The 45118-nt window shown below is 50.1% G+C and carries 32 protein-coding genes, 5 pseudogenes and 1 riboswitch; of the genes and pseudogenes, 17 read left to right on the top strand and 20 right to left on the bottom strand.

Annotated elements, in window-relative coordinates; all coding sequences use genetic code 11:
• A pseudogene (locus CCB157_RS18435) lies at positions 1–132 on the top strand (IS256 family transposase); the annotation flags it as partial.
• Positions 133–879: 747 nt separating this feature from the next.
• Here CCB157_RS18435 and CCB157_RS04245 read toward each other — a convergent pair.
• From CCB157_RS04245 to CCB157_RS04265, 4 genes are all read right to left on the bottom strand, one after another.
• Positions 880–1287 carry a Fur family transcriptional regulator gene (locus CCB157_RS04245; RefSeq protein WP_077614690.1) on the bottom strand — a complete coding sequence of 136 codons (408 nt, stop codon included), beginning with the start codon at positions 1285–1287 and terminating at the stop codon, positions 880–882.
• A gap of 12 nt (positions 1288–1299) precedes the next feature.
• A complete protein-coding gene (locus CCB157_RS04250; protein WP_158077195.1) occupies positions 1300–2133 on the bottom strand; it encodes a metal ABC transporter permease in 834 nt (277 codons plus the stop codon).
• A gap of 56 nt (positions 2134–2189) precedes the next feature.
• Entirely contained in the window at positions 2190–2864 is a 675-nt protein-coding gene (locus CCB157_RS04255) for a metal ABC transporter ATP-binding protein (RefSeq protein ID WP_158077196.1), read from the bottom strand.
• 726 nt (positions 2865–3590) lie between these two features.
• Positions 3591–5174 carry an acyl-CoA synthetase gene (locus CCB157_RS04265; RefSeq protein WP_077614694.1) on the bottom strand — a complete coding sequence of 528 codons (1584 nt, stop codon included), beginning with the start codon at positions 5172–5174 and terminating at the stop codon, positions 3591–3593.
• A gap of 225 nt (positions 5175–5399) precedes the next feature.
• Between CCB157_RS04265 and CCB157_RS04270 the strand changes: the two genes are divergently transcribed.
• The gene (locus CCB157_RS04270; protein ID WP_077614695.1) at positions 5400–6683 is read left to right on the top strand and encodes an MFS transporter; all 1284 of its coding nucleotides are present in this window, start codon (positions 5400–5402) and stop codon (positions 6681–6683) included.
• Positions 6684–6950: 267 nt separating this feature from the next.
• On the opposite strand, the gene CCB157_RS04275 is transcribed toward CCB157_RS04270, so the two are convergent.
• Positions 6951–8192, bottom strand: a complete 1242-nt coding sequence (locus CCB157_RS04275; protein ID WP_077614696.1) for an MFS transporter — start codon at positions 8190–8192, stop codon at positions 6951–6953.
• 133 nt (positions 8193–8325) lie between these two features.
• On the opposite strand from CCB157_RS04275, the gene CCB157_RS04280 reads away from it, so the two are divergent.
• The 5 genes and pseudogenes from CCB157_RS04280 (at position 8326) to CCB157_RS04300 (ending at position 16507) form a co-directional block, all read left to right on the top strand.
• Complete coding sequence (locus tag CCB157_RS04280; protein ID WP_077614697.1) at positions 8326–9552, top strand: helix-turn-helix domain-containing protein; 1227 nt, start codon at positions 8326–8328, stop codon at positions 9550–9552.
• A 669-nt stretch (positions 9553–10221) separates the two neighbouring features.
• Positions 10222–11535, top strand: coding sequence for an FAD-binding oxidoreductase (locus CCB157_RS04285; protein ID WP_077614698.1), 1314 nt, complete (start codon positions 10222–10224; stop codon positions 11533–11535).
• Between the two features lies 1 nt (position 11536).
• Positions 11537–12902: pseudogene (locus CCB157_RS04290) on the top strand ((Fe-S)-binding protein).
• Positions 12862–14352: an FAD-binding oxidoreductase gene (locus tag CCB157_RS04295; protein WP_143286921.1), complete on the top strand. Its 1491-nt coding sequence runs from the start codon at positions 12862–12864 to the stop codon at positions 14350–14352. Before CCB157_RS04290 ends, CCB157_RS04295 begins: the two are co-directional and overlap by 41 nt.
• Before the next feature lie 496 nt (positions 14353–14848).
• The gene (locus CCB157_RS04300; protein WP_077614722.1) at positions 14849–16507 is read left to right on the top strand and encodes an L-lactate permease; all 1659 of its coding nucleotides are present in this window, start codon (positions 14849–14851) and stop codon (positions 16505–16507) included.
• Positions 16508–16851: 344 nt separating this feature from the next.
• Here the strand turns inward: CCB157_RS04300 and CCB157_RS04310 are convergent, their stop codons facing one another.
• A complete protein-coding gene (locus CCB157_RS04310) occupies positions 16852–17784 on the bottom strand; it encodes a YobF C-terminal domain-containing protein (protein WP_077614701.1) in 933 nt (310 codons plus the stop codon).
• Between the two features lie 335 nt (positions 17785–18119).
• On the opposite strand from CCB157_RS04310, the pseudogene CCB157_RS04315 reads away from it, so the two are divergent.
• The 6 genes and pseudogenes from CCB157_RS04315 to CCB157_RS18300 form a co-directional block, all read left to right on the top strand.
• Positions 18120–19158, top strand: a pseudogene (locus CCB157_RS04315) (zinc-dependent alcohol dehydrogenase family protein).
• A gap of 430 nt (positions 19159–19588) precedes the next feature.
• Positions 19589–21196, top strand: a complete 1608-nt coding sequence (aceB, locus tag CCB157_RS04320) for a malate synthase A (protein WP_077614702.1) — start codon at positions 19589–19591, stop codon at positions 21194–21196.
• A gap of 212 nt (positions 21197–21408) precedes the next feature.
• Positions 21409–21469: riboswitch (Fluoride riboswitch) on the top strand.
• A 60-nt stretch (positions 21470–21529) separates the two neighbouring features.
• Positions 21530–21928, top strand: coding sequence for a fluoride efflux transporter CrcB (crcB, locus tag CCB157_RS04325; protein ID WP_077614703.1), 399 nt, complete (start codon positions 21530–21532; stop codon positions 21926–21928).
• Complete coding sequence (locus CCB157_RS04330; protein ID WP_077614704.1) at positions 21925–22290, top strand: fluoride efflux transporter FluC; 366 nt, start codon at positions 21925–21927, stop codon at positions 22288–22290. The genes crcB and CCB157_RS04330 overlap by 4 nt, the downstream gene beginning before the upstream one ends.
• Positions 22291–22294: 4 nt before the next feature.
• On the top strand, positions 22295–22678 hold the full coding sequence (locus tag CCB157_RS04335) for a DUF190 domain-containing protein (RefSeq protein WP_077614705.1): 384 nt from the start codon (positions 22295–22297) through the stop codon (positions 22676–22678).
• Between the two features lie 18 nt (positions 22679–22696).
• A pseudogene (locus tag CCB157_RS18300) lies at positions 22697–22945 on the top strand (DUF190 domain-containing protein); the annotation flags it as partial.
• A gap of 378 nt (positions 22946–23323) precedes the next feature.
• Here CCB157_RS18300 and CCB157_RS04345 read toward each other — a convergent pair.
• Positions 23324–23713, bottom strand: coding sequence for a VOC family protein (locus CCB157_RS04345; protein WP_077614707.1), 390 nt, complete (start codon positions 23711–23713; stop codon positions 23324–23326).
• Between the two features lie 508 nt (positions 23714–24221).
• Here CCB157_RS04345 and CCB157_RS04350 point away from each other — a divergent pair.
• Both CCB157_RS04350 and CCB157_RS04355 read left to right on the top strand, forming a co-directional pair.
• Positions 24222–25016, top strand: a complete 795-nt coding sequence (locus tag CCB157_RS04350) for an HAD-IIB family hydrolase (RefSeq protein WP_077614708.1) — start codon at positions 24222–24224, stop codon at positions 25014–25016.
• A gap of 239 nt (positions 25017–25255) precedes the next feature.
• The gene (locus CCB157_RS04355; RefSeq protein ID WP_077614709.1) at positions 25256–27310 is read left to right on the top strand and encodes an Ig-like domain-containing protein; all 2055 of its coding nucleotides are present in this window, start codon (positions 25256–25258) and stop codon (positions 27308–27310) included.
• A gap of 239 nt (positions 27311–27549) precedes the next feature.
• Here CCB157_RS04355 and efeB read toward each other — a convergent pair whose 3' ends face one another.
• The 9 genes from efeB to CCB157_RS04410 all read right to left on the bottom strand — a co-directional run bounded on the left by efeB (position 27550) and on the right by CCB157_RS04410 (position 38933).
• A complete protein-coding gene (efeB, locus tag CCB157_RS04360) occupies positions 27550–28788 on the bottom strand; it encodes an iron uptake transporter deferrochelatase/peroxidase subunit (RefSeq protein WP_077614710.1) in 1239 nt (412 codons plus the stop codon).
• Positions 28789–28912: 124 nt separating this feature from the next.
• Positions 28913–30058 (bottom strand): iron uptake system protein EfeO, encoded by a 1146-nt coding sequence (gene efeO, locus CCB157_RS04365; protein WP_077614723.1) that lies wholly within the window; start codon positions 30056–30058, stop codon positions 28913–28915.
• A 31-nt stretch (positions 30059–30089) separates the two neighbouring features.
• Positions 30090–31559, bottom strand: coding sequence for an FTR1 family iron permease (locus CCB157_RS04370; protein ID WP_158077198.1), 1470 nt, complete (start codon positions 31557–31559; stop codon positions 30090–30092).
• Between the two features lie 365 nt (positions 31560–31924).
• Positions 31925–32938 (bottom strand): YncE family protein, encoded by a 1014-nt coding sequence (locus tag CCB157_RS04375; RefSeq protein ID WP_077614711.1) that lies wholly within the window; start codon positions 32936–32938, stop codon positions 31925–31927.
• A 23-nt stretch (positions 32939–32961) separates the two neighbouring features.
• The gene (locus CCB157_RS04380; protein ID WP_077614712.1) at positions 32962–33648 is read right to left on the bottom strand and encodes a YiiX/YebB-like N1pC/P60 family cysteine hydrolase; all 687 of its coding nucleotides are present in this window, start codon (positions 33646–33648) and stop codon (positions 32962–32964) included.
• 586 nt (positions 33649–34234) lie between these two features.
• Positions 34235–35518 carry a VTT domain-containing protein gene (locus CCB157_RS04385; protein ID WP_077614713.1) on the bottom strand — a complete coding sequence of 428 codons (1284 nt, stop codon included), beginning with the start codon at positions 35516–35518 and terminating at the stop codon, positions 34235–34237.
• 813 nt (positions 35519–36331) lie between these two features.
• Positions 36332–37381: a C39 family peptidase gene (locus CCB157_RS17535; RefSeq protein WP_158077199.1), complete on the bottom strand. Its 1050-nt coding sequence runs from the start codon at positions 37379–37381 to the stop codon at positions 36332–36334.
• 764 nt (positions 37382–38145) lie between these two features.
• Positions 38146–38574: a hypothetical protein gene (locus CCB157_RS04405; protein ID WP_077614716.1), complete on the bottom strand. Its 429-nt coding sequence runs from the start codon at positions 38572–38574 to the stop codon at positions 38146–38148.
• 53 nt (positions 38575–38627) lie between these two features.
• On the bottom strand, positions 38628–38933 hold the full coding sequence (locus CCB157_RS04410) for a hypothetical protein (RefSeq protein WP_077614717.1): 306 nt from the start codon (positions 38931–38933) through the stop codon (positions 38628–38630).
• 394 nt (positions 38934–39327) lie between these two features.
• On the opposite strand from CCB157_RS04410, the gene CCB157_RS04415 reads away from it, so the two are divergent.
• Positions 39328–40350, top strand: a complete 1023-nt coding sequence (locus tag CCB157_RS04415) for an LLM class flavin-dependent oxidoreductase (protein WP_077614718.1) — start codon at positions 39328–39330, stop codon at positions 40348–40350.
• Positions 40351–40677: 327 nt separating this feature from the next.
• A complete protein-coding gene (locus CCB157_RS17845) occupies positions 40678–40845 on the top strand; it encodes an SE1832 family protein (protein ID WP_193432252.1) in 168 nt (55 codons plus the stop codon).
• A gap of 206 nt (positions 40846–41051) precedes the next feature.
• On the opposite strand, the gene CCB157_RS04420 is transcribed toward CCB157_RS17845, so the two are convergent.
• From CCB157_RS04420 to CCB157_RS04435, 4 genes and pseudogenes are all read right to left on the bottom strand, one after another.
• Positions 41052–42143, bottom strand: coding sequence for a DUF4236 domain-containing protein (locus CCB157_RS04420; RefSeq protein WP_158077200.1), 1092 nt, complete (start codon positions 42141–42143; stop codon positions 41052–41054).
• Positions 42144–42658: 515 nt separating this feature from the next.
• Positions 42659–43036 carry a VOC family protein gene (locus tag CCB157_RS04425; RefSeq protein ID WP_158077201.1) on the bottom strand — a complete coding sequence of 126 codons (378 nt, stop codon included), beginning with the start codon at positions 43034–43036 and terminating at the stop codon, positions 42659–42661.
• Positions 43037–43061: 25 nt separating this feature from the next.
• Positions 43062–44333, bottom strand: coding sequence for an MFS transporter (locus CCB157_RS04430; RefSeq protein WP_077614721.1), 1272 nt, complete (start codon positions 44331–44333; stop codon positions 43062–43064).
• Between the two features lie 587 nt (positions 44334–44920).
• A pseudogene (locus CCB157_RS04435) lies at positions 44921–45118 on the bottom strand (transposase); the annotation flags it as partial.

Here is a 45118-nt window from a genome sequence, read left to right on the forward strand (position 1 = left end):
GAAATGGACGAAAAATGGATATCGGGACGCAAATACCTGGATATGTCCGACTATTGGCAGTGGCGGAAAACGAAAGAGTTAGGCGTTCAAACGATGAATCAGGAAGTTTCGGCGATCAAGAAAGTGGGATAATTTCTTCGACGTGTCAAGGAGAACGTGAAATACCTCGGAAGCGAGGAGTTGCCGCGAAAGCGCCTTGACACACCTGTACTTTGACAACAATGATCATTAGTCCGGGAAGGCGACCGGCAGGGAGACTTGCCGGACTTACCTGCCATACGTCAGGTCATCAGGTCCATCTTTCTATCAAAGGGAAATTTACACAATAAAATGGACTTGACCAATTTCCCGAGCGATGATTCTTCTCTTTTATAGGCAATCATCCATACATTAAGCAAAGAATAAGGGGTTATAAAATACGGCTGAAAAAATACTGGTTAAAACGGCTTCCATTTTGAACCTCGTTTATCCAATCATTTCCCGCCTACCCCTTTTTTCAATAGCCGACTTTACTCGTTTTTACGGATCTAGATCATGAAAGAGGCACAATTAAACCTGACACGCTTTTAAAACTTTTAAAAAACGATGGGCTCCATTACTTGGATATAATTTTTTCCTTTGAACACTGTTGTTTCACTGGATTGATCTTCGCCGTGTCTAAAGAAAACCTTCAACCGTCATTTTTAATACATTTTCAAAACTTTTCTTTTGATAATTTCAATATCAAATTTTCAATCATATGATTTCGAAAAAAAAGCCCCGGAAATCCGGAGCTTTGCAACCGCGTAAGAAGCGCGTTAACCTTAAATCCAATTTTTCATGTATTTTGTGAACAGAATCCACCAAGCTTACAAGAACTGACAGTGCGTTTGCAAACACTCATTGGCAAGCCGGACAATACCCGTAAACTTCAAACTTGTGTCCGGTAATTTTAAAATCATTGGACCTTGCCAATTGCTCTTCAAACGGGCAAACATCGATATCCTTCGTCGCCCCGCAGCTGACGCAAATGAGATGATGGCAATGGTTGTCCTCACACTTCAATTGATAATGCTTTTCTCCCTTAAATTCGGTTTCCTCAAGAATGCCCAATTGCACGAACAACGACAGATTTCGATAAATCGTGTCAAAACTGAGTCCCGAATAATGGTCTTTTAATTGCCGCAGGACGTCGCGGGCCGTCAAATATCCCTTGTTTTCGGTAAAAATCCGCAAGATATCTTCCCGCTTATCCGTATGTTTATACCCGTTTGATTTTAAAACGTGGATCGCTTGGTTGAGATCCATGGTATCACATCCTTACGCGTTCAATGACTCTGTGTCCACCATCCGCCGGCGTCTTCTCACGTATTCGATGAACGTCGCAACGAAGTAGGCGGCACCTGCGATGAAAATGATCGCGGAACCGGATGCAATTTGTAAGGCGTACGCGATGCTTATTCCAATTATAACAAATATCATGTTTAAAAGGATCGATAATAACACGACTTTTTTAAAATCCTTCGTGAATTTTTTCGCAATAGCCGGAGGCGCGGCATATAAACCGACGGTCAAAACGAGCCCCACCATCATGAGAATGATCAGGGTCGACAGGCCGAGCAAAATGAACAAAATGGTTTCGAGCCCTTTCACCTTGACGCCCTGAACCTCCGCGTATTCTTCGTCAAACAAATACGCTTTTAAAACATGATAAAAAGCGATGAAAACTAAAAGCACCGCAACCGCCACGCCAAAAATCATCCATAAGGTCGACGTCTTGGCCGAAAAAATATCGCCGAACAAATAATTATCAAAGTCGACATCGATATCCGAAAGCTGTGTCAAAAGCACGCCGAATGCCATGCAAACGGACCAAAAGACGCCGATCAATACATCGGTCGTTTCGTTGCGGCGTCGATTCAGCCGGCCGATGCCAAGCGCTCCGGCAATCGTAAAAATGATGGCGCCGATCAAGGGCGGGAAGTGATAATACAAGCCTAATCCGATGCCGCCATATGAGACGTGCGCAAGCCCGCCGCTCATCATGACCAATCTTTTTTCCAGCACAATGACGCCGATAATCCCGCTTATAATGCTGGCAAGAATGCCGCCGATTAAAGCGTGCTGCAAGGCTAAATGTGTGATCTCTTCCAAAGCAAGCGCCTCCCGTTCTATGTCTCGATGTGCTCAAAAAAAGCCAACGCCTTCCGTCAGGTGGTCGCCATTTTATCGAAGGACCGGACCTCATTGCCCCGATAAATCAATTTCTTATTGATATAAGCAACCGACGTGGCGTAATCGAAAATGCGTTCATCATCGTGGGAAATCATTAAGATCGTCAATTTTTTGTTCAATTCTTTAAGAAGTTCATAAATCTGTTTCTTGGATGGCGGATCCAAGCTGGCGGTCGGCTCATCAAGAATCAACATCTTCGGATCCGTGACGAGCGCGCGGGCGAGGAGCACTTTTTGTTTTTGCCCGCCGGACAATTCCCCGATCGGCCGGTCCGCCAAGGATTCAATCTTTAATTCTTCCATGATTTCATCGACCCGACGCTCATCCTTGCGGGTGAAGCGGTGAAAGAACCCAAGCGACGCCGGCAGACGTCCCATGAGAATGACATCCCGAACCGTAATCGGAAATTTCGAATCAAACACCGATTGCTGGGGAATGTAGCCGATCAAGCCTTTCGCTTTTCGATGATCTTGACCAAAAATTTGAATGGAACCGGAAGCGAGCGGCACAAGGTCAAGGATCGCCTTGATGAGGGAAGATTTTCCCCCGCCGTTCGGCCCGGCGATGGCCACAAATTCGCCTTCCTCAACCGCCAAACTGACATTATGTACCGCTACGATATGGTTATATTTCACGGTCACCTGATCCACAGTGAGTGCCTTTCCCATTTGAATTCACCACGTTATTGAAAATTTTTGATGTGCGCAGAAAGAAAACGCGGACGTCCGATGGTTGGCCGATTTCGCCTTGAACAAAAAACGGGCCTCCTTCTCGAAGGATGCCGCGGCGATGAAACGGACGAAGGCGCGCCATTCATTCTTGTCCTCTTTTCTCTTTAAAAAAGCATCGGCGGCGCCGTCTGTGTCGGCACCGACAAAAATGGATGGCAACAAGCATTCAAATAAGAACCATTACGATTTATAACTGACGTTTTTTATTTTATACGGATCAAGCCCATTTGTAAATAGTAATGATTCCGTTTTATAAAGACAGCATTTGACAAAATCATTCTGTCGTCCATGATGGAAAGAAAAAAATTGGCGAAAAGCCTCGCGTGAAGCTTATGATTCCGCACCACCTCGTTGAAATCCAAAAAAAAAAACGCCTCCTAAGGGCAAGCCCCAAGGAGGTGTTTCCGCGCATTCATTTGAATGATTTCGTTCCCTGTTTGCCGGATCATGGCCTTCGTGAAGTTTCAGACCAATCTTTCACGTACTTGCGAATAAATTCGAAGAAAGAAGCAAGCGCCGCCTTCTGACATTAAGCAAAAATGCCGTTCATCCCGCCTGCTACCCGCTGAACGCCATGCGCTGCCTGCCAGGATCGGTAAGCCGTTCGCGCATGCGCCCCTTAAAGCAGCCTTCAACCTTTTTTTGTTAGGACTGATAGATTTCCCGCAGCGTGCGCTTCAGCACTTTACCGCTCGGATTTTTCGGCAGCTCATCGGTGAAATAGACGTTTTTCGGGATTTTATATTTGGCCAGCCTTCCCCGGCAAAAATCCAAGACGTCCTGTTCGGTCAGCGCCGCTCCCGCTTTAGGAACGATCACGGCGGTAACGGCTTCGATCCAATACGGATCGCTGACCCCGATGACGGCGGCTTCCGAAACCCCTTCCAACTGGTACAACACCTCTTCCACCTCGCGGCTGGAGACGTTGATGCCGCCGGTTTTGATCATATCTTTTTTGCGGTCGACGATCGTGATAAAGCCTTCTTCATCCATGTAGCCCAAGTCGCCGCTATGGAACCAGCCGTTGCGGAAAGCCTTTTCGGTATTCTCGGGATCATTCAAATACCCGAGCATCGCGTGCGGCGTTCGATGGACGATTTCCCCGATTTCGCCGCGTGGGACTTCTTGGTCGTTCTCGTCCACGATTTTCGTTTGCACGTTCAAGGTCGGCACCCCGGCCGAACCCAGTTTGCGCAATTGGTCTTCGGGCTGTAAGGCGGTGGCCAGCGGAGCGACTTCGGTTTGTCCGTAAAAATTCCAAAAGCGCGCGTTCGACAAGCGCCGAGCCAATTCTTTCAAAATCTCGCGGGGCATAATCGCCGCGCCGTAATAACATTTTTTCAACGTCGATAAATCCCGTTTGTCAAAATCCGGATGCCTGAGCAGCGCAATCCAAACCGTCGGCGGACAAAACAGCTGCGTCGCCCGCTCTTCTTCAATCGTTTGCAAAATGCGCTCAGGAGTTGCGGTATCGAGAATGATGCCGGTCGCGCCGACGTATACGCTCGGGCCGAGAAAGACATGGAGCTGCGCGCTGTGATAAAGCGGAAGCGCATGGACGAAAATATCATCCGGACTCATCTGGCCGTCGACGATGCAGCTGACATATTCGCTGATCAGGCTCTTGTGCGACAGCATGACCCCTTTCGGCCGGGATTCCGTTCCGCTCGTATAAAGGACGTGGGCGAGGTCGTCATCGTCCAGTTCTTCATCCGCCAAATCGGCCGGCTGGTTGTCTTGGACTTGGATGAGCGGGATCCATTGCGAAAAGTCCGAATCGGGGGCGTCCATTAAGAAGCGCCATGTGATCGGCAAATCTGGCGCCGCCTGCTCCAGCAGCGGAACGTATTCCGGCGAGGCGAACACTCCCGTCACACCGGCGTGTTGTAAAATATAGCGGACATCTGCTGCCGTCAGCATGTAATTGAGCGGAACCATCACCGCCCCAATCCGGGCGAGCGCAAAGTTGATCACGACAAAATCCAAGCTGTTTTTGGACACGACGGCGAACCTGTCCCCTTTTTTCACCCCGGCCGCCCGCAAACCATGGGCCGTTTGGTTGACCCTGTCATCGAATGCCGCGTAAGTCAATGCCAAACCATGATAGACGAAAGCCGTCTTTTCGGGATAACGCGCCCTGGCGCGCAATAAAACATCTCCCAGCGTATTGCGCCGCACGCGTTTGACGAGCTTGGCCTGCTGTGCGTCATCCTGTACCGGTACCGTCATCACGCCACCCCTTTGGTAGGATAATTTTATTACTTTTATTTTATTTCAGAAAATGTCGGACCACAAGACCGATTCCTCGCTTCCTAACCGGTTGGATCTTGTAAACTCCCTTTTTTAAACCCTCCTTAAAAACAACCGATTTTCCGTCCCGGGGCCGATTTTTAAAATGGCAGTTTTTGATAAATTGAAATAAATCATTCAACAATTTGGGATGGGTGGGATAAAATGTTTAAGCTGTTGTTAAAGAAGAATTTCCTTTTTCTTTTCGCCGGCAGGTTTATTACCAACCTAGGCGACAGCATCTATATAGTGGCCGCCATGTGGTTGGTCTATGACTTAACCAAAAACCCGCTTTATACCGGGATCGCTTCCGCTGTTATGACCGGTCCGCGGATCTTTGAGTTTTTGGTCGGCCCTTTTGTCGACCGCTGGAATGTCAAATCCATCATGGTTTATTCGCAAATCATGGAAGGCCTATTCATTTTAGTCATTCCCCTCGCCAGTTATTTGCACTTTTTAAATGTTTGGATCGTGATAGCGGTCATGTTTTTGGTTGTAAGTGTGGAACGCTTTGTCTTTCCTGCTCAATCGGCGGTGGTGCCAAGGATTTTGGAAAAAGAGGAACTGGCAAGCGGCAATGCCTTGATGACCTTAGCTTATCAAGGCAGCGATTTCATTTTAACGGGGCTGTCCGGCGTCATCTTAATGCATGTCGGCGCCATTAGTGTTTATTTAATGGATACCTGGACTTTTCTCATCGCGGCGTTGTTGTTTATGAAAATCCGCATTCATCAAGCAAAAGCGTCCGCCCCTCCAAAATCGACCATTTATGCCGGTTATCTGAGCTACAAGAAAGAACTGGCGGAAGGTTTAACGGTCGTCAAAAACTCTTTTATCCCTCGATTCATGATTCCTATCGTCATTGCCAATTTTATTTTTGGCATGATCAACGGCATTTTGCCGGCTTATGCAAACATGAAAGGCGGAGAACCCTTCTATGGGTATTATTTGGTTTCCATCTCCATCGGCCTTTTAATCGGCGTCTTAGTCGCTTCCAAAATGAAACATTGGCCTTTGGGCAAGCTCATCATTTCTGCATTTTTTCTTTCATCGCTCATGTGGGGGTTATCCGATCTCGTCAATCCTCCATTCCTCTCTGTCGGACTTTTAGGGCTCTCCATGGTCGCCTTGGGCCTTGCGAATGTGTTGATCAATTCCATCTTTCAAGCCCTCGTTCCCGAGCGACTCTTGGGCAGGGTTTTTTCCGTCGTGAACAGCATGGCCGCCGCTTCCTTGCCGATCGGCGCTTTAGTGGGCGGGTATTTGGCCCATTTATTCGGAAGCGAATGGGTGTTTTTGGCAGGCAGCCTCGCCCATCTATTTACGGCGCTTTATTGGCTGCTGGCCCCTTCCATGCGGAAGTTGCCGTCCTACCTAAAGATGGGTGCCTCGGACCGATTTAAACTCAACTTTCCTCAGAACGGCGAACAAGACTCGACGCCGATTTAAACGAAGTCACGCCCCGGAATCGTTCAATTAGAGGCAGAAGCCAGTAGGCAATGATGGTTTTGGATTATAAAAAAGCGTGCATTAAAGCCTGAAAAACGGTTTTAACTCAGCGAACAAATTTTCAGTTGTGCATTTGCCTGACGAATAAAGCGTAGGTAATAAGTCTTGGTATAGAGATCCTTTAAGATCAAAAACATTTCAACGGTCTTTTCCTCCAGTGGTGTGAATGACTGAAAGGATGGGACGGTTTTGGCGATCAGCGTTCATTCAATGATCACTGACCTGTTCCTTTGTGAAGTCTGCCTGCACATTCGTTTTTAAAACCCCAAGAGGGAATGCGAACAAGGCGATGGTTGAAAGACATAAAATTCCGCCGGCGATGACCAATATCCAAGTTACAGAAACGACGGTAGAAATGCCGGTTAATATTAAACTGGCCAACAATGCCGAAAAAGCCTGTGTAGAGGTCACGGTGCCAATGACCCTTCCCAGCACCTCTTTAGAATTCACCAGCATGAAATAGGTGGGCGCGGTGATGTTCTGAAACGCCTGAACTAAGCCTAGTATCAACATAGTCCCTACAATAACCCCGTATTGTGAAGTGACCCCTACCACAACAGTGGATAGTCCCATCATCAAAAAATCGAAGAAAAATACAATCGCGTATCCAAAACGAGACACGATTCGCCTGATGATCGGGCTGCCCAGCAATCCTCCAATGATCCCGCCTATCATTTCCATAGCAAACGCCAATCCAAATTCAAAAGTATTGGCATGAAGACGGTTGACCAAAATCAGGCTTAAAAATGCTTGAACCGGTACCAACATGGCCCCGCCTATGGCCACCGCCAACGTGAAACGAGCGGTAAGCCGGTCATGATAGAGGGCTTTCCAACCTTCGACCCATTCCTTTATGGTAGACTTTTTGGAGTTTTCTTCGCTTATCTCTTTTGGCTTTTTAGGCAAACGAATCCCTAAAATGCACAAAAGAGCGAGGACAAACGAACTGGAGTTGGCCATCGCGACGCCAACAGGATGAATCCAAGCAAGCAAAGCGGCGCCAAAAAAACGGCCGCCAAGCTGAATGGAATTTTGAACAGCATGCAATAGGCCAATAATCTTTGAACGGTCCTGCGGTGTGATAATCAGAGCTGTTAGAGACACGCCAGCGACCGAGTTTATCGTAGCGAATATCTCAAGAAGTAATACGATGACGAGCAGCACCGGGATGGATTTGAAGCACCATATTAATCCCAAGCAAAGGACGGCTTGTATGGCTCGGACGACAGCCATGACATTTTTCGGTGAACGGCGATCCGTAAAAACGCCGATGAACGTGGCAAAGACGCTCGGTATCGTCAAGACGAGGGTCGCCAGAGATAAATAGAACGAGGCATGTTTGACTTGAGATAAGTAATACATCATCGCAGTGGCAAAGATACTATCACCTGCTAAAGAAAGGAAGCTGCCGGTTAAAAAAAGCTTTTGATTCCTTTTTTCTGTATTCACTCATTAAATCCCCCTTTTATCGTCGTTTCCCCATACACAATAACACGCGCGCCACAAAATACGCGGTTTAACACATGTTATTGATAGAAAAATATGAAAGTTGTAAGATGAGGTAAAAAAGGGGGATTTTACGATGTCCTTTGGCAAACGGTTACGCGAACTGCGTCTGGAACGCGGGCTGACACAGGCAGACTTGAGCGGTCCCGGTGTATCAAGATCCCTTGTCAGCCAACTGGAACGCGACCGCATTCGCCCTTCCGCACAGGCATTGCAAACGCTGTCCGAAAAATTGGGAGTCAGTTACGATTACCTTCGCGATGCTGTTAAACCGATAGAAAACACCTGTCAAGTGTTACTCAAGCATGCATGGAAAGCGATTGAGAAGGGCCATCTTGAAGATGCTTTTGAGTTGTCCGATCAAGCGGTGACGGTTGCGACGAACATCGGGGATCGAGAGTTAACCAGTCAAGCCCAGCTCATTCGCGGGTGGGCATTCATGCTGAAAGGAGAGCCGAACAAAGGGTTAAAAGATGTTTCCCAAGCCGAAAGTCGCTTCATAAAACCGAAGTCTGTCCAACCGTTCCGTGTATTACAAGCCATGGCGATGTCGGCTTTTTATAACGATTATTATGGCCTCGCAGAGTCCTATTTCGAATCCATTTTAAACATGGTCGCTCCCCGAAGTCTTGAGAGCGCCGTAGCGAACTTACATTTGGGGTTGGTTCGACAAGCGCGTTACGGCATGTCGGCCGGGTTTGCGGAATTTTCCAAGGCCGTTGACTTAAGCGCTTCCCTTGGGGAAAAGCATATCGAAGCCTGGGGAATTTGCGGGCAAATCACCTCTTCTATACATCAAAAGATCCCCATCCCCAAAGAAAAATGGACAAGGCTGAGAAAGATCATCAATGATAAAGATCGAGCCGTATCCGAGATTTATATCGAACCGCTTATTGCCTATGAGCAACGTCATCATGGCAACTATAAGAGAGCGATTGAAACATTGGTTAAATTTTGGGAGTCAAGGCCCGAAAATGACTATATTTTATCAGAAATTGCTTATGAATTATCTCGGAATTATCTGGCAATCGGTGAATATGACTTGGCGCAAAAAGTAATTGATAAGGGGCTAAAAGTGATGCCTGCGGTGCGCCGTTCCTATACTTTTATTCGACTTTGGATCGTTCAAGCTTGGATATATTTTTATAAAGGACAGTCTTCTACTGCGATTCATACTTTGCAACCGCTGTTGCCTCTTGCCCGTGTGATGTCTCTTAATCTCATAGAATCCCATATATCTAAGTGGCTTAGAGACTGGGAACAAAATCCATATGAAACGATGCATCCAGTGGTTGAGAAATAAAGGTCAATTAACCCAATCTAAAGATAAACGATCCCCGAATGAAAGACACTTTTAAAAGTCCCTCATTCTGGGGATCGATTTTCATCGGCATTTTAAGGCTATCATCCATTCATTCTTCACTTACCGCATGGAATCCGCCGCCATCATTAAATCTTCTTTTGTAAAAGGGTTTTTGCCCGACGCGGATAGGATCCACACATGATAGACGATGCCGCCGTCCTCATCATGCCAAGCGATGCTCCAACCATTTTTCGTTTTGTGCCAATAAGCTTCCGTATTTACTTATAGAATACAAAAAGACAGAAGCGACAAACAAGATTCCGATGAACGGTGAAGCTTCGCAATCTATAACCATTAATTTAGAAGCTTCCACCAACCGGAAAGTGCTGTATTGTGTCGAAGAACGTCTCCTCTGCCTTGTTTTCCCGCGGAATCTGTCTATTTTTTTGGAAATATATTGGGCGCTCCATGCGATTTTAACCGATCGATCGACAATTAAAAGGCGGAATTTTTTATATATTTAACTTATCCCATCGGCGATCAGCGAAAAGAAAACTTCCATTTTTTCACTTTCTCCATCATCACATCGTGCAACAATCAGGCCGATCATTGTTTCCCATTTTATCGACTCCGCCGCCCAAAAAGACGATGAGCAGGAGGTGTAGAAAAATGGCCGCAACCCTTGACACGCTGTTGCCACCGGAGCGCGTTCAATCGGGGCCCGTCCCCGATGATCCATTTGGGAACCATGCCTTCACCCGCGTTTATCCGGAAAGCGAGGAAGAAATCGCGGCCGTTCTGCGGTATGCCCATGAAAAAGGGCTCTCCGTCATTCCGTCCGGCAACGGGACGAAGCGCGGATACGGAGGCCTTGAAGAGACGGCCGACATTTTATTGTCGCTCGCCCGCATGACCGGCATCACGGAACACAGCGCCGGCGATTTGACGATGGCGGTGCGGCCGGGGACGACAATCGAAGCGATCAATGAAGCTTTGAAACCGTACGGGCAGATGCTGCCCCTTGACGTGCCGTGGCCCGAGGAGGCGACGATCGGGGGCGTCATCGCGGCCAACGACAGCGGACCGAAGCGGTTAAAATACGGTTCGGCGCGGGATATGGTCATCGGTTTGCGCGTCGTGTATCCGGACGGCAAGGTCATCCGCACCGGCGGCAACGTCGTCAAAAACGTGGCCGGTTATGACATGAACAAACTGTTCATCGGATCGATGGGCACGCTGGGCGTCATCAGCGAAGTTCGGGTGAAACTCCGCCCCCTTCCTCCGTTTCAAAGCCTCCTCCTCATCCCATTTGATGAAGCGGACCATGATGCGCTTTCCGCGTTCGTCATCGATCTGCAAAACTCGCACTTGGAACCCAGTGCGCTTGAACTGCTTTCGCCCCGTCTTGCCCGCCGCTTGGCGAGCGGGTCCACTTGGACGCTCGCGGTCGCCTTTGAAGATCGGGAAAAAGCCGTGATCGCCCAAGAAGCCTGGGTAAAAGAAAAACGGGCGACCGACATCATTGCGTTCCGCCAAGATGCCGCAGCCCAATGGTGGCGCGAGTTTTCCCGCATCGCGCCGAACGCTGCCGGCCGCGGTCCGGATCCTCCGACGCACGCAACGGAAATCGCCATCAAAATCGGCAGTAAAAACGCAGACGTCATCCCGCTTCTTTTAACAGGCGACGCGCTCGCTGAAGCGCTTGGCGTCACCATGCATGGCCACGGCGGTGTTGGGCACGGCATCAGCCGCCTCTACGCCCAAGGTGCGGATGCCGCGCTTTTGCAATACGTGGAAGAAGTGCGGCGGGCGGCCGAAGACAAGGAAGGTTACGCGATCGTCACCCACATGCCGCTTTCGTTGCGGCGGCGCTGTGACGTCTGGGGCGGGAAGCCCACACATTTCCCGCTGCTTCGGGCCATCAAGCAATCCATCGATCCGAAACGCGTGTTGAACCCAAGACGCTTTGTGGGAGGGCTATAGGATGGAAGAATTCCAACGGACCTTGACGATACCCGAAGGACCGGTCCCGACCTCCCGTCTCGGAAACTATTTGCCGGATGCCGACGTGCCGGACGAGGAGAAATGGGCGGACTGCGTCCATTGCGGCTTTTGTCTGCAAGCGTGTCCGACGTATCAGGAACTCGGCCAGGAACATCAATCGCCGCGCGGCCGCGTCTATTTAATCCAAGCCGTCGCCGAAGGAAAAGCCGCCCTTGACGAACGGTTCGCGGATCCCGTTTTCACCTGCCTGGATTGCCGGGCGTGCGAAACGGCCTGTCCGTCGAACGTCCAGGTCGGCAGCCTGATCGAAAAGGCGCGCGGTCAAGTGCGAAAAGCTGCGCCGCTGAAAGGTTGGCGCGGCTTCTTGCAAAAAATCTTTTTAAACGGCATTTTTGAGCACCCTTCCCGGCTTTACGCCTTGGGCACCATCCTGCGGTTCTTGCAAAAAAGCGGCCTGGAGACTTTCGCGCGCAAGCTCGGACTTTTAAAGATCCTGCCCAAACATTTGCGGGATATGGAGACCATTTTGCCGGCGGCCGCCCAACCCGTTAAGAAAACATTCGGCACCGTCATACCGGCCGAAGGCGATGTAAAAAAAACGCGTCGGGCTGCTCACCGGCTGCATCATGGACGTCCTGTTCAGCGACGTGAATGCCGCGACGATCCGCGTGTTGACCAAAAACGGTTACGAAGTCGTCATTCCGGAAGGCCAACGCTGTTGCGGAGCGCTTCACGTCCACGCCGGCGACCGCGAGGCGGGCAAGCGCTTGGCCAAACAAAACATCGCCGCGTTTCGCGACGTCGACACGGTGATCGTCAACGCCGCCGGCTGCGGCTTGGCGCTTCAAGAATACGGCGAGCTCTTGGAAGATGATCCGATCTGGAAAAGCGAGGCGGAAGCCTTTGCCGCGAAGGCGGTCGACATTACGAAGTTCCTCGTCGACCACGGCTACCGAAAGCCGGCCGCGGCCATCCACAAGCGCGTCGCTTACCACGACGCCTGCCACCTCGCCCACGGCCAAGGCGTGCGCGCGGAACCGCGCCAAATTTTAAAGGATATCCCCGGCATCGAATGGGTCGACCTCCCCGACTCTGACCGGTGCTGCGGCAGCGCGGGCATTTACAACTTGACGCACCCGAAGATGGCCGGACGGCTCCTTGAACGCAAAATCGACGACGTGCCGGAGGAGGTCGACCTCATTTCCATGGGCAATCCGGGCTGCATGCTGCAAATCGCCATGGGCATCGAGCGCCGCGGCCATCGCGCCAAAGTCGTGCACACGGTCCAATTGCTCGATTGGGCGTATGAGCGAGAACAAAGCGAGGAGAGGGTCCCCCGTGTTTAAGAAAACATCGGCCGTCGCAGACGCGGTCGTCCGCGGTTTGCAGGATATCGTCGGTCCTGATAAAGTGCTCTATCAAAGCGCCGATCTGTTGGCCTATGAATGCGACGCGTACACCTTGCATAAAGGGATGCCGAGAGCGGTCGTCTTCCCCGGCTCCACCGAAGACGTTGCGGCCATCGTCAAATTTTTGAACCGGAACCGAGTGCCGTTCATCGCGCGAGGGGCAGGCACGGGGCTCTCTGGCGGCGCCATCCCCCTCGGCGGCGAAGTCATCATCAGCCTCGTTCAAATGAAAAAATTGCTGCACCTCGATTTGACGAACCGCTATGCCGTCGTCCAGCCGGGATACATCAACCTGCAGTTGACGAACGCGATCGCTGACCGCGGCTACTACTATGCGCCGGATCCGTCAAGCCAAGGCAATTGCACGATCGGGGGCAACGTCGCCGAAAACGCCGGCGGCGCCCATTGCTTAAAATACGGCGTGACGACGAACCATGTCCTCGGTCTGGAAGTCGTCCTGCCCAACGGCGAAATCGTTGAAATCGGCGGGGCCGGCATGCCGGATGCACCGGGCTATGATTTGATCGGTCTCCTCACCGGATCAGAAGGGACGCTCGCCATTGTAACGAAAATCGTCGTCCGCATTTTAAAAGTTCCCCAGGATAAGCGGACGGCGCTCGCCTATTTCGATTCGATCGAAGACGCGAGCCGCGCCGTCTCAGCCATTATATCTTGCGGCATCGTCCCGGCCGCGCTTGAAATGATGGACCGCATCGCAATTGAGGGCGTGGAAAAGGCAGCGTTTCCGGTTGGCCATCCGAAAGGCATCGCCGCCTTGCTGCTGATCGAAGTGGACGGCATCGCCGAAGGCATCGAAGACCAAATCCGCGATATCGCGGAGGTATGCCGGAAGTGCAACGTCCGGGAAGTGAAGATCGCTCAAACCGAAGCCGAACGCGCCTTGTGGTGGGCAAACCGCAAGACGGGTTTCGCCGCGATGGGGACGATTTCCCCCGACTATCTTGTTCAGGACGACGTCATCCCGCGCAGCCGCCTCCCGGAAGTGCTCGCCCGCATCCAACAAATCAGCGAAGCGTCCGGCTTGCGCATCGCCAACATTTTTCACGCCGGCGACGGCAATCTCCACCCGCTCGTCCTCTTCGATTCCAGAAAGCCCGGCGAAAGCGAGCGAGCCGTCCAAGCCAGCATGGCGTGCCTAAAAGCCTGCGCCGACGCCGGCGGATCGATCACCGGTGAACACGGCGTCGGCCTCGAGAAGAAAGAAGCGATGCGCTTGATCTTTACGGATGAAGAAATCGAGGCGCAGATGGCCGTCCGCCGCGTCTTCAATCCCAATGACCTGTTAAATCCCGGAAAGCTCTTCCCGACGCCTGGCCGTTGCGCAGAAACGAAACAGGCGGAACCGGAAGCGGTGACCGGGCACTGAGCGCACAGTTGACGCTCAGTTTTCCTCCTCACCGGGACAAATAATGGTGCACGTCCACCCTCGCCTCACCACCGGCAGCATTCCTGCGAGACTGGTTCAAGGGATAGGTTTTCATGCCGTCTCATCCACGCGATGACCACCGGAGGCAACGGCATCGCGCCAAGCGCTATCGATTTCATCTCAAAGGATGGCGCTATGGCCTTTTGAAAGCGCCATCAATTGGCAAAACCATGGGCCATGCTCACCCGAAGGCAATGCCTTCACAATCAAAAATATCCATCGCATCGCTTGCTTTTCCATGTTCCGTCGTCCCACCGATGAACACACGGATGTTTAGAAAAACCTGGCGGCCGGGTGTCCGGGTCATACCCTTAGGCGGGCCGTCCATCGTAAAGACCCGTTTCTGCCCGGTTTTCCTTGCAAACGAATTATATACCGCTTGACCCGCCGGTCCGCCATGCCAAAAAAAGAGGAATTCATGAAAGGAGGCGTCCCGTTGAGTTGGACGCAAGTCTATAATCCGCTCGGCCACATGCTCGGTTCTTTTATCGCCGCATTAATTCCGCTTTTATTTTTCTTTTGGGCGCTTGCGATAAGAAAGATGAAGGGGCACGTGGCCGGCTTGTTGACCGTCTTGATCGCCGTTGTGGAAGCGATCCTCGTTTACGGCATGCCGATCTCCTATTCATTAGAGGCGACGTTTCTCGGCGTCGCCGACGGGCTATGGCATATCGGCTGGATCATTGTGGCCGCGGTTTTTCTTTATAACATGACCGTGAAAGCGGGACAATTTGAAATCCTTCGCAATTCCATCGCCATGCTGTCCGAAGACCGCCGCTTGCAAGTGTTGCTGATCGCCTTCTCATTTGGCGCATTTATTGAAGGCGCCGCGGGGTTTGGCGCACCGGTCGCGATTTGCGCGGCGATTCTGGCCGGCCTCGGATTCAACAAATTTTACGCAGCCGGATTGAGCCTGGTGGCGAACACCGCTCCGGTCGCCTTCGGTGCCATCGGCGCTCCGATCGCCGGACTGGCCGCGGTCACGGGGCTTGAGCCGGACACGCTCGCCGCCATGGTCGGCCGGCAGCTCCCCGTCTTATCGCTCATCGTTCCGTTTTGGCTCGTCTTCATCATGTGCGGCTGGAAGAGGACGAAGGAAGTGTTGCCGGCGATCCTCGTCTGCGGCCTCTCCTTCGCGGTCGCCCAGTTTTTCGCGTCCAACTTTCTCGGCTATCAGTTGCCGGACATCCTCTCCTCGATCATGAGCCTCGTTTGCCTGGCGCTTTTCTTGAAAGTGTGGAAGCCGAAATCCGTATTTCGCTTTAAAGAAGAAGAGGCAGCGGCGAGCGCGAACGGGGCACTCGAAACGTCCGCCGGCGGCCCGAACCGCAAATATACGTTTGGGCAAATCGCGAAAGCTTGGTCGCCGTTTCTCGTGCTGATCGTCACCGTCACGCTCTGGGGCGGTTCGGAATGGGTCAAAGCCCGCCTCGGCCACGCCACTTTCCAAATTCCGGTGCCGGGATTGAACCACCACATTTTTAAAACGTCACCGATCGTCAATGAGCCGACCGAATACCCCGCCATCTTCAAATTTGATATCCTGGGGGCGGCCGGCACGTCGATTTTTGTCGCGGCGCTGATCAGCAAATTCATTTTGCGCATTTCCTGGAAGGAATGGGGACGAATTTTTGTGACAACGTTGAAGGAGTTGCGCGCGCCGCTCGTGATGATCGGCGCGGTGATCGGTCTCGCCTACATCGAAAATTACTCCGGCATGAGCGCGACGCTCGGGCTCGGCTTTGCGAACACGGGCGCGTTGTTCCCGTTTTTTGCCCCGATCCTCGGCTGGATCGGCGTCTTTCTTACCGGTTCGGACACCTCATCCAACGCCTTGTTCGGCAATTTGCAAAAAATTACCGGCCAACAAATCGGCGTCGATCCGGTGCTGCTCGCGGCGGCCAATTCAAGCGGCGGCGTCATGGGCAAAATGATTTCCCCGCAGTCGATCGCGGTCGGCACCGCCGCCACGGGCCTCATCGGAAACGAGGGCAAATTGTTTGCCTTTACCTTCAAACATAGCCTGTTCTTGCTGTTTATCGTTTGCTTGATCACCGTTTTGGAAGCTTATGTGTTCAACGGGCTGATTCCGTAGCCTCCAGGAACCGTAAACCGAGCGCCCGTTTGACCGAAAAAAGCAAACGAAACGCTCCCCATTTCCTGGGTAATAACCTTCAGTGCGAATCCGCTTTAAAAAGGCATCGAACAAATTGCCGAATGCCGCCAGCCATAAAAGCCTTGAAAACGAGGAGGCCGGCAGCGCTCCAAAGCGCCGCCGAGGGCTCCTCTCTTTTTTGCCCAAAGCGTATGGTTGAAATCAAATCATTGACATCGGTCATCCCGCTCCAATCTTCGGTTTTCGTTGCCAAAAGATTAAGCCGCGGGACGATTCCATATCTTTTTGACGTTTTCAATGGAATTCCAAACGGAGGCGGCGGGTTATTTTAAAGCCGAGATCAACCGTTCTTCCAAATCGATCAAAGCGTTTAAGATCCGGCGGACTTCCTGCCACTCTTTTCGGGCCGCACAGCCATTAGCCTGGCCGAAGAGCTTCGCCTTTTCCACCAGGATCTCGGCGCACGCAGGCCGATCGGCGTCTTTGAAAAACCGGGCAGCATCCAGGGCTCTTCGCGCGGCCAGCGGGAAGGCAAACCAAAGCAAATGCGCTTCAAGCTGCGGGGACAGAGGCTTTTTCAGTTCTTCGGAAAAAAGCCGCAAAGCTTTCACCCCTCCGTAAACAACTGGACCATCGGGATTAAACGTCAAGTTGACCGCGATCCGTTCCAAGGTTTGCCGGATCATCTCTTGATGGCTTGTCTTCCGGACCGGCCTGAAACGATAACGGAACGTATAGGGGCCCCGTTTATAAACGACTTGGTCGGCTTTCCACGCCGACAAGAAGTCTTCCATGGGAAGCGGCGCAAACGGAAAGCCGGCCGGATCATGCAGGATCACCTGTTTTTCAACGATATCGAGCACGACGACGAAATGATCGCTTCCGGACAAGTTCCGGTGGTTTGGGTGATACGTCAAATACCCGGCATCGACCGGCCCTGCCAACACAGGCCCCGTTTGGAGCGCCTCTCTTAAATTCTCTAGGGCCTCATGCGGCGAAAGGCCGAACGCCTCCTCCGCTTCCCACCCGAGCGTTTCAATCGCCAAGGACAACCCCCGATCCGGATCAATATTGGCGCCGCTGAAAAATACGAGCGGATCCTTTTCACGGGCGAGGTAAAAATGACCGAAGGGCATCGTCGTCAAACATTCTATAAAGTAAGTCCCCGGCAACGCCTCTGCCCCATAACCTTCCAAGGTCATATAAAGGCTGTTCGTGTAACAATAATGTCCGTTGCCCGTGTACGACACCACCATTTCCTTTCCTCCCCTTTCACGTTTTTGTCGGATGAAGCACCCCGATTATAAACAAACTTAAAATTATTTTCAATAAAATTTTTAATTATAAAAAAATAACTCGAGCGCTCAGGCAGCGACGCGAGGTTCCAGAATGTTCAGATGAACGCCTCCCCCACTTCGGAGGCATCAAAGCGATCGGAAAGGGAACAATAGGAAAGACGAGAAAATAAAAATAACGGTTGGTCCCGTCATCCTAAAAACGCCGTGGCGCATGGACCCGTCGGCGCCCATACCGCCGTCCGGATGATGAGCAGGCCATTCGAATACCAAAAAATTTTATGGAGGGCATATCGATGAAAGCGGTCACCTATTTAGGACAAGGAAAAAAAGAAGTCACGGAAAAGCCGAAACCCAAAATTGAAAAAGAAACGGATGCCATCGTCAAAATAACGAAAACAACCATTTGCGGAACGGACCTACATATCTCTCCGGAGACGTCCCGACGGTCGAAGAAGGGCGAATTTTGGGGCATGAAGCGTCGGCATCGTGGAAGAAGTCGGCTCGAGCGTCAGCAACTTCAAGGTCGGAGACCGCGTGCTGATTTCGTGCATCACTTCATGCGGAAGATGCGAAAATTGCAAAAAAGGCTTGTATGCGCATTGCGTGGACGGAGGCTGGATATTGGGCCACTTGATCGACGGAACCCAAACGGAGTACGTCCGAATCCCTTATGCAGACAACAGCCTTTACCGCATCCCGGACGGCGTTGATGAAGAAGCGCTCGTCATGCTGAGCGACATTCTGCCCACCGGTTTTGAAATCGGGGCGTTAAATGGAAAAGTCCAGCCCGGAGACACGGTCGCCATCGTCGGCGCCGGTCCGGTCGGTTTGGCCGCTTTATTAACCACCCAATTTTATTCACCCGCAGAAATCATTATGGTTGACTTGGACGACAATCGTTTAGAAGCGGCGAAGAACTTCGGCGCCACGCAAACGGTCAACAGTTCCGACGGCAAGGCGATTGAAAAAATCATGGAATTGACCGGCGGAAAAGGCGTGGACGTCGCGATGGAAGCGGTCGGCATCCCGCCCACCTTTGATATTTGCCAAGAAATTTTAAAACCGGGCGGCCGCTTGGCCAACATCGGGGTTCACGGCAAAAGCGTCGACCTTCATATTGAAAAGTTATGGACGCATAACATCACTTTGACGACCGGCCTCGTCAACACGACTTCCACGCCGATGTTAATCAAAACGGTTCAATCGAAAAAATTGCAGCCGGAAAAACTCATTACGCACCGCTTCCACTTTGCGGACATCATGAAAGCTTACGATGTCTTTGCGCACGCCTCCAAAGAAAAAGCGCTCAAAGTCATCATTTCTCTCGATTAGCGTTTTCCGACAACGGAACAGCCCGCGCGGAGCGGCCATTGAGAAGCTCCGTGCCATCGCGTTTTCTCTGGCCCGTACCCTATCGCCCCGTATCATCGGCTTTTGGATGATACGGGTTTTTTCTGTGATATGGATGCTGGGTCGCAAGTCACGCTGTGCCCCTCGGAACAACGCCTTTCTCCTCTTCTCTGTGCGTTCTTCGCGGTTAAAAAGCGCGAATGCATCGTGTGATGGCCCAGGCGCCACGACGCCGGCCCATTCCCGTGAAGCCAACAGTTATAGGAATCCGGACGCGCCTCCCGCCTCGTAATCAAATGTAGAATATTATCGAATTTTCATACTTGAATATCAATAATCGCCCATTTAAAATTTAACCTAGGAAAGTCATGTGCTTTGTTTTAATCATCAACTCATGAAAAGGGTGGTTGAAATGGCTGCAACGGTCTTGACTTTGCCGGACGGCGTGGAAATCTACGGGGACATCCAACCGGATTATTCGGACATCTTGACCAAGGACGCGTTGGAATTCGTGAAAAAACTGCATGTCCGATTCGACGACCGCCGAATCGAACTCTTAGAAGCCCGCCAGAAACGGCAAGCGGAGATCAATCAAGGCAAATTACCGGATTTTCTGGCGGAGACGGCGCACATTCGCAACGGTACGTGGACGATTGCCCCGTTGCCCAAGGACTTGCAAGATCGGCGCGTGGAAATCACGGGACCGGTCGACCGGAAGATGATCATCAACGCGCTCAATTCCGGGGCCAAAGTGTTTATGGCCGATTTTGAAGACGCCAATTCGCCCACGTGGAAAAACAACATCCAAGGCCAAATCAACCTGCGCGACGCCGTGAACCGGACGATCACATACCAAAATCCGGCCAACGGCAAAACCTACCGGTTAAACGATCAAGTCGCGACCCTCTTCGTCCGCCCGCGCGGTTGGCATCTGGTGGAAAAGCACGTGCGGATCCACGGCCGGCCGATCTCGGGCAGCCTGTTCGACTTCGGACTGTATTTTTTCCACAACGCCAAAACCTTGATCGAAAACGGATCGGGGCCGTATTTTTACTTGCCGAAGATGGAAAGCCATCTTGAAGCCCGGCTTTGGAACGATGTCTTCGTGTTCGCGGAAGAAGAGCTCGGCATTCCGCGCGGGACGATCAAAGCCACGGTGTTGATCGAAACGATCCTCGCCGCGTTTGAAATGGATGAAATCCTTTATGAACTTCGCGAGCATTCCGCCGGACTGAACTGCGGGCGATGGGATTATATTTTCAACTTTATTAAGCGCTTTCGCGAACGCCCGGACGTCATTTTTCCCGACCGCGCCCAGGTGACGATGACGGTGCCGTTCATGCGCGCCTATACCCTGCTGACGATCCAGACTTGCCACAAGCGGAACGCCCCGGCGATCGGCGGGATGGCCGCCAACATTCCCGTGAAAAACGATCCGGCGGCGAATGAGGCGGCATTCGAAAAGGTGCGCGAAGATAAAAAACGCGAAGCCATAGACGGCCATGACGGCACATGGGTGGCGCATCCGGGGCTCGTTCCGGTCGCGCTGGAGCAATTCGACCGCTACATGCCTGAACCCAATCAAATCCACAAAAAACGGGAGGACGTCCGCGTCACGGCCGCCGATTTGCTCGCCATGCCCGAAGGTGAGATTACCGAAGCGGGCTTGCGCACCAACATCAGCGTCGGCATCCAATACATTGCTTCATGGTTGCGCGGCAGCGGCGCCGCCCCGATTAACCATTTAATGGAGGACGCCGCCACGGCCGAAATTTCGCGCGCCCAAGTATGGCAATGGATTCGACATCCCAAAGGCGTCCTGAATGACGGGCGCAAAGTGACGCTGGCGCTGTATGAAGAACTGTTGGCGGAGGAGCTGCAAAAAATCAAACAGTCGGTCGGTGACGAAGCCTTTTCCGCCGGCAAATACGAAGAAGCCGCAAAGCTGTTCGACCAACTGACGAAAAACGATGATTTTGAAGAATTTCTCACGATTCCCGGTTACGAGCTTTTGGAATGAGATTTTCTGGGGATTTGGTTTCATAGATGTCCGAAAGTGGGCTATGGCGCGTGTGGCAACGAGGACCGGGATGGACGCATAGTCTATGACAGAAGCGAGAGAAATGCCCGAACTGCAATTTGTAAGCGTTTGCCTTTGGAGTCCGTTCCATGAAATGCAGGCAAACGATTCTTTTTTTCCGCATATGTGATATAATGAAGGACGTCGGATTAAACCGCATAGGCGATGGAGTTCGCCGTAACCGCCTTTAAGGCTAATGACTCCTACCAGTTGTTGATCGCTGGTAGGAGTCTATTTATTTTTGGGAACTCTATTCATGTGAGGTGAAGGCGTTTGATTTATTTTGGCATCGGGCTGGGCGGAATCATCGGTGCCCTCCTGCGCTATGGGTTGAGTTTGGCCATTCCCGCTGTTTCGGTGGCCCATTTTCCGTTGGCGACCTGGATCACCAACATGATGGGCTGTTGTGCATTAGGATGGCTATCCGCCCGAATTATTCACAATGCGCAAATCCCCCTATGGATCCGAACCGGTTTAGGAACCGGCGTGATCGGCTCATTTACCACTTTCTCCACTTTCAGCGTGGAGGTCGTTCGCCTGCTTCATGCCGATCTCTGGATGCCGGCCCTTTTTTACCTTCTGGCAAGCGCCTGGGGAGGATGGCTATCTGCCTGGCTCGGATGGCGAATGGGTGCCCTGCAAAAAGAGAAAAAGGCGGTGGAAACAACATGATAGCGGTTTTGCTTGTCGGAGCCGGCGGTTTTTTGGGCGCCATTTGCCGCTACATCGTCAGCCAACGGCTCTCCAGGATTTATGGCCGCTTTCCATTCGGGACTTTGACGGTCAATCTCTTGGGCTCTTTTCTTTTGGGATGGATGATCGGCGGTGAATGGCCCGAGTCCCGGTTACTCCTATGGGGAACGGGATTTATGGGGGCGTTCACCACGTTTTCGACTTTTAAATTGGAAAGTGTAAACATGTGGACAAACAAAGCGTATGGCAAGATGGGTTTATATTTGGGAATGAGTTACACAGCGGGGATTTTATTGGCTTTTGCCGGGTACTCTCTCGCGAAGATCGCGACAATGAGGTGAAATCATGGCGGAACTTTTAAGGATTGTCTTGGGGGAGTTTCAAGGGCGAAAACATAGCTGGGAACTCTTGTACCACTCGATTTTAAAAGAATTGTGGAGCCAGGGCCTTGAGGGCGCTACGGTGTTGCGTTCCTATGAAGGCCTTGGTGAAAAGGATGATTTTCGGGCGTTTATCGTGGAGGACACCCCATTTAACAATCTGCCGATCATCATCGAGGCCGTCGATGAAGCCTCACGAATTCAGGCGGTCACTCCGCGGCTTCGCTCGCAAATTCCCCACGGAATGATTCTTTCATTTCCGGTGATCCGGTTATTTAAGGAGGAATTCCCCTTGGATTTGTCCAACACCTTTATGATGAAAATTTTTATTAAAGAAAATTCCAGCTGATTCAAAACGCCGCTTTATGAGGAAATCCTGCAATTGCTGCAGCGGCATCACCTGATTTGGTCGACAGTGACCAGAGGAATCGAAGGATTTGGAAAAGATCACGTGATTCATAAGGAATCCGTTTTTTCACTTTCCTCCCAAGTTCCCATTGTTATTGAATCGGTGGGAAACGCTGAGACCGTCCAACAATTGATTCCGGAACTCAAAAAACGGATCCATGAAGGCCTTGTAATTACCTATCCCGTGCAGGTCGCCGCAGACCGGTAAGCACTTTTAATCCGCAGCATGGCCGCTTCCCATTCTATGAAGGAAGGATTTGCAAGATTCAAACGGTAACGATTAGCGAGCACGGCCTTTAAGGGAAACTCCTTCCACGCAGCGTTTAGCTTTGAGATGCATCATTTTGTCTTCCAATCAGATTCGGAAGCGGCAGCGGATGTTTGATGAGCGAACCTTTTTTTGCCGACTGGTTTCTCGACATTTTTGGCCTTTGCCAAGGAGCTACGGCAGCTGCCCCGAAAAAGCGTGAAGCCCTACACAGCCAAGAAGACCTGTTGATAATGGAAAGAAGCGGATTCCCCCTCGGGATGGATCTTCATCTCAAAATCAGAAAGCTTCCGGAATGGACCGGAAGCTTTCTGTTTCTTAGTTTTCGGTGGAAATCTGCCAGCGGATGCCGAACGGGTCGACGACACGTCCGAAACTCGTCCCCCAAAACATGCGTTCAAACGGCATGAGCACCTTGCCGCCTTGGGCCAGTCCTTCGAAGGCTTGACGCGCTTCTTCTTCCGACTCGTAAACGAGCGTCAAATCGATCGCGTTGCCTTGCCTGACGGGCGATGAATCCGCCATGAAAATTTGCAAATCGCCGACCTTCAGGACGAGGTGCATCACCTTGTCTTTATCTTCCTCCGGCGCGTTCGGCATCTCCGCAAAAGTTTTTACGTCGACGATCTCGCCGCCGAGCGCCTTCGCATAGAAATCGGCTTGTTTTCTGGCATCCTCGCTGAAAATGTACGGATGCAAAGTAGGCATTTTGAATGACTCCTTTCCAAAGGGGGTAAGGGGACGCCGATCATCGGCTTCAAATCCCCGACATGTGACTTTCTTAATATTAGGATCCCATCATCCGCTTGCATGGATTCCTCCATCCATGCCGATTGAAATGGCCGACAAATCAATTTAAATATAGCAAAAACATCCGGCCTGCGCTCCCTTTCGTTTGCCCCCGAAAAAAAATGTTGACCGTTTGGCTGGCCACACCACTTAAAGGTTGAAACATCGCACATCCGGTAGTTTCGCCTGCCGTCCGTGCCCGTGGACATGAGGCAAGGCATTCGGCCACATCATCCCATGCGACAATATTAAACACAACCTCTCTTTCATCTCCCGCCGCGTCTATCAAACTTTTACCCTTCATTCTTTTTATCAAGTTAATCCTATTAATGTTTTATGGTAAATTGTAGACATAAAATCTTTAGTTGTTTTGGCCACTCTAAACGCTGTTCCTAGGTAAAATAGAAACATCAAGGAGCGCACAGAAATGAAATTTGTTTTTGATTTAGACGGAACGATTTGCTTCAATGGCGAACCGGTTTCGGAAAAGATCCTCACATGCTTCGATGAATTGAAACGGCAAGGCCACGAAATCGTGTTTGCTTCGGCAAGACCGATCCGGGATATGATGCCCGTTCTCCCGCAACGCTACCATTCTTCCACGTTAATCGGCGGAAACGGAGCATTGATATATAAAGAAGGGAGCTTGGTTTATTCACAACCGTTTACGGAGGCGCAGGTGCAGAAAATTTTAGGTTTAATCGAGGAACATCAGGCCACTTATTTAATAGACAGCGAATGGGATTATGCTTATACCGGTCCGGAAGATCATCCGATCTTAAGAAACCTTGATACCCATCATTTGGCCAACGCGGTACCGATGGCTTCCCTATCTTCTGTTGTAAAAGTGCTCATTTTGACGGCCATTGAAAAGGAAGAGCTTGAAAGAAAGCTCAGCGTTCCGGATATCGTTATTCATAGGCATAAAAACGAGGAAACCCTTGACTTAAGCCCGAAGAACATTGATAAATGGAACGCCCTTAAAGTATTGGGGTTCGATAAAGGGTCATATGTCGCTTTCGGAAATGATGCCAACGACATATCGATGTTCAAACATGCCGGCTACTCAATTATGATCGGTCATCATGAATCGCTAGCACCATTCGCCAAAGAAAGCATTCCTTTAAACGACGACGTCGAAATAAACATCATAAACCGACTAAGGGAAATCGCCCGCAGCGGTGAAAGGTATTCCGACTTGTGGAGTCCAGAACGAGCTTAAATCGCCCGTCCTCTGTCTGAAAGGCCGGTTGTCAGATTTTTAGAGGCTGGGTTTGGGCGTACGATAAACAATTATTAATTATCTATAATGCTATTTTTTGCTTAAATCAGCCATGTAATCTAGCACTCTTCAATGATATGGGATACAATCTTCATGGAAATTTCGTGCAACACATAAAATAATTTCTTATTCACTAAAGTGATAGATTGACGAAACCATCATTTTAGGAGGATTTGAAGTTGAAAAGATTTTTGCGTTTGGGCGCGCTTCTATGTCTTACAACAGCTTTTTTAATCTCCTTAATACCCAATCCTGCCCAAGGCCAAGAATCGGGTAAACATTATGTCCTGATCAGCAATGAATCGGTGGATGACTATGATTTCGAACCGACGGGATCCCTTGAAATTAATGGCGCGCAAGACTTAAAAAATGAAAAGTATCCGATCGATTATGTGAAGCCTGTCAATAAAGAAAAAATGAATGGCCAACCCATTCGGAAAAGCCTCTCCTCCGTCAAAACGGCTTATAAAGTCGGCGACAGCAAATCCTTTTGGGTGAACAATCTAGAAACAGATGAATATTACCAAATCAGCGCCAAACTTTTGTACAGCGGAACGCATTCATACATCTGGGTATTCAATAATCAAATTACCCAAGACGATGCGGCCAAGCTTGGAAAAGAATTTGACGAACGAATCTATCCGCTCATCCATCAATATTTCGGAAAGGAATCCGATGTCAACGGGGACGGAAAAATCAACATATTGTGCTACGACATTCAAGACGGTTTTGATGGAGAGGGCGGCTACGTGGCCGGTTATTTTGATCCGAATGATCTCTTTACAGGAAATTATTCCAATCATTCCGAGATTTTTTATATCGATACGTATCCTTTAATGGGAACCGGTTCAACGAAGGACGTCACGCAAGCTTATGAAACGCTCGCTCATGAATTTCAACACATGGTTAATTTTAATGAAAATGTCTTCATTGAACAAAAATACCCCATGGATACGTGGCTGGATGAAGGCCTGTCTATGGCAGCCGAACAAATCTATAAGGGCAAGGCTCTGGATGACCGCATTGATTACTATAATCAGTCCGAATCGATCGCTGAAGGCCACTCTCTTTTAAATTGGGACTATTACGGCGACACGCTAGCAAACTATTCCTTATCTTATTTGTTTATTGAATATCTCAAACTGCAAGCGAACCAGGGAGACAGCATTTTTAAGGAAATCATCAATGATCCGAACAACAATTATAAAGCCGTTGAAGATGTCATAAAAAGATATATTGGATCTAACTTGACGTTTGGAAAATTCATGACCGATTTCAGAGCCGCTTTATTATTAAAGAAAAATCATGGATTGTACGGCTTTAAGGGAGATCCTGCTTTCAACGCCCTCCAACCGAGATTATATGAGGGTTCGGACACCTATCTTTACGGTGGCGGGGCAATTGTCAAATCCATTGCAACACCAGATTCGTTCACCGTACCAAAAAATAAAGGGGCCCATATCACCTACACCGTGTTATCCGACAATTCCATCTCTCCGCTTGGATTGGTCGTCTATCCGACAAGTGATAAAGATACGAAGGTTTCCGGAATGACCGAAACAAGCGCGACTGTTTATGTCAAAATCGGTGCAAAAACATTTAAAGGTGTTGCTGATCATACGGGCAAATTCTCTGTGACGATACCTCGCCAAAAAGCCGGAACGAAACTGGCTGTGTACACGACGGATGCATCAGGAGACAAAAGCGATGTGGTGACGGTGACCGTCTCCGACAAAACCCCGCCCGCCAAACCGACCGTCTCCACGGTGGGCGATAACCAGCTGACCATCAGCGGCAAAGCCGAGCCCGGCGCGACCGTTTACATCAAAACGGGAAGCAAAACCTTAGGCAAAGTAACGGCATCAAGCAAAGGCACCTTCTCGCTCAAGCTGAAATCGAAACTGAAAGCCGGCACGGTCCTGACCGTCTATGCGGTCGACAAAGCGGGCAACAAGAGCGCTTCGGCGACCGCCAAAGTCGTCGACAAAACCCCGCCGAAGACGCCTTCCGTGAACGCCATCACTTCAAAAACCACTTACGTGACCGGCAAAGGCGAGTACGGATCAACCGTTTATGTCTATTACGGCAGCCATTATCTCGGCAAGGCGACCGTCCAACGCAACGGCACCTTTAAAGTCAAGATCGCCCATCAAAAGAAAGGACGGACGCTCAAAATCTATGCCAAAGACAAAGCCGGCAACCGCAGCGCGTATAAATACGTCAAGGTGAAATAACCACACGAAGCGGCATGAATCGAGAATGCCGATGGGCTTTGAATGATGTTGGCTTTGAATCATGCCGAAAGCGATCTCTATGCTCCGGATAACCGGAACGAAAAAAACGGAAAAAATGGAAAAACCGTCCCGACTAGAAATGGTCGGGACGGTTTAATTTCTTATCAGCCAAAAGGGTCCTAAAAACGGATGTCCATCATTTGCCAAAAAGCGCTCAAAAGCGCCCTTCCGCCGAAACCTCAGCCTTCAAACAAGGCTTGGGCGATATATTCGCCTTTCTTGATGCCGCGCGGGCAGGCAAACATGGCGGAGGCGATATGTTTTGTATACTCGTTCAAAGCATCCTTATCGCTCAAAAGACGCAGCATCGGGATGAACTGCTGATCCGGATTCCGCTGGAAACTGATGAACAACAGCCCGGCATTGATCGCGCCCGTTTTCGGATCGATGCCGTCCGTATACGAATAGCCGCGGCGCAGCATTTGCTGGCCGGTGCTCCGCGCCAGCCGCACGTGGGCGTCGGCCGGCATGCGCTGAAGATCGACCGGATCGTGTTCGTGTTTTTTCCCATACGGAGCGCCGGATTCTTTCTTCCTTCCGAAAGTGTCTTCTTGATCCTTAATGGATGAGCGGTCCCAAACATCCAAGAACATCTGGATTTTCCGATAAGCCATGTAGGTGCCGCCCCGCATCCAGCCGGGTTCATCGCTTCCGCACCAAAGGTGGGTTTCTTGAGCGCTTCGGCTCGTCAGGCTTCGATTCGCCGTTCCATCCTTGAATCCGAACAAATTCCGGGGCGTCTTCCCGTCCGGCACGCTGAGAAACCCTTCCTGCATCCAGCGAACGGTCGCTTTGCCGACCGCCTCGTTGATCAAACCGCGGACGGCGTGAAAGGCGACTTGCTTGTCATCGGCGCACACTTGCACGCATACATCGCCGCCCGATTTGGACGCATCGATCGCCTCGCGCGGCATGCGCGGGATGTCTTTCAAATGCTTCGGCTTTTTGGCGGCCAGCCCGTATCGGTCCTTGCCGTCATTGATGAAAAACGAGGGGCCGAAACCGAAGGTCACGGTCAATCGGGCCGGCCCGAGATCGAGCGACTCGCCCGTATCCTTCGGCGGCAGCCATTGATTGCCCGGATTTTTCTCTAACCGGCCTTTCGCGAATTTTTCCGCGAGCACCGTCCAATTTTTCAACAGGGCGATGACCTCGCTTCGCCTGTCCGTGCTCAAATCAAAGGCGACCAAATAAACAAAGGTTTGTTGCGGCGTGACGATGCCCGCCTGATGGACGCCGTGAAACGCGACGGTTTCGGATTCAGCATTTTCATGAGTCCGCCGCGCTTCGCCCTTTTGCTCCATCCAGTTGAAAACCGGAGCCAGCCCGCTCGCGCCGATCACGAGGCCGGTTCCTGCGGCGGCCGTCCATTTCAGCATTTCTCGTCGAGTGATCCCTTTTTTCGGCTCGTCACTCATCGTTGTACTCTCCCGATCGATCGGATTTAAATCTCTGTCAGCGGCCTATCATTCTATGGATCGGCCGTTTGTCATCGCACTTAGACACAGCCATGTCCTACTACGTTCCGTTATTTTTCCGCGGTTAGCCCAAGATTTCCGCGGTTTGGCTCATCGACTTGGAAAGTTCGCTGAGCGCTTGGCTCAATTCGCGCACTTGGTCTTTGCTTAATTTGGTATAGTCGATGTATCGGCCATTGCTTTTGTAAGTTAGCATCTTTTCTTCCATTTTGCGAAAACGGGTGTCCAATTCCTGAAGCAGCGCTTTGTTGTGTTCATTCAAAGCGGGGATGACCGCTTGATAGACCGCTTGTGAACCCTCGACATTGGCGGACAAATCGACCAAATCAATGTGGGAATAACGTTCCTCCTCGCCCGTCACTTTGGAAATCGCCGCTTCGTTCAACAGTTCCATGGCGCCCGCGACCATCGCTTCAGGCTTCAACTTCAACGTTTGAATTTTGGCTTTTAAATCTTTGACATCCGACAAAAGCTGATCGGCGTATTTTGCCTGGCCTTTCAACGAGTGATCCTTCCAAAGGGCTTTTTCCAACCGATGGAATCCGGTCCATTTGGCCGGGTCATCGACATCATCGATTCGGGCGTCGATCTTCGGATCAAGATCGCCGAAGCTTTCGGCGATCGGTTCAATTCGTTCATAATAGACACGGGCGTCGGGATAAAGCTGCTTCGCTTTCTCGATGTCGCCGGCTTTAACGGCAGCCGTGAATTTCGCGGTCGCTTCGACCAAATGATCCGCTTGCTCCAGCACATAGTCCTTATAATTTTTCACCGCTTTGTCCAACAGTTCGGATGCCTTTTGTGCAGTCGCTTTGGCCGTTTTCAACTCGTCGAGCGCTTGTTGCAGGTTGCGGGCGTTCTCGCGCATCCCGGTCAAATCGGGATGGGCCATCGTCGATTCGGCAAAAATCGGCTGCTCATATTTTTCGACCTTTGTATAGAGCAAGGGGAAGCGGTCGCGGACGGCGTTTTCAAAAGACAACCACTTATCGTTGATCGATTTTCCGAGCGCCTTGATTTTCGCCGTATCCTTGGCTTCCAGCGCGTCCAGCAGCTGTTTGTTGATCGCCTGCATTTGGCTGGCGCCTTTTTTGATCTCGTCATTCGCACTCGAAGCCTTTTGTTCGGTTTTTTCTTGTTTGGTTTGTCCGGCGCTGTTCTTATCTCCATTGCAAGCCGCTAACATGGAAACGGCTAGAATCATAGCCATAAAAGCGGACAGAGTGGATTTCTTCAACACTTTAACTGGCCTCCTTCGTTTTTAACGCATGGCTCCATTTAAGCCGCAGATTGTTCAACACGGTAACAAGGGCAGCCGCCAGGAACAACGCTTGCGGCGCCGTGCTGTACCAAGACGGATAAATGCTGAGGAAAGGAACGGACGGCAAGTAATTTTCCACAGCGGACGGGAGGATCCCCGCCATTTGCAAACTGTTGATGCCGGAACCCATAAATTTAAAGCAAAGGTAAAACACGATGAAACTGGACACAAGAAAGAAAGGCTTCAAAGGCAATTTCACGCCGACTTTCAACATGAGCACGCCGATCGCGGCCAAGGCGGCGCATCCAAGCGCGATACCGCCGATCAATTGCCCCGCCGACATGCGTCCGACCATTCCGATCAAAAAGATGACGGTCTCGATGCCTTCGCGCAAGATCGCCAGGAAAGCGATCGCGGCAAAAGACATCATGCGGCCGTTGGTGATCGCCTTTTCACTCTTTGCTCGGATAAAAGCGTTCCACCGTTTGATATCGGCGTTGCGGTGAAGCCAGTAGCTGACGTACAAAAGCATCACGCTGGCCAAGACGCCGGACAAGCCGTTGATCAGCGCGTTGTTTTGGCTGAAAGCGAGAGAAGACAACGCGAAGGATACGAGGCAACCGATGCCCAAGCAAACGGCCAGAGCCGCCAGCGCCCCGCCCCAAATCCAACGGTTCGCTCTTTTAGATTCCGCTTTTTTCGCAAAGCTCAGCAACGCGCCGACGACGAGCAGCGCTTCCAGGCCTTCCCGCAGGGGGATCATCGCCGCATCGATCAGGCCGTACTTGGTCGCGGCCAGCGGCTTCAACGCGTTGATCATGTCTTCGATCAGCGGCAAGGCTTTCTCACGGGAATCCGGCTGAGCGATGTAGGCGGAAAGCAAAACGAGATTTTTTTCGGATTCGGTGTAGACGGTTTGCGACTGGCTGACGACATCGCCTTCCACGGTCAGCCATTCTTGTTGCAGCATGCGAATGTGCTGTTCGGCTTCCGGCCATTTTTTCTCTTTGATGAGCGTTTTGGTGGACTCCAGTTTCTTGATATATGTAGATAACGACGCTTTTTCACCGGGGTTCGTGTCGGCAAACGCCCCTTCTTTGTATTGCGTCAGCAAATCTTCCAATGTTTTAAGCGCTTGCGCGACGTCTTCTTTTTGATCATTGAGGAGCGCGATGGAGATGTTGGCGGTTTGCTGTTCGATTTGACTGGACGCGGTCAAGGATTGTTTTTTGATCTCATTTTTGTTTTTCAACCACCATGCTTTATAAGCATCGAAGGCACGGTCGGCCCGGTTCATGTCCCCCGTTTGTAGCGCTTTATCCAGTTTGCCGAGCGCTTGAAACGCCGGCGCCGTTTCGACGGCATCCCCGGCAGCCCGCCCCGGGGACGGCAGGAAAAGAAAGACCGCCAAACCGATGATCAGAAGGCCCAAGCCCAGTCGCTTCATCATAAGGCGCCTCCTCAATAAATAATAATGAGAATCATTATCATTGATAACCATTCTCATTGTAAAATGTTCACGGGATTCCGTCAATAGGATTTTCGCGCTTTTTGGGCGCCCCATGGAAATATTTCTACGAAGAACGTCACAGGGTATAAAATTTTCAATCCTTGCCGGAATCCGGTCTTCCTAAAATAAAAACCCGCGGCTTCCAAACAGCGGAAGCGCGGGTAAAGACGCGTTTTGTCTTATGGATGGGCGAAAACGCAGGTCCCATCCGCGATGGTTATTGCGGAAAATTGACGAGCCCGGTTTATGACCGAGCAAAAACGTTAAATTCCCCGGCTCTGCGACAACCTCATGCGGTTGCCGCCTCATGGTTTGATGAAAAAATCGTAGAGCACATATCGGCTCGACCGGACGCTTTTCTTTTTGATCAATTTAAAATCGTTTAAGTGATAGATGTACAAATCAAGGCCGTCGCTGGAATAAAACCGGCCGTCGGCAATCCGGCTGATCCATAAGTTGTTTTGCAGAGTGACGATGCGCTCACCCTGCTTCGTTCTCACCGTCACTTTATTTCCTTCATCGGCCGAGCTGTTGTAGTGCGTCACATACTGGTCATTTCCGTATTGCAACATTTGCCACGGATCGTAGGCTTTGAGGGCGGTGCGGTGGAGTTTTTCATCATCCAATGATAAAGAAACCAGTTCGTTCGTCGCTTGATCCATATCGCTTTTCGCGTTGTTGATGATGAACAATTGTTTTCCGGCGACGGCGAGGTCGTTCGGCGCGCCCGTATACCGGTTGATGAGCTGTTTTTTTAATTTTAAATCCGTCGTCAAAACATAAACGGATTGGAAATGTTCATCCACACGGTCGGAGGCGACATACACCTTGCCTTTGTAAACTTTAACTTGACGAAGCGTTCCGTTCAAAGTTTTCCGCGCAACGATCTTGTTTCGTTTGATATCGATTTTCGTAAGAGTGCCGCTGTCAAATCCGGAGTTATGCACGGCGTACATATAGCGGTTTTTGTCATCGACATCCAAATCCATCGGAAAATCGTCCGTATGAATAAAGCGGAGCCGCAACGTCGAAAGATCCAAATCAATGATGTCGTGTCCGGTGGTAGAGTTCGTTCCGACGGCCGGATTATAATAGTGATCCCCTTTTATCACGCCGGATTGCAACCCGCCTTTTTTAAAGGCGATCGTTTTGACCGGCTTCAATTTCTCCGACAGCAGGACGATTTTGCTTTCGGGCTTGGAGTAACTCGTATACACCAAGCCGTATTTGTAGTCGACCGGCTTGTCGAAAGTAGAATGATTACACGCCATTATAAAAAACAACATCGTAAGGCACAGCAGCATTTTTTTTAATCTCATGTGGTCCACCTATCGTTTTATCATCATTGTTCATATGCAACATAAGTATGCTTCGATTCTTTTAAATCAATTGGCCAAACCGCGCCACCATCATTTAAATCAACAGCATGTTCCGGTAAATGTTTAAATACATACCAAACCAACTGTGAGCAGTAAAAAGAATTATTTTGATTAATATAAAAAAAATTATAATTATACGGTTTACCGATGTAGCTATTTGCCTTGTCAGCCGCTTTTTTATCATCATCAAGTGTTGTTGTACCTACACCGAGAGCATAAAAATGCTTATATCTTTTCTCCCATGTATTACTCCATTTTCTGACACCGTTTTTGTCACCCTTATTGCCGAAAGATTCAATCGTATATTTAGAGCTATATGAAATTCCTGCATGACCGCCAGCCCATGCGCTTGAACCGGAACTCGAAGAACTTAATGTCACATAAATCATACCTTTTCTTTTCCAATAAGGTGTACTGGCAAGCGATGCCTCGAACTGTAAACCAGATATTCTGTTTGTACTTAGCTTAGGATCGCCATAATAAATCGGTGTATTAATTTTTTCCATTTCTTTTAATGCTTTTTCTGTTCTTTCTTTAGCTGTTTGAATATCGTCTTTTTGAGATTCTGTCAAATCTTCTGCAAATACAACAGTGTTCGGAAATAAGCATAAAATGGACAAAACAACAAGTACAAAACCTTTTTTTAACAAGATTCATCATCCTCTCATTAAAAATTAATGTAATAAACTTTATGGCAGATTATAAATAACCTTACTAAACATCGCGTGTAAATTTTATAACTGGATGATGACAAATATGAACGGTGAACTCGAGGATGTATCTCCGATGAATAATCTATGAGGACAGTTTGCCGGTGCTTTAAAGAAGGGTGCCATGCATACTAATTGATTAACAAATATGAAACAAAAAACTTAAAGTTTCCTTCATCGTTCCTATAGAGTTTTTTTCATCAAATACATCAAATATTCATTCGTTATGTTTCCTGATCGCACCTCGCTCCTGTATTTGACCTGAGCGCGACGCGATAAGAATTTTAATTTTAAAACAAACTCAATATAGGTATGAAATAAAAACAATATTTTTTCATTAAGTTATGATGAATATAGAATTTTTTTCTTAAGAAGAATTTACCATATATTTTTTCATCTGAAATGGGACATAAATACTATTTTAACAAATAGTACTTTCTTCATTTTATAACCCTTAAAAACAGTTAAATCGCCACATAATAAACCTGTTGAGGCCATTGTCAATGAAACCGTTTGATTTTCAGTATTATAGACGAAGCAATCGTGCGATTTCTAAAATTAAGATGACAAAGCTCAGCCAAACACCGCCGAACATATAACCGGCGATAATGCCGCTCGGGGGCTGGACGCCAAAATAAACGCCGGCGAGGCCCGTCGCAATGAGGATCATTAGCACAGCCAGAAAGTTGAACATTTTCACGCCATGGCTGACCGCATGCCGCGAAACGATAAAAGCCGAAAACCCGTAGACGAGCGTGGCCAAGATCAAGCGGTCGTCCGGAAACGGCGGCACGCCGACGAAGGACCAATGAAACCACTGTGCCAGCCAGCGAAAAAGATGACGGATGCCCTCCATATACATAAAACCCCCGACGATTAAGAGCGCTAAACTCTGAATTTCCAATGCACTATCCCGGCTCCGCCAAACGATCCACACCCCTGCCAACAGAGTGACGACAAACAGAAATAACGGGGAAGCAAACATCCATACCATACGCATGACCGGCCCCCATCCCGTCGCCCGGAAGAGATGCCAAAACACGATAGAAAAGACGCGGTTAAAGTCGTCGAAATCACGGCCGAAATAGTCTTGAATCAAACCGACGGTCACGGAAACAAAGAAGATAAACACGATCGCGACACAAGTGATCAACAGTTTTAATCGAAAACGGGCGCGATCCCCCTGTTCTATCCTTTCCGCCACGGATAAAATCCAAGCTTTTATCCGTCCGAGATTAAAACTCACCAGCCAAAAGAGCAACGCCGCTGCAATTGCGATGACGCCAATCAGCACGATGTATTTTTTCAACGATTTTTCAATCAGCATCCATTGCGGTCCTAGGAGATCCCCAAGTCCTATAAAGGTCGTCGTCCAAAGGATGACGCCCAGCGCGGAAAATATGGCAAAGCGGCGATAAGAAAGCCTTGAAATCCCGGAAACATAGCCGGAGAGATGGCGAAGGCCTGGAATAAAGCAAACAATGAGCAAAAATTTGGCGCCATGGCGACGGAAGATGTTTTCCACCTTATCCAACCGTTCCGGTCCCAAATGAAACTTGTCCCCATGCTTTTTAAAGAAAGGGTAGCCGAGCTTTCTGCCGATCCAATAGGCGACATTCATCCCGGTAAAACTGCCGAGCGCGGCCGCGAGAATGGACAAAATGAAGGATTGTTGCCCTTGGTAAACGAGATAACCGACATAACTCATCATCGGTTCCGTGGGAATGGGCAACGCGATCAATTCCAACATTAATGAAACAAACAAAATGACGGCGCCGTATTGATTGACCAAGTGCAAAAACGTTTCCATATGGTCTCCCCTTCTCGATCTCTCAAACGAGATCAGCCGAGCTTTAAATAACTATGAACCCCGATTATTAAAGACAGGACAACCCCATCCGGCTGAGCGTCCATCAGGTCTCCCCTATCAATTAGGAAGTAGCCTTCTAAAAACGAGCATAGATTGGGGAAGTTTGCAAAAAATCCATTATAAAAGAATGATTCACCAATCAAAAAGTTCAAATACGTTGTGGGGGAATTTTTTACAGGAAAGCAAATATGAGGACATGGATCCGAGGAAATCGGCCAAGAGCATCACCGTTTCGGAAAAAGGGAACCGTGAAAAACCGGACGTTGCAGCCCGCGGGCGGGAATGAGGGCGGGCTTTTCCCGATCATTACTCTGACATGGATGAGGACAATGAAGCCTTTGTGTGGTTTCGATGGAGTCGAACCCTATTGGAAAGGTGGGCCAAAACCGCGGTTAACCATTCATAATGCGGGAAATATGTCATACGGAACGCGCACAATAAAAAAGAAAGGGCTCAAGCCGCCAAGGGTTCGGGTGGCCACACCCGCATACGCCCTTGACGGCTTGCCCTCACTTTTTGGGGGTAGTAGGGGCTGTAGACAAGAAAACTAATCAAAGAAGAACTCCCACAATACGGCTGCCCCTATCGGTTGATGCCAAAAGCGATCGGTTGGAAGAGAGTGAACGAAAGTTTGCACCTTGCGCTGCCGCAAGGACCAGCGACAGGCTTCTATGAACCGCGCAGGAGCATATAAAACGGCTTTTTGTTCTGGCAAACCTTAAATTAAAAAGACGCTCTTCTTCCGCTCTTCAATTAATGATAGGAAATCGCCTGGCTGCCCATTTGCTTCCACGCCGCGACAAAATCCGCTTTCGCCGCCGCCCGGTTTTTGATGCCTGCGAGCGGGTCATTAAAATAAACGTGGGTTTGGTCATAGCCGGTGACGAGCACCGAATGTTCGGCATACGTCACCTTCATGTCGCCGTTTCTGGTATGCCATGTCCGAAAACTGGATGGCGGCAGGCGGTGATAGCGCGTGTTGATAATGATCCACACCGGCCGACCGCTGGCGAGCTGGTCTTCCACGGCCTCCCAACTTTTGCCCGTCATGTCGACCACCCGCGCGCCCAAATAGCGCTTCGCCAACGCCGTGACCGGTCCGTGATAAACGCCCAGCCCCGGGCCGCCGCGATACATGTTGCCGACATACCCTTCATTCGGATCACCGTTTATGCCGTTCTTTTCAAAAGGCACTTTCGGAATTTGTTCAGCCAAAGTCATTTTGCTGACGTTGACACCCGCATCCTGAAGGAGCATCGCCAGGCTCGTGATTTCGCATCCGTACGGCAATTCGGGCAGTTGGCTAATCATCGGTGCGTCGTTGATGATTTTGGCCGGTTTGGCCGAATAAGCCTTTAAAACCGCAGAAGACATCCAACCGGTGTTGCCGTCGCCAAAGACGACGTGGTACCACGTCAAACGTTCGATTTTCGCTTTTTCAAAGGCTTTGACGCGAGCGCCCTGTTTTAAAATCGCCGTATCCTCATATTGTATCCCGGGCCCTGTGCGCACATGGGCGGCCGCCGTTTTGACCGTAAACATCCCGTTCGTCCGGACGATCTTCGGTTCGCCGTCCAAATGTGAACCGACGAGTCCTTTAATATATTTGTTTTTCTCCGCGATCGCCGCCAAGACGGCTTTTGAAGCGGCCAGCCAGTCTTTGGCCCGCGCCGCTTCCTCCGTCCCGGCCGCTTGGGCGCTCTCGCCCGTATTATTAGGAACGGCAGCGGTGTCCGAATGCTCACAAGCTGTCGTTACCAGAATTAAAGTGAAGACAACCATATAAAAGAATAATTTTTTCATAACAGACTCCCGTGTTGAATTGTCGTTACATGATCGAATCTCAGATTGGCAGCCATCTATGAACCTATTATATCAAAGAAGATTCGATCACGAGCGCGGCAAAGAATACGCACATATGCCTGCCAATTCCGCGGATTTTCACTAGAAATTGGACTATGCCCGTTGCCGAGGATTTCAGAAGTACCCCCGAAACTGCGGCTGAACAACACCAGGCCAAGCGATCGAAGCATTCCGCGCGGCCGGCGCGCCGGGTTTGACGGGTTTCAAGAATTCAGCGGCGTCCCGATGAGCTGTTAAAAAGAGCAGGCCTGCGATCCATCGTCCCGATATGGGGTGGTTTTAGTAGAGGAAGATGGAAGGATGACCGGAGAGGGGCGCATGATTGCAAACTAGCAAACCAAAAGGCCGCGGGGGATTTACCATTAACATGCGAACGCGCACACCGAATGGAGCGCCATTCGGCGTGCGCGCGCATCAGGCGTTGGGTGGTCTTTTTTCCAAATTCACCAATAAGGCTTGGCGCGGCGAAAGCGGCTCTGCGAACAAACGCTTATTTACCGTGAACGTGACACAAAAGCGCCGCTTGGAAGGATGTGCTCTCCCGTCCGCGCGCATGGTGAGCTAGAATCAGGCGCCTCGGGTGTTGAACGCCAACCTTTACCGGTTAAGGCTTTTTGTTTCTTATCCACTGAAACGGTTGTTCCCCATGATCGGCCCTTCTTTTTTCAAGAAGGCGGTGACTTATTAACCGCATAGGCGTGGCATTAATCTTTTCCGGTTTTTTTCAAAAGGCGGCGAATGTCGAACCATTGCTGGACGATGCAAAGTTTGCTGCCGTCGCGCTGCGTCTGCATCGTGATGTAGACATCGCTGCGATCATGGCAATAGAGAACGGGGAGCACATCATCTTCCCGGAAAAAACCGATGGAATCATCAAAAGTATCCATATAATCGGCAACAACAAAGGCGCCGTTGACGATTAACGTGTCTTTCGACATATCAAAAAACACCCGCGAAAACTTATGCAAGCGTTCACCATTGAGAAAAACGCGCACCTTCGCCAACAATTCTCTGGGCTCATGCGGATGGCGCTTGGACAGATTCACCACTTCACGATACTGCCCATAAGCTTCCGTCACTTCGACAAACGACGACGGATCATACGTCAGGACGCGGCGGCCTTTGGTGTACAAAACAAGCGGGAGGCCTTTATAGAGGACCCCTTTGACGATTCTTCCAGCATTCGTCAGGCGATATCCGCCGGCGTTTTTTTTTCATTAAAAGCGATGCGATACGTCTCGAGCCAATTGAGAATATCTTCAAGTTTTTCCCGTTTCGGAAACAAAAGCGAGACCATGACCGGCTTCGTCTTTAACTCGATGAGGTTGACGAAAACGTCGGCGAGCTGGACGGCCTCGCAATGTAAAAAGTGAAATTTCAGTTCATAATCCGGGATAAAGCAATATTCATAGTAGTGATCATCCACGCGCAGTCTTTTCAACGCCAAACCCGTGCGTCTGTCCCGATAATCGGAAAAATGAATGATCGCCATGATGATCCCCCTTGTTCATCCCTGCAAAGAATTCTTGCCGTATCATTCTTTTTCTCTTATCCCGTGTGAACTGTCTTTGATGAATGCCCTCCTTCAATTCGTCCGCACTCGTTCGGCGTCACGCTGACGGAGTGTCAGCCCTTGCATCTTTTGTGTTTTGACGGATCGACACCGCAAGAAGTCAAATGACCCGTCGTTTGTATTTTTTGTCGACTCCTTTCTTTTACTAATTTAGCTTAAAACCTGACCCAAATTTTGGTTATCTGTAAAGGGACAGTCCCCCATCGCTTTAAATCGTTAAAGTAACATTCAATAGAATCTGATGCAGCGCGTCATCGCTTAATTTTGGGGACTGCCCTTCATTTAGTGGTAAAATAGCTTTGAGGTGAACGGGATGATTCGATTGAGCGTCTTGGACCAGTCGCCGATACCGGAAGGAAAGTCCGCCGCCGAGGCCTTCCAGTACACGACGCGGCTCGCCCAGGAAACCGAAAAACTCGGTTACACCCGCTTTTGGGTGGCGGAACATCATTTTACGAACCACTTGGCAGGCTCAAGCCCCGAAGTGTTGATCAGCCATCTTGCGGCCAAAACCGACTCGATCCGGGTCGGTTCCGGCGGGGTCATGCTCCCGCACTACAGCGCTTATAAAGTGGCGGAAAACTTTCGCGTGTTGGAGGGGCTTTATCCCGGCCGCATCGACCTCGGCGTCGGCCGGGCGCCGGGCGGCATGCCGCTTGCGTCCATGGCCCTTCAAGAAGGGCGCGTCCAACAAGGCGATATCTACCCGCAGCAGGTCGATGATTTAATCACTTATCTCTATGATCTGGCCGATCAGCGCCACCGCTTCCCGGGATTGCGGGCAACGCCCATCGTCGAGACAGCGCCGGAGATCTGGTTGCTCGGTTCAAGCGGAGGAAGCGCCGCGATCGCGGCCCGGCGCGGCACGGGCTACGCCTTTGCCCATTTTATCAACGGCGAAGGCGGCGAAGACGTCATGCGCTGGTACCAAAAGCATTTTCAACCGTCCCATTTCAACGACCGGCCGCGCTCCATCGTCGCGATTTTTGTCATCTGCGGGGAGACGGTAGAAGAAGCGGAGCTTGCGGCGACGAGTCTTGACCTTTCTCTGCTGAGGTTGGATAAAGGGGAACCGTCGAACGGAACGCCGTCGATCGAAACCGCGTTGACTTATCCGTACACCGAGTATGATCGCTACCGAATTTTGGAAAACCGCAAGCGCATGATTGTCGGCACCAAAGAGCAGGTCAAAGCGCGGATACTGGAAATGAGCGAAGCCTATCGCACGGAAGAATTTATGATCGTCACCATCACCCACGACTTCGAAATGAAACTGAAGTCCTATCGTTTGTTGGCGGAAGCTTTCGATCTGAAAAAGACGGCCGATGACCGCTGAGCACGCCGCCGTTTGCTTCATGAAAACCGGCATGCCGGTGAAAATCGGCCCGGCTAAACAAATGGAAACCTCGAAAGACGGACACAAGCGGCAACGATGATTTCAAAACCGCTATCGTCCGTTCATGCGCTATAGCATCGCTTTCTTTTTACGGAGTGGCGATTAATCGATCCGCCGCCGGACTGGACAAGCGCCTGTCGGCTTCCGGTCAACAGGATCCGGATTGTTGATGATGCGCGCCTCTTCTCCCAACTCCCGAAAACCCTTTGGTGTCCACATTTGGTGACTCTTCTCTTGCAACAGTACAAATAACGAGGGGGGATTCCTATGACACGAAAAGAAATCGAAGAGCGCATCGCGGAGCTTAAAGCCGATTACGCCCGCCTGCAAGGGGATATGGAGAGGCTCGAGTCATTGGGCCGCAACGTCGCCCCGACCGCCAGGCTTTTGAAAGCCATCGAAGAAGAGCTGGCCGATTTGCGGAAAAAATTATAAAGGGCTTGGGCCCCGGCGCTTTCACGCGAAAAACCGCATTCCGCTTTTTCGCGCGCAACGGCCCCTGAACGTATTCTTTTTTCAGCTCATTTGGCGCCCGGCCCCATAAAAAAACGGCCGAAACCTTTGCGGCCTCGGCCGTTTTTTTCCTTCACGGATACAAGCGATGGGAGCATCCTATCTATTGAAAATCACAACAATGAAGGTTACATCTCGATTAACGGTTCGACAAAACCGTATCCCTTTGTTTTGCGGAAATGTTGTCGGTTGGGAAACGCCTCGACAGCGTCGGAACAATCGATGCGGTCAAACTTAATCTTTTCAAAAGAGACGCGATCGAAGCGGACAGAGACGATCACGCCTTCTTCAAGGTGGCCGGTCGCCGTATTCAGCAGGCTGGCCCGCGCATTCACAAAGACGATGTCCACGGGTAATAACGCAAACAATTCCCTGCCGATCCGCAGCAAGCAGCTGCACACGTAATCTTGATACAATCCGTAATAATCGGTCTTGGACATCTTCCGCTCGGACACGCGCCCGGTGGCGGTCAGCGTTTTTCTCTTGTCCGGAATGACCGCTTCGGAGCGAACCGCAAAATCGGCAATCACCGTTTGACCGTCGGGAAAATGAACTTGGACACCGCTTCCTAAGGCTTCAATATCGTCGAACGGACCTTCATTGGATAAGACGGTTTGATAAGTTGGGACGTCCCCGGCAAGCACGCGCTTGGCCGTTTCGACGCGCGTCCTCCAAGACTGCAACAACCGCTCGTCTTCTTTTCTGGCATCCGCCACCGCTTGTTGCAGCCGCAATTTGATTTTTTCGGTCCGGCGCAACAAGCGGTCGAACACCCCCGGCCGATAGGCATAAAGCGCTTCACGGGCGGCCCTTTCGTTTGGTCCGATCTCGTTTTCGGAGAACGGCGGTTCTTCCGCGGCGATCGCCTCCCAATCCACGGATTCGCTCGTTTCCTCATGAACGGACGTGAGCATGGCCACATACCGATTGAATGCGTCGACTTCAAGGCGGTTGCGTTCGAGCGCTTCGCTTCGATCGAAGTTCCGATCCGCCTGATTGATTTCGGCATAATGGGTGCGGGCGGCCCGCGGCGTTTTGCTGGAAAACCGCTTTTCATAGTATACACCCGTTCCGGGAACCGTTGCCCGCATGCGCGTTCCGGAAGGGCCGACGCCGACGCGCCATCCCTTGCCGCCGACGCTCATGCCCACGCCCCGTTTGCTGAAATTAAGACGCACGCCTCCGCCGAGGTTGATGCTTTTTCGGAAGCCGAATCCCATCCGGTTTCTCCTCCTTAAACCCGTATTCCCACTTGATCGAGATGAAGGGCTGTGAAATGTCTTCCGCATGAAGCAACTTGCTTTGGTGCCGCTTCGCCAAAGCGAAATATTTTTGTCAAGCGGCCAGCGCTCATTGAAAACCGATATCCCCCATCGCCATGACGTATCTCTTCATCTCCGCATACGCTCGTCCGCTTCACCCCCCGCAAAATCGCTCATCTTCCCTTTTCTGCGAACCTTGACGCTACCGTGGCACGATTTAATTTGATTTTAACAAAAATTGCTGAACCCTTTTCGGGATACCTATCACCGGTTGAAGCGGCGCGCAATGAACAAAATTGTGGAAAACCCGGACGAAATGATTGGCAAGTTGTTGAACAAAAATAAGACAAAGCCCTCTCCGGTTGCCTGCCAAAAAACACGAAGAGAGTGGACTTTGCCTTTCCACATGTCACCTGATCGAAGGAACGGTTCGGGATTTTGTCAAACGCCTTAAAGAATCCCTTCACTCATCGCTATTTAGAAATCGGTTCAACGAGCCAAATGCGATAGCCATCCAGATCGGCAATAACCGCTTCTTTAACTCCCCATTCTCTTTCCACCGGATACTGGATGACTTTCCCCTCCGAATTTTCCACCGCTTTCACAGCGCTTTCCACGTCATCGACTTCCAATTCCAGCACGACGCCTTTCTCGACCGGTTCCGGTTCGTCGATGACATGCAACAAAATATGATAAGGATGTTCCGCCTCCCCGATACGAAGCCCCGCCATGTGGCCGTCGTTATAGTCCTCGTATAACCCCAACACCTTGGTATAAAAGTCGCTCGCTGCCTTCACCGATTTGACGGGAACGACGATGTTGCTGATCCTTTTTACTTTAAAGTTTCCCAAAGTCCATGCCCCCCATTTTATGTAATCATAAAATTTCTGACGTTCCGCTTTGATTTTCCCCCGGTACGACGCGATCGAAACGGCGGCTGATCCACATCCATCCGAAACCGGAAAACGAGGTCAAGACACCGATCAACGTGCCTACCAGCGGCGAACCAAAAAGCTGTATGGCCGGTCCAGATACAGCCAAAGACAATTGACTGGTGCTCTTATAAACCGTTCCTTCTATCGCGAATATCCGGCCCCGATAATCTTTCGGTATGAATATTTGGAAAAGAGCGGTGCTTAAAGACATTATAATACCGGAACCCAATTGGGACAAGAACAAAAACAACATCCCGGACCATAGCGTCGAAGAAAAGGCAAAAGCGACAAAGAAAAGGCCGTTAATCAAAAAACCGAAGCCATACCATCGCCGCACTTTTTCAATCTCTCTACCGACGGCTTTTTGGATCAGGACACCGGTTAATATGAACGCCAAACCATCGGCAGCATAGAGCAATCCGATCCCCATCCCACTGTATTTATAGAGGGAATCGCCCAAAACGGGCACCATGATAAAATAAGGGCCTGTGGATAGGGCGAACGCAAAAGTCGTCACGAACAATGCCAAAATGATCCTATGTTTAAAAATGAGTTTAAACCCATCCAACAATTGCTTCTTATAGTTCCCGATGGATTGGCCTTGCTTCGGGACGGCCGCGGCCTCTGCCTCTTCGTTCCAATGTGTATTTAAAATGATGACGGCAGACCAAACATAACTTAAACAATTGATCAAAAATGAAACTGCCGGAAGGAAAAAGGAGGATACGATCCCGCCCAATAAAGCACCTATGATGGCCAACGCGCCGGAAGTGCTCAAATCCAGGGCATTGGCTTCCGTCAAATCGCTTTTTTCAACGACGACAGGAATCGTTGCGCTCTTAGCAGGAGAAAAAAACGCACTGGCACAGCCTAGGATCGGCCCACCCAAATAGAAGACCCACATTTGTCTAAAAACGGAGGCCAAGATAAAAGACAAAATCACGACAGCTCGAACCAAATCGCTGGCGATCATGATCTTTCTTTTCGAAAACCTATCAATCAAAGGGCCGACTAAAGGGGAAATGACCGCTTGAGGCAGATCAAGACATAATAAAACGAAGCCCATCGCAGCCGGCGAATCCGTAATGGCTAAAACCGTCGTCGACAAGGCGACTTGATTAAACCAATCTCCTAGGCTACTTCCTGTTCTCGCCATCCATAACCGCCGATATATCCTATTTCTAAAGAAAACGTGCCGCCTTTTCACAACCATGCTCCTTTATCGCTATGATCCATTTATCGCAATATCCTCTGGCAAAAATCTAAACGTTTGGACCAAAACTTGCGGGTAAAACCGTTCAATGTTTCATGGCTACAAATGCGGACGGACACAACCATTCTTTATCAACCGCGTTTTATTGAGTGACCTCTGTTTACTATTCATTTCTTTGCATTCAAAAAAAATCCTTCTCCGGCAGCTGTCGTTTTGGTCGAGAAGGTCCGGCGCTTCAACCATTAAATCCGTGAAAAAATCGACGGCCAGAACTTCGCCTTAAGAACAATATTTCGGACAACGCAGAAGAAATCGTTTGCCATCGCCGGCACCTTTGTCCGTTTTAGAGCGCTGACGACAATCGGAAAAACATCTGATGTCAGCGATTCACGCCAAATTCGCTTTCACGCGCCCCGTTTTATCCGAATGCATATCCAAACAACGGCATCCTTTATTCGCGCCTGCGCAAACAAAAAAAGAAGAAGCCGTCTCAAAAGTCCTGAAGAGGGACTGATTTGAGACGGCTCTTCTCTTGATCATTTTATTTTATGGATAATTATGGGTATCCTTCTGGTAAAAGGCCCCTCTTATGCGACCTTTTTATCATTGTTTTCTTCTTTTTTAACCTTCGGTTTTAATTGGTTTGCCCATTTGTTAAGTTATGGGCAACACAAATTAGACCCCATTCCACCGTCGTTTTGGAAAGGCCTCTTAATAAAAATCTATGGAAACCTCGGTTATACTTGATTTGTCCAAAAACGGGTTCGACATCGCATTTTCGCCTA

This window comes from Caenibacillus caldisaponilyticus (assembly GCF_002003465.1).
Taxonomy (GTDB): domain Bacteria; phylum Bacillota; class Bacilli; order Bacillales; family Sporolactobacillaceae; genus Caenibacillus; species Caenibacillus caldisaponilyticus.

Coding starts and splice junctions, on each gene's coding strand:
- CCB157_RS04270 (WP_077614695.1), top strand. CDS start 5,400: ATGTTTAAGCTGTTGTTAAAGAAGAATTTCCTTTTTCTTTTCGCCGGC.
- CCB157_RS04280 (WP_077614697.1), top strand. CDS start 8,326: ATGTCCTTTGGCAAACGGTTACGCGAACTGCGTCTGGAACGCGGGCTG.
- CCB157_RS04285 (WP_077614698.1), top strand. CDS start 10,222: ATGGCCGCAACCCTTGACACGCTGTTGCCACCGGAGCGCGTTCAATCG.
- CCB157_RS17535 (WP_158077199.1), bottom strand. CDS start 37,381: ATGAAAAAATTATTCTTTTATATGGTTGTCTTCACTTTAATTCTGGTA.
- CCB157_RS04265 (WP_077614694.1), bottom strand. CDS start 5,174: ATGACGGTACCGGTACAGGATGACGCACAGCAGGCCAAGCTCGTCAAA.
- CCB157_RS04330 (WP_077614704.1), top strand. CDS start 21,925: ATGATAGCGGTTTTGCTTGTCGGAGCCGGCGGTTTTTTGGGCGCCATT.
- CCB157_RS04295 (WP_143286921.1), top strand. CDS start 12,862: ATGAGCGAGAACAAAGCGAGGAGAGGGTCCCCCGTGTTTAAGAAAACA.
- CCB157_RS04385 (WP_077614713.1), bottom strand. CDS start 35,518: ATGGAAACGTTTTTGCACTTGGTCAATCAATACGGCGCCGTCATTTTG.
- CCB157_RS04430 (WP_077614721.1), bottom strand. CDS start 44,333: ATGGTTGTGAAAAGGCGGCACGTTTTCTTTAGAAATAGGATATATCGG.
- CCB157_RS04370 (WP_158077198.1), bottom strand. CDS start 31,559: ATGATGAAGCGACTGGGCTTGGGCCTTCTGATCATCGGTTTGGCGGTC.
- CCB157_RS17845 (WP_193432252.1), top strand. CDS start 40,678: ATGACACGAAAAGAAATCGAAGAGCGCATCGCGGAGCTTAAAGCCGAT.
- CCB157_RS04350 (WP_077614708.1), top strand. CDS start 24,222: ATGAAATTTGTTTTTGATTTAGACGGAACGATTTGCTTCAATGGCGAA.
- aceB (WP_077614702.1), top strand. CDS start 19,589: ATGGCTGCAACGGTCTTGACTTTGCCGGACGGCGTGGAAATCTACGGG.
- CCB157_RS04415 (WP_077614718.1), top strand. CDS start 39,328: ATGATTCGATTGAGCGTCTTGGACCAGTCGCCGATACCGGAAGGAAAG.
- efeO (WP_077614723.1), bottom strand. CDS start 30,058: ATGGCTATGATTCTAGCCGTTTCCATGTTAGCGGCTTGCAATGGAGAT.
- CCB157_RS04310 (WP_077614701.1), bottom strand. CDS start 17,784: ATGGTGGTGTCGTACACGGGCAACGGACATTATTGTTACACGAACAGC.
- CCB157_RS04335 (WP_077614705.1), top strand. CDS start 22,295: ATGGCGGAACTTTTAAGGATTGTCTTGGGGGAGTTTCAAGGGCGAAAA.
- CCB157_RS04410 (WP_077614717.1), bottom strand. CDS start 38,933: ATGGCGATCATTCATTTTTCCGATTATCGGGACAGACGCACGGGTTTG.
- CCB157_RS04245 (WP_077614690.1), bottom strand. CDS start 1,287: ATGGATCTCAACCAAGCGATCCACGTTTTAAAATCAAACGGGTATAAA.
- CCB157_RS04420 (WP_158077200.1), bottom strand. CDS start 42,143: ATGGGATTCGGCTTCCGAAAAAGCATCAACCTCGGCGGAGGCGTGCGT.
- efeB (WP_077614710.1), bottom strand. CDS start 28,788: ATGAGTGACGAGCCGAAAAAAGGGATCACTCGACGAGAAATGCTGAAA.
- CCB157_RS04375 (WP_077614711.1), bottom strand. CDS start 32,938: ATGAGATTAAAAAAAATGCTGCTGTGCCTTACGATGTTGTTTTTTATA.
- CCB157_RS04345 (WP_077614707.1), bottom strand. CDS start 23,713: ATGCCTACTTTGCATCCGTACATTTTCAGCGAGGATGCCAGAAAACAA.